A 57,671-nucleotide genomic window follows, 5' to 3' on the forward strand; every position below is an offset into this window, starting at 1 on the left:
ATTAACCGCAGGAGATCTAACACTGCTTGCCGAACATCGGCCTGTTTTTAAAAAAGTCGTTAATGAAGTGGTAGATCATTTCTACAATCATGTAGGGAATTATCCTGAATTGGTAGATCTGATCGCAAGATTCTCTACCATTGATCGTCTAAAAGAAACACAGAAGATGTACTGGTTATCGATGACGGATGGAATCGTGGACGACGCATATATTGAGCAACGGATTGCGATTGGACTTGTGCATTCACGGATTGGTCTGTCTGAAGATTATTATCTGGGTACCTATATGGTCTACCTGGATATTGCAACGAGCATATTCCAACAAGTTATCCCTGAGTCCTGGCATCTTGTCATTCAGGCGCTCAGCAAAATGTTTAATCTGGATTCACAGCTTGTCCTTGAAGCCTATGAGAAGAAAGAAAAAGAAAAGTTACATCAGCTTGCCGATGACCAACAACATACATTACAGGCAATTACGCAGATTACCCAAGAGCTTACAGGCATGATTAGTGAATTAAATGAAAGTGCAATGGCTATATCGAATGTTGCCAAAGAAACAGCGGCTTCTCAGGATCAGGCTCAGGTTATGCTTACCGAATTAACAGGAGAGATCCAGCAGATCGGAAAAATGGGTGAACTCATTCGCGAGATATCGGATCAGAGTCATCTTGTTGGTCTGAATGCAGCGATTGAAGCTGCTCATGCAGGAGAGTTTGGACGTGGCTTCGAAGTAGTCGCCAGTGAGGTGCGCAAGCTTGCAGCCAGTTCTCGGGACGCTCAGGGTAAAATTCAGTCTAATCTGGAGCAGATCATGAAGAAACTGAGCAGTGTGCAGCAGGAGTCGGATCATACGTCTCGCGGAGCACGTAGCCAAGCTTCACGCTCGGCTGAACTCGCTGTATTTGCAACAACAATGGAGAAACTGTCTCTGGATTTGAAGAATCTGGAACAGCAGGAATAGAGCTTAAAAGCATTAGGAACTTCCATACCGTTTCAGGCTGTTTTAAGCTATAATGGGTAGACAAACCTGCCGATGTTATAGAAAATGCAGCCGGAGACAGGGGATTTGAAAGAGGTTGAGGTGATCAGATGGCTTCTATCCATGATGTAGCCAAGGAAGCGGGAGTATCTGTTGCAACCGTTTCCAAAGTGATAAACGATTATCCTGATGTAAGTGAAAAAACACGCAAAAAAGTCAATATAGCCATCGAATTATTGAAATATCAACCCAATGTGGTCGCACGTGGACTCGTCAAACGCCGTTCATGGACGGTGGGCGTACTGTTAACGGTTCCGTTTACGAACCCTTTTGTGTCGGAGTTGCTGGAAGGGATCAAGACAGCGCTGGAGAACAGTGGATATGATCTGGTCCGGTTGTCTACTCGATTCGATGATCCGGCGTACTCGTTCATCAAACATTGCCGCAGTCGTAATGTGGATGGCGTTGTGGTATTCGGGGAAGGCAGAGAAAACACGAGTATTCAGGAACTGGTGGATGCAGAGATTCCAACAATGTTTATTGATACGGACATGTTGGGCAAACGTGCCGGTTACATTACTACGGATAACGCGAACGGGATCTCGATGGGTGTCAAACATCTGCATGAGCTTGGGCACCGCAAAATTGCCTATATCTCAGGGACACTTGGACCTGCCGTAGCCAATCTGCGATTGGAAGGATATCGGGAAGGGCTGCGAGAATGCGGCATCCCGTATTCTACGGTATATCTGGAGATCTGCGATTATTCCTTCGACGGAGGAAGCAAGGCTGCCCGACGATTGCTGGCACTTCAGGATCAACCAACGGGAATTGTCTGTGCATCAGACATGTCTGCTTTTGGTGCGATTCATGAAATTGAAAAGCATGGACTGAGTGTACCAGAAGATATCTCGGTTGTCGGGTTCGATAACACGTATTATGCTGAAGTATTCAAACCGGGGTTGACCACGGTGAATCAGAATATCTATTCCATCGGCATTAAGTCCATCGAATATCTGATTGCCATGATCGAGAATCCATCTTATTCTCCTCCCGTGGTGACGGAACCTTCCAATCTGGTTGTCCGTCAGACCACAGCACCTTTAAAAGTGTAAATATGTAATGACGGTGACATGGAGCACAGCTAACAAGCTGTGCTTTTTGTCGTTTTATCTTATTGTGAAGTTTTTAAAATAAGTCCTATAGTTTAACGGGTAAACAAAGTTCGCTGGCAATCGTATAATGAAAGTGCTTACAATTTCTGTTCAATAATGACTATCCAATCCTGCACAACGATCTTGTAAAGGGCTGGCGCATGACAGAACAAAGGTTACTCTTCACAAACAACCAACCAAGGAGGAGATCGGATGCATTTGAGAAAATGGTGGAGCTTGTGCTTGTCGGCTGTATTGATCTTCAGTTTGTTCCCAAGTGTGGGAACAGGAGGGACACGTGCTGCGGCTGCGGACGTTAAGACTGGCGATGATGAAGTACTGTTTGAGGCTAATTTTGAAGATGGTGTGTTGGGACAATGGCGTCCACGTGCGAGTGAAAAGCTTGATATCGTAACGCAAGTAGGTCACGACAGTACACGGAGCCTGAGAACCTCTTCCCGTACCGAAACGTTCCATGGACCCTTAATTGAAGTAATAGACCATGTACAGAAGGGTAGCACGGTTCATATTTCATTTTGGGCCATGTACGATGAAGGGCCGGACAGTCAGGTCATTAACGGTTCACTGGAGAAAGAGTACAATAACGACGCTTCAAGTCGAGAATATGCTACGTTTGCCTCTGCAACTCTGAACAAGGGACAGTGGAAAAAAATCGAGGCAGATGTGGTGATCCCTGGAGATAATAGCGGCATCACCGGATTCCGCATGTATGCAGAGACACCTTGGAAGACGTCAGCGGAAGTGACGTCGGCGGATACGATTACTTTTTACGTGGATGATGTACTGATTACGGAAGCCGAAAAAATTGAAATAGAGCCGAACATTCCGAATCTAGTGGATGTTGTGGGACAACACTATGCAATGGGAGCGGCAATCGACCAGTCTGCACTGGACGCGGAAGATCCGCATTCCCAGCTGTTGACGAAACATTTTAATAGTATTACAGCTGGAAACTTCATGAAAATGGATGCGATGCAGCCTCAGGAAGGACAGTTTGTCTGGTCAGAGACAGATCGCCTGGTGAAGTTTGCCGAAGCAAATGACATGGAAATCAGAGGTCATACGCTGTTATGGCATAGTCAGGTGCCGGATTGGTTCTTTACGGATCCGGATGATGCTTCGAAACCTGCCACGCGGGAACAGTTGCTTGCACGGATGAAAACGCATATTCAAACCATCGTGAGTCGGTACAAAGGAAAGGTTCATACATGGGATGTCGTCAATGAAGTCATCTCAGACGGAGGCGGCTTGCGGAATGAGGCCAGTAATTCCAAGTGGAGAGATATTATTGGGGATGTGGATAGCGACGGAGATGACAGTGATTACATTGAACTGGCTTTCCGTTATGCACGTGAGGCTGACCCCGATGCGGTATTGGTGATTAATGACTATGGAATGGAGGGCAATGGAAACAAGGTAAATGATATGGTGAAGCTTGTAGAGAAGCTGCTTGCCAAAGGAACACCCATTGATGCGGTTGGATTCCAGATGCATGTGTCGATGTACGGACCGGATGTAAAGCTCATTCGTGAGGCTTTTGAGAAAGTGATCGCTCTTGGTGTGAATGTACAGGTTACAGAGCTGGACGTTTCGATCTATTCAAGTAATTCTGAACTGGAGATGCCTGTCACAGATGAATTAATGCTGCAACAAGCTTATCGTTATCGTGAACTGTTTGACCTGTTCGAAGATTTGGGGAAACGCGGCGTGATGGACAGTGTTACGGTCTGGGGACTTGCAGATGATGGTACATGGCTTGACAATCATCCGGTCAAAGGACGCAAAGATGCACCGTTGCTGTTTGATCGTAAATTAAAAGCAAAACCGGCATTTTGGGCACTGGTGGACCCTGCCACCCTTCCGATCTATCGTAATGAATGGACAGCATTGAAGGCCAGCCCTTCTTTCCCGAATCATAAAGGACAGGAAGATATTCTTTGGGGTGCTGTGAAAGGACTGGAAATTAATCATCTGGCAGATGGTACATCTGCGGTTACGGGTGAGGCTCGTATGATGTGGGATGCCAAAAAGGTGAATTTACGAGTGGAAGTGAAGGATACCACACGTCGCAAAGGGGATCAGGTGCAGGTTTTCCTCGCGGAAGAAGTCAAGGGGACAGGTGCTGCAACTTCTGAAGCTGATCTGTCTGCCAAGAAGAAAAATCCGCCGTCTGCCAATGGTCAATATACATTTAAACGGGATGGTGGTAAAGGCAAAGATAAAAATACTTACAATGTACAGGAGACAAAAACCGGTTATGTTGTATACGCATCACTGCCTATGTCAGCTGCTTTACTTACTGAAGGCCAGGTCTTGTCTCTGGATTATCGGATTACGGATGAATATGCTGCTGGAAAGACAGCGACCATCGTTTGGAATGATATTTCCAATCAACAGCCCGACAAACCAGCCAACCGGGGCAAACTGAAGCTCGGTTCTGTCTTGAAACAAACCAAGGTCACTTATGGCAAACCTGTAATTGATGCAAAAAAGGATAACGTCTGGAAAAAGGCTGCATCTGTTAAAACGGATGTCTGGGTGGTCGGAAACTCCGGTGCAACGGCGACTGCACAGCTGTTATGGGATGAGAAATACCTGTACGTATTGGCAGATGTGAAAGATCCTTTGCGAAGCAAATTAAGTTCTAATGCACATGAGCAGGATTCGATCGAGATTTTTATCGACCCGAGCAAAGATCAGACAACATTCTATCAGGAGGATGACGCCCAGTACCGGGTCAATTTTGATAATGAGGCTTCTTTTGGAGGAAATGCACGGAAAGAAAGTTTCAAATCAGCTACCCGATTAACAAGCGGAGGGTATACAGTTGAAGTGGCAATCCCACTAGATAGCGTTCGTGCTGAAGGGCAAAGATGGATTGGATTTGATCTGCAAGTTAATGATGATGGCGCGGGGGATGGCAAGCGAAGCAGTGTGTCCATCTGGAGTGATTCATCAGGTAACTCTTATCAAGATACTTCCGGTTTTGGCAGTCTGTTATTGACTCGCAAATAGAATATTTTGTTGTGAATTAGAATATGAAAAAGTTAGCTAATCAACATCGTATATCTGGAAATAAGTGTTGATTTTAAGGGCTGGGACGTTTAGACTATATACATTCAAATAAACGGGTTCCAATGTATGACAACGGCTTCAACTAAGTCTGTGGTCACGAGTCAAATGATGCGGAGGGAGTGCCTGTCATCCAGACAGCGCACTCGCTTCTTTTTTACATTTTTGCATACATACAAGGCATTTCCCGGTCGAAAGGACAGAGTGAGTGGAGCACCTACATGGTACGTACAACTTAGAACTTGTTATTTTATCCTATATTATTGCATCGTTAGCTTCATACGCAGCCCTTGACCTTGCAGGCCGTGTAAGTCAGGCTAGCGGGATGGCGCGGAATGTATGGCTTACCTGCGGTGCAGTCTCGATGGGGCTGGGAATTTGGTCCATGCATTTCGTAGGTATGCTGGCTTTTGTTCTGCCTACGCAAGTCTCCTATTCCACCGGTAAGGTTATTTTATCTGTTCTACTTGCTATTGTCGCATCAGGGGTGGCCTTGAACATTGCGGGTAGACAATCGGGCAGGATAAGCCAGCTTATGATTGCTGGAGTGCTGATGACAGCGGGGATCAGCTCGATGCATTATGTGGGAATGGCAGCGATGTCAACTCCGGTTACGTATGAACCAGGCAGAGTGGTGTTATCCATTCTGATTGCAGCGCTTGCTTCCTTTGCGGCATTGTGGCTCATGTTTTTCTTCCGTTATCATCAATCAAGACATACCTGGGTTTACAAGATGGGCAGCGGTCTCATAATGGGGATTGGAATCTCTGGCATGCATTATACCGGGATGTCAGCCGCGCATTTCCATCATTCACATGGCTCGATGGTAAGTTCAGGTATGCAGATTGAGCCAGGCATTCTCGCCTACTTGATCGCATCGGGCACATTTATTGCTTTGGGCTTGACGTTGTTTGGCATATTTATCAATCAGCGAATGTCACAGAAAGATCAACGGATTCATGAGAACGAGCAATGGTATCAGGCCTTGTATCATAACCATTCGGATGCCATTATTTCAGTGAACAAGGAAGGGATTGTCAAAGGTATTAATGCTGCTGTAACAACAATCACCGGATATCCTGAAAAAGAGGTCATGGATCGTTCCATTGATGATATCGCTCAGCAGATCGATATCGAGTGGATAAGTGAATTTGATTCCATCGATTGGGATGATCATGGGCTGGAGCAGGCGCACTACATGGCCAAAATGAGAGACATACAGGGTGAACTTCTGGACCTTAGTATTGTTGTAGTTCCTGTTGTCATTGATGGCAGACATGTGGGAAGTCACATTTTGATCAAAGACGTTACAGAGGAGAAACAGGCTCAGGAGAAGATTCGTCACCAAGCTTTGCATGATCCGTTGACGGGGTTGCCCAATCGGCGCAAGCTGGATGATGTACTGGCTTGTACGATTCACGATTCAGAAGAAAAAGGGAATTCTTTTGCCGTTATGGTGATGGATATAGATCGTTTCAAGATGATTAATGACTCGCTGGGACATTCCATTGGAGATGTATTTCTAAGAGAAGTCAGCAACCGGATCATGAAAGCCATAGAAGCTTCTGATCCCTTGGCTATGGAGAATGTCATGCTGGCCCGGATGGGTGGTGACGAGTTCACACTCGTTGTGACCCAGGATCAAGCGACAGAAGTACAAGTGGCAGAACTTGCAAAACAGATTGTTGAAGCCATTCAGTTACCTTATCGACTGAAGGAGAATGACTTTTACGTAACCGCCAGCATTGGAATTGCGATGTACCCGGATCATGGAGTTGGCGTGGATGCTTTGCTGAAACATGCGGACTCCGCCATGTATGAAGTGAAGAAAAACGGCAAAAATGGTTTCCAATTCTACACTGCTCAACTGGATTCGGAACTTTATGAACGCATTGAGCTGGAGGGTTATCTTCGTAAAGCTTTGGAACGCGATGAGCTGGTCCTGTACTATCAGCCACAGATTCGTACCGAGGATAGCCGCATGATTGGTGTGGAGGCTCTTATACGTTGGAACCATCCACTCAAAGGTCTGCTCGCACCCAATGTATTCATCCCGCTTGCAGAAGAGACAGGCATGATCTATGAGATTGGCAATTGGACGCTGCGGGAGGCATGCAGGCAGATGAAACTCTGGCATGCCAGTGGCGGACCACTCATTCCGGTATCGGTTAACTTGTCCAGCCAGCAGTTTCACCAATCCAACTTAGTGGAACAGGTCAAGAATGCCCTACATGAGACAGGGCTGGAGGCCCGTTATCTGGAGCTGGAGATTACAGAGAGCATGATGATGGATGCAACAGTGTCCACGGCAATCCTGAAAGAACTCACGGCACTGGGGGTAAAAATCAGCCTGGATGATTTCGGTACGGGATACAGTTCACTCAGTTATCTGAAGCATTTCCCGATTCACAAGCTCAAGATTGATCGTTCATTCGTGACGGGTATTACAGAGAGCCATAGCGATCAGGCAATTGTAGCGACCATTATATCGATGGCCCAGAATCTCAACATGGAAGTCATTGCCGAAGGTATTGAGACGAAAGGTCAACTGGACATTCTGATGCAGAATGACTGCCGTGAGATTCAGGGATATTATTTCAGTCGTCCTCTGCCGGCAAGTGAAGTTGAACATGACTTTTTTGTACCGCTGCGCTTGCAGGGCAATGGTACAACGCCGGTACCATCCTAATTTTATGAAATGCCAAGCGGCAAGTTCCCGTGTATGTCGGGGACTTGCCGCTTTTGTGTATTTTATGTAAGTCAGTATATACCTGTTGAGGAAAAGTTAGGTCTGATATTTATGTAAATTCATTATATATTCTGAAATAAAGCATTCTAGTTAAATTAAATCGAGGATGTCAGATGAGTTCCCTCCAATTCCTTATAGAGGTTATCTGGTCCCATCCCGACAATAGACAAATGTATTGAAACAACAAAGCGTTGGACATGATGGAAATACAAAGGAGTGACATTATATGACGATATTGTTCAGTATTGTGCTTTTGTTCACCTGCTACCTTGTGTACAAGTATTACAAACAAAAACAAATGATAGAGGACTATCGTAACAATGCTCTTGATGCAATTTCATCCCATGAAGATATGAAGGATACTCTTCGAATCGGTTTGTATAACCGCTTTAAACGAGACCTGGAAGAGGAGAAAGAAGAAGATCCATTATTGTTCGAACGTTTTGTAGCAGAGATCATGTCATCTGTCCGAGGCGGCAACACATACGTGACGAAGAGCTCAGGAGACTTCGGCATCGATATTGAAGAACATACTGATGAGGGACTATATCTTGGTCAAGTGAAATGTTATAACGACATGAATTTGGTTGGTTTTGGTCCGATTGCGATAATTCACTCCCAGATGGTTAAGCAGGATGCTGTAGGCGGTTATGTGGTAACAACGAGCGACTTTACGAGTAACGCCCGTAACTATGCTGAAGGGTTGGATATCGATCTGATTAATGGCACACAGTTGGTGGAGTTATGGTTGGAACATTTGGAGACTAAGAGCGAACGTGTTATGGCGCTGAATCCTGTTTCGCAAATGTAATCGACAAAAAGCAATGGTTTAATGGCTGGGCTGAGATGCCACCTGGTTGTATGCTATAATTCAGGTAAAAGTATGAATCACCAAATTTAGCGATATCATCAAAGGAGGTTGCGGAGGATGAACTTTAGTCTTAAGGCTCCTGATGGCACTGTCATTGAATCCTATGAGAAGGATCATAAGGAATTCATTCGTATTGCCGGTCTGGAATATGAAGTCTATAACCCGGTGGATGAGCTAGACTCCGATCCGGAGATACGGCAAATGATTGAAGCTTCTGAGAAAGACATAAAACAAGGCAAGCTGTATTCAACAGATGACTTGATTGAACTGGTGAAGCGTGGTGAGCTGTAATTGATGGTTCAATGGACCGCCACGGCAATGAACCGACTTCGCCAGATCAAAAGCGAACATTTTACAGATCAAGAAACGATGGAATACAAAATGAATCTCATTCGCCGTGTTGAAGAGAAGATTGTTACTATGGGAACAATGTTGCCGTCTCGTGAGTACCGCAACACGTACTACTGTTTCGTGGATCGATACGTTGTATCTTACAAGCTGTTGGACAACGGTGAGCGATATGTAATCACTTCATTTAAGCATGGTGCAATGAAACGTAATCTTAAATATTAATTATGAAATGCCAAGCGGCAAGTCCCCGTGTGTGTCGGGAACTTGCTGCTTTTTTATGTCTGATCTTTTTTATTATTAATCTCATCCATGATAAGAGCATTTATATTTTCGGTTCCAATAATGATAATCGAAAACCTTACATAAATTTGCGGTGGTGCTTCTTGCCGTCATACGTAAACCAGATCGGTTTATCCTCGACACGTGTCTCTACATGTACCGTACGCCCCCAGAGGCGATACAGATAAGGCATGGTGCGCTCCATATATTTCAGATCCAACTCAATGCCTTCATATTGATGTTTCAGCACGAGTTCCCCGGTCCGCATATAGTCGGCATCTTGCACGACCAGATAAGGGGAGCCCCCGTTGACACGTGAAAATACGAGCTGATCCCGTATATTTTCCCAGGACTTGTCGGTGATTTTCCAGTCCGGGCCTTTTTTCTCAAAGACGTAGAGGTCGAGGTCCTCAGTTAATTGTTTAGTCATGTAATTCCGAATAAAGGAGGTATCGGAATCGAATTCACGCACCTCGAACATTTTCGCACGACCCTGGCCTGGTTTACGGCCCCAACGATCCTGTTCTTCCCGGGTTGGGTTATCCCAGCGTCGTTCAATATCCTCGAAAATCTTCAGTCCCAGATAATACGGATTCAGACTTTGTTTGGATGGCTGCACCACGGAGGAGTTGAGCTTCGCGAATTCAATCGTATCCTCACTGTTGAGATCGAGTTCACGGATAATGCGTTGATGCCAGTAAGAAGCCCAGCCTTCGTTCATGATTTTCGTTTCCATCTGTGGCCAGAAATATAACATCTCTTCACGCATCATACTCATGATATCCCGCTGCCAGTCGGTCAATACTTCCGAGAATTCCTGAATAAACCACATGACATCCTTCTCTGGTTCAGGCGGAAAGTGATGGACCTGAATGCCTTCGGCTGGTGTATCTTCGGTCTTCACATCATCAAGCGACCATAAATCATCATAGCGGCCTTCCGGTTTGGGTGCTTTCTCACCGCGCTGCTCCCGCATTTTCATCTCCATGTAACGTTGTTTGTCCAAATGGCGGGGTTTAATCAGCTGTGGATCTACATGTTCCTGAATTGCGATCACGGCATCGATAAATGCTTCAACCGCTTCCGTTCCGTACTCCATCTCATAATTGCTGATCCGATCCGCCGTAGCAGCCATGCTTTCGACCATATTACGGTTGGATTTGGAGAAGCGGGCATTGTTTTTGAAAAAATCACAGTGTGCCAATACGTGGGCTACGATCAATTTGTTCTGAATCAGGGAATTGCCATCCAGCAGGAAGGCATAACAAGGGTTGGAGTTGATGACAAGCTCATAAATTTTGCTGAGTCCAAAATCGTATTGCATTTTCATCTTATGAAATGTTTTGCCAAAGCTCCAGTGGCTGAATCTGGTCGGCATGCCGTAGGCTCCAAATGTATAAATAATATCCGATGGGCAGATTTCGTACCGCATGGGGTAATAGTCCAGACCAAAACCATTGGCAATCTCCATAATCTCGGCAATAGCGTATTCTAGGTCGCGGATCTCATCTGTCATCTAACGCTGCCTCCTTCCCGTTTCTGGAAAAAGCTGCGCAAAGCTTTGTACACTTCGCCTTTTTCTTTGATCACATAATACATAAACTGATCCATCTTGATATGGCGGTAAGCCGACATCAGTGTGCTACTGCGGTTATATTGATTCACTTCGCCGTATCCAAACATATTGCTACGTTTCATTAACTCCCCGATCAGCTTCACACACCGTTCGTTATCCGAGGTCAGATTATCCCCGTCAGAGAAGTGGAAAGGGTAGATGTTGTAGCTGGAAGGTGGATAACGGCTGTCAATAATATCCAGCGCCTTCATATATACAGAGGAGCAGATGGTGCCTCCGCTCTCGCCACGGGTAAAGAACTCTTCTTCGGTTACTTCCTTGGCTTCCGTATGATGGGCGAGGAAAACAATCTCAACTTTCTCATACTGACGGCGTAGAAAACGGGTCATCCAGAAGAAAAAGCTGCGCGCGCAGTATTTCTCAAACGAACCCATGGACCCGGATGTATCCATCATGGCAATAATAACGGCATTGGATTGAGGAATGATTTTGTCTTCCCATGTCTTGTAGCGCAGGTCATCCGGACTGATATGATGGATGCCTGGCGTGCCAGTCGTAGCATTGCGACGTAGATTCTCCAGAATGGTACGTTTCTTGTCAATATTGGACTGCATACCTTTTTTGCGAATATCGTTGAAAACTACCGTATGTGTCTCAATCAGATCCTTGTCTTTCTGCTTCAGATCAGGTAATTCCAGCTCAGCGAAGAGCATATCTTCCAGTTCCTCAATACTAACTTCGGCTTCCACAATATCATGACCAGGCTGATCGCCAGCTTTTTCGCCTTTGCCGGGTTTCTGCGAAGCAGCGGGATCACGACCGATGACGTCTCCGACCTGACTGTCACCGTCTCCTTGACCGACATGTTTTTGCTTCTGGTAGTTATACACAAAACGGTACTCATCCAGACTGCGGATTGGTACCTTGATGATTTGTTTTCCATCAGACATGATGATGTTTTCTTCCGTAATCAGATCAGGCAGATTCTGCTTGATGACATCTTTCACCTTTTGCTGATGGCGCTGCTGGTCCTGGTACCCTTTGCGGTGAAGCGACCAATCTTCCTTCGACACGACGAACGAGTAAGGCTGGTGTGAATTTGACATGTAGGCACCCCCCATTGATTACGCGGCACAGTTTGGCCTGTCGGTAATTAAGTATATTCACGGGCGAGGACGATATGTGATGAGAGTGGATATAAAATGATACAATTACGCAAGTTCACCTCGGAGGTAAGGTGAGTTGCAAGAACAGAACTGCACCATTTTTTACAGAAACAGTGAACAAGTGTGATATCCTTCCTTTACAATAGGAGAAAGACATCAATCATTATAATAGTTGCATGTAAAGGAAGGATTTATGTGAATAAAAAGGCGATCAAGGCTTGGATTATGTATGATTGGGCCAATTCGGCTTACGCGACAACGGTGTTGGCAGCGGTCCTGCCCGTATTCTATGCTTCGGTTGCTGCAGCAACGCTGGATAAGGATACCGCCGCCTCCTACCTGGCTTATACACACTCCATTGGCATGTTGTGCGTAGCTCTGCTAACACCGTTGCTAGGAACGCTGGCTGATTTGTCAGGACGTAAGGGCGACTTCCTGCGTGTATTTGCAATCATAGGCGTCCTTGCTACATTGGGATTCAGCGCAATCGGTGAAGGGGACTGGTTACTTGCTTCCGCTTTGCTGGTCATATCTACGATTGGTTTTGCAGGTGGTAACACCTTTTACGATGCAATGCTGCCGGATCTGGTACCTGTTGAACGAAGAGACATGATATCCTCCAAAGGATATGCCTATGGTTATATTGGAGGAGGATTGCTGCTTGCGGTGAACCTGCTGATGATTCAGCAACCGGGATGGTTCGGGATGAGCAGTACACTGGCAGGCACAAGACTTGCTTTTATCTCCGTCTCGTTGTGGTGGTTGCTGTTCTCGATACCGATCTTTCGTCATGCTCCGAGACGGCCTGCATCACCGGACATGCCCGGCTCGTGGACAGGGTATGCTGCGGTGGGCGTGCGCAGACTGCGGCAGACCTTTCGTCAGATGCGGCGTTTTCCCCAGTTAATCCGCATGTTGTTGGCTTTTTGGTTTTTTAATGACGGCATTAATACCATCATTCTGATGGCTACAATCTATGGGACAAGTATAGGTATTGGCACAACCGACCTGATGCTCGCGCTACTGTTAACCCAGTTCATCGGGTTCCCGTGTACATTGTTATTGGGAGCATGGGCACAGCGTTGGGGAGCAAAGCAGGTATTAATTGTTAGCTTATCGGTTTACATATGTATTGTGATTCTCGGTTATTTCATGACACAAGCGATCCACTTCTATGTGCTCGCCGGGCTGGTTGGAGTCGTGCAGGGTGTGAGTCAATCCACAGCGCGTTCCCTGTTTAGCAATCTGATGCCGGCAGGCAGAACAGGAGAGTATTTTGGTTTTGTGAATATTACAGGCAAATTCTCTTCGATCTTCGGTCCATTTGTGTTCGGTTATGTCGGACAGATCACGGGTTCCACGCGTTGGGGCATTCTGTCGCTGATCTTCTTTTTCATCGCAGGCATTGCTGTATTGTTAACTGTGAAGGTACAGAAGGGGATGCAGGATGCTGCATTGGCAGATCAGGAAGAAGAGCAAAATAGGAGTGTCGGAGCTCCTGGGAAGAGTTCAAATGTAAGGTTCACCTGATGATTGTTCAACGGTTTTCATAGTAAGCTTCTCAACGGATTACGCATGGCTTCAGGCATTGTTCCTCACAGAACATGTCTGGAGCTTATTCGCGTTTGTGCAATCAGAACATAGTTGATCATGAATAAGTGCTTAAACGACAGACAGGAGAATACAGTGAAAGAGTAAGAATTTATGAAAAGGTGAAAATAAAAGATTGACATGATACATTTTGTATCATAGAGTAAAACTATAAATACATATTGTATCTGAGAGTTGTCGAAAGAATATGTGTATTTGCATCACTCTCGGGTAAGGTTCCGACGGAATGTTGCAAAATACTGACCTAATAGTTTGCGTAGTATTCGTTTTGCCAAACACAAAAGTAGAGTCTGGTCTATCCCGGCTGCATGCTTAATTTATTGAACAGAGGAGAGGCTGCCATTGATCGACGCTCAAGGTAACGGACTTGTTTTCTTACTATGTGTTCCCCGCAGTGGTAGTTCATTATCCACAGTCATGCTGCAAAATCACAGTCGTATATTCGCCACCCAGGAAATGTGGTTTCTGATGAGTCTTGTCGATCTGCCAAAAACCGATTCACGCGCTTATGGTGGCAGCTCCATCATGCGTCAGTTCTACAATGCCATGGTATCCGAGGATGTCTTCGAAAAGGCGTGCAGAAGTTTTGCTCTTGAGATCTACAATGGATTCCTGGAAGGGAGCGGAGCAGACTTCATCGTTGATAAATCTCCGCGTTATTATTACATGCTAGAATGGCTGGATCGTCTGTTCCCACAGTCCAAGCGCATTCATCTCCAGCGTAATCCTCTGGCCATAGCAGCATCATTCAAAAAGGTAAACCGTCATACAGGTGAAGGATTCGACCTGACTCATAGTTTGCAGAGCTCCAAATTAAATATGAAATCTGTAGATCTCACACTGGGTATGCTCCGCTTGAATGATTATTTTGCCGAACCACATTCCAATGCGTATGAATTGCAATATGAACGAATGGTTTCCAATCCCCAGGAAGAACTTGAAAAACTATGCGCGTTTCTGGGAATTCCATATGAACAGGGTATGGAGCAGTATGGACAGTTTCTGGACAGTGCCAAGTCTGACATGTTCTACAGTATGGGCGTGGGTGATCCATTCCTTTCTTCCCATCAAGAGGCACATCAGGGTTCTGTTAACAACTGGAAAAACATATTAGAACCACATGAAGTTGAACTGTATTGTCGTGTGATGGGAGCGGATCTGTTCCATCGGATGGGGTACAGTGACCAGTTGGCAGAAGCCGAACAATGGACGGGTGTTCGTTATGAAGCAAGTCCGGATCAAGAGGTCATCGAGCGAATTACGCATCAGTTGATTACAGCGACCGGTTGCGACTGGCAGCAGCACTATCGGATGCAGCCAGCTGATTCTCTCGTCCATGATTCCCATGAAAATCGGAATGATTCAGCTCTCGAAGAACCGGAAAAGATAGATCCCACACTGGCTGCACTGGCAACGATCAGACAGCTGCAGGCCGCACTACGGGCGGCAGATCATCGTCTGGAACGAGGATACAGTGAGCGAGAACGTTTGAAAGTCCAGCTGGCTTCTGCTCAAAGCAAAATACAGCGTATCAAATCATGGGTACCATTTGGTCACCAGATCAGCGCTTGGGCTTCACAGCGCAAGATTCTACGGGGAGGCAAGTCATGAGCGCCATAGCAGGAATTGTACACAACGATGGTCAGCAGGCGCTATGGGAAGACAGCTGGCGTCTTTACGCAAGCCTGGGGCATGTCCCTGCGGATACAACAGGGGTGTGGAAAGGCAATGAGGCGTTCCTTAGCTGTCACGCCCAATGGATTACACCGGAAGCGGTTAGCGAGAAGTTGCCTCTATATGATGAGGAAAGTGGTCTGACCATCACGGCAGATGCCATTCTGGATAACCGGGAACAACTGGCAGATCAATTACAGATATCCAGAGCTGAGCTGGCGATGTTATCGGATAGTGAATTGATCTTGCGTGCCTATCAGCGCTGGGGGGAAGATGTAGCTGTCCGATTGCTGGGGGATTTTGTATTCGCGATATGGGATGAGCGGAATCGAAAACTGTATGCAGCGAGAGACATTACAGGCATGAGAGCTTTTTATTACCGACATGATGGCTCACGTTTTGCTTTCTGCACACTCATGAATCCGTTGCTTGGGCTTGAAGGGGTACATAAAGAACTGGATGAGACCTGGTTGTCCGAATTCCTTGCCATTCCTGACATGCATGATTCAGCAGATATCAATTCAACCGTATATCGGGGAATAAGCCAACTGCCTTCTGCACATACACTTGTTTTCCGGGATGGGAGACTGGAGCTGAAGCAATATCATCGCTGGAATGAAGTCGAACCCCTAAGGCTGAAATCCGATGGTGAGTATGTAGAAGCGTTTCGGGAGGTCTTTGGGCAGGCGGTTGGATCGCGATTGCGAACTCACAGGCAGGTAGCTGCTGCTTTAAGTGGCGGACTGGACTCGGGAGCCGTGGTTGGTTTTGCTTCTGGAACACTGAGAAGTCAGGGCAAACGGCTGCATGCTTATAGCTATGTTCCCGTGCCGGATTTCACGGATTACACGTCGAAAACGTTGCTTGCTGACGAGAGACCATTTATACGTTCGACTATTAATCACGTCGGGAATATCACAGAGAACTATCTGGATTTTGAAGGCAGAAGTCCTCTCAGTGAAGTAGACACCTGGCTCGATATTATGGAAATGCCCTACAAATACTTTGAAAATTCATTCTGGATTCGCGGATTCTATGAAAAAGCGAGCCAGCAGGATGCAGGTATTCTGCTCACAGGAGCACGCGGTAACTTCACCATCTCCTGGGGCCCGGCTTTGGATTATTACGCCAGTCTGCTGAAAAGTGGCCGCTGGTATCGCTGGTTCCGTGAGATGCAGCAGTACAGTGAACGGACCGGTATGCCCTTCTCCCGTATAGCCAAGATCACCGGGAAAAAGGCATATCCAGAATGGTTCAAGGCACAGTCCAAAGGAGCAAGCCAGGCCGCTTCTGTACAGTTGATCCATCCTGATTTTGCTCAAAGAACAGGTGTACTGGAAAGACTCAAATCCATTATTGTTCTGCAGGGCGGTGCCCAGGCTGATGCACTCAAAGTACGTGCCGAGAAATTCAATAACCTGGCCATTGCGAACAAAAACGGTGCTGTAGCTACAAAATGTTCTCTGCGTTACCGCGCTTGGGAACGTGATCCGACAAGTGATGCCAGAGTCATCCGGTTCTGTCTGTCCGTTCCGATTGAACAATATGTGAAACAAGGGACGGATCGTTCATTGATTCGCCGGGCTACCTCACCGGAGTTGCCTGACAAGGTCAGACTGAATCAACGGGTACGGGGGGTACAACCGGCGGATTGGCTGCATCGCATCATTCCGAATTGGGATGCTTTTACGGCCGAGTTGCGTGCCTTGTGTTCTGATAGCAAGGTTGCTGGCATATTAAACACGGAGCGTATCAAGTCTGCCCTGGCCAATTTCCCCAGTCCAAGACCTGAACTTGCTTCGCATCCAGATCTGCGATTGATGATGCATAGTCTAATCGTCTATCGGTTCATTCGGAAATTCTGAATGAGCGCACATGAAAGGAGGTGAATACGATGCAAATGGAAAAAAAGGAATGGCAAGCACCAGCTCTTGAAGTGTTGGAAGTCAATCAAACGATGGCCGGTACTGGCTACAGACAAATTGACTGGATCACGGTTCACGATGCGGATCTGTACGATCCAACTTCCTAAGTTGTTTAGTTCCAAAACGTGTCATCATACTTAAAGGGCGGAATTGGAACCAATCCAGCTTTTCGCCTCCGCCCTTATATTGAGCAACATGAATATAAGGGCTTTTTTTTACATTTTATTACGAAGGAGGCGTCGTTCATTGTTGCCTGTGCACTATGTGGCGTATGGTCTGCGCTGGTCGAGCCAAACTCGAATGCCTGAACTACAGATCGCACCCAAGGATGCGGAGAGTGATTTTGACGTGGATGTGCACATCGAGTCTTCAGATCTGATCCCATTGTGGGAGGATTGGAATGTAGGCAACGACAACTTTGTGGCACGAGAGGGCAGTCTTTTTTTCAAAATCGAAGATACAGGTCTGTTTCTAATGGAACAAGGAAAGCGCATTGTCGTGTCCCCCATACCGGGTGCAGATGAGAAAAAGGTCAGATTGTTCATCCTGGGCACATGTATGGCGGTCATTATGATGCAGCGTGGCATTCTTCCATTGCATGGTAGTGCAGTTGTTATTGATGGATGGGCTTACGCATTTGTTGGACATTCGGGAGCAGGCAAATCAACACTCTCGGCCGCACTGGCATCACGCGGATATCCGCTTCTCACCGATGATGTTGTCGCATTGACCTGGGATGCCGGGGGAAGGGCTATCGTATCACCTGGTTACCCGCAACAGAAATTGTGGCAGCCCAGTCTGGATGGCTTCGGTATGAAGGAACAGGATTATGCAACGGTTCACGCGGAGATTACCAAGTATGCAATACCTGTTCAGCACTATTTTCATGAGATGGCCGTACCACTAGGTGGAATATTCGAACTTGCTCCACAACCGGAGGAAAACCATACTTCTGTTCAACTGGTTGAAGTGATGGGGCTAGAACGACTGCATCTGTTATGCTCCCATACGTTCCGGGGTGGACTCGTTGCAAGACAGGGGCTGGCACAGTGGCTGTTCGAGACGGCTTCAAGACTTTCAGCAAGTGTGGAGATTGGCAGATTGGTCAGAACGGGTGCTGAGTTTACAGCATTTGAGATGGTGGATCGGATCACAGATCATATACGTAAAGGAGTGCATACAGGACAATGACAGCGACTACACCGATGAATGTGGAAGACCGGGTAACCCGGAAGGAAGGCAATCTGGTCAGTGATATGGGCAGTGAGAAAGTTATGATGAGCATTAGCTCTGGAAAATACTATAATCTCGGGAGTACCGGTGGACGAATCTGGGATCTGATCGCAGAAGAACGCACGCTGGGTGAAGTTGTTGAGGTACTTGCTGCGGAGTACGAGATTGAGCCAGATGTATGTCGTGAGCAGGTGGTGCAATTCCTGGAACACCTGTCCCGTGAAGGTTTAATCGACGTTACTCGCGGAGTGTAGAATGATGTTGCGAAAAATAAAGGTTTATCTCTCGCTCCCGCGGTCGATGCGTCGACTGGTATGGGAGGCCTATATCCTCCTTGGCTGGGCACGCATACAGAAGGCTATGCCATTTGCCAAAATCGCGCCAGGGCTGGGTACACCTATGGTTGAAACACCGATGACAGGACTTGATCGCAGCGAGGTCATCACTATACGGAATATTTCCAAAGCAATATCGCTCGCCAGCAAATATACGTTATGGGAAAGCCGCTGCCTTGTAATGGCGATTGCCGGGATGAAGATGCTTGAGCGACGCAAGATAGAGAGTACGTTATACATGGGGACAGCACGGAATAAGCAAGGACATATGATGGCTCATGCCTGGCTGCGAAGTGGTAAATTGATCGTGACCGGAGCTGATACTATGGACCAATATACGGTTGTCGGTGTGTTTGGCAAACGGTGTCCGGAGAAGGGATCTGGGGAGATTGTCTATGATACATGAAAGTGAACTCTATTCATCAGGGTTTCCGAAGGAGCTTAAGCTGATTTTGAGCATGATTAGAGGTGATCTGACGGCTCTATCCCCTGAAGAACTCAAGGCAGGTTTGCAAGGAACGGATTGGGAGCTCTTTCTGCGGCTTGTCTATCATCACCGCTTATACTCTGTCCTTTATTTGAAAATGAAAGAATTGAACTCTGCAATTATTCCTGCAGATGTTATGGAGAGTCTGAGACAACAATATACGGTCAATACGTTCCGCATGTTACATCTGACAGCTGAGATGGAGCAGGTGTGTGGAGCATTTCGTGAACGCGGCATCCGCAATATTACACTAAAGGGGCCGGCGCTCGCCCATGATCTCTATGGTGATGTATCCATGCGAACCTCCAAAGACCTGGATATCCTGATTCCGTTTGATGATGTAGAAGCGGCTGAAGGAATTCTGGCTACTCTCGGATACGTATCCAAGGAAGGGGAGCGAGCACCTACGGTGCGCAGCTGGAAATGGCGGGAACATCATATCTGTTATACCCATCCGGTCAAAAAGACTCAAGTAGAGATTCATTGGCGTCTCAACCCGGATTCGGGGAAAGAAACCGATTTTGAATTGCTGTGGAAACGCAGCCGATTCAGTTCATACACACAGACACCTGTCCGTATGCTTGAACAAGAAGACCTGTGGGCTTATCTCGTAACCCATGGTGCACGACACGGCTGGTTCAGACTGCGCTGGTTACTGGATATCGACCAGATGATCCGCAGCATGCCACTTGATGTGAAGAAAGTGGAAAGACGTCTGAAAGCGGAGGGGCGTTTATCCATCGGTTCACAGGCTCTTTATCTGGCCTCGGAGCTGCTGAATACGCCGCTGGATGTAGAGTACAGGTCCTTAATGTCCTTGAGTGACCGTACAGGCAAGCGATTAGCCAATGAAGGTGCAAAGTTCATGAACGACATGCTGGAAAGTCCGGCTGATATGAAGTCTTATCAATCGTACTTGTTTAAACTTCGAAGTACCAAACAGAAATGGTTTTTCTTTATCGAACGTTTATATCCAAGTACATGGGATGTGGATCAATTGCCGCTTCCGCGTTCTTTGTTTTTTCTGTACTTTCCGTTACGTCCGTTTCTCTGGTTCTGGCGGCGAATTAAAAGGTATACGGTGACGGAAAGGGGTAAAGTATGATCTCAGAATTAAGGTATTTCATGCGAAAGTTGCATCATGTCACGGGGCCCATTTTATATTGGAATCTGCTAGGGATGATCTGTATCAGTCTCATGGAAGGGATCGGTATCTACATGCTTGTTCCGATGCTGAGTCTGATTGGCATATTTGAGATGGGCTCCACAGGCTTAAACATTCCCTGGCTTAGAGACGTATTGAATCGTTTTTCTGAAAATAGCCAATTGTTACTCGTATTGTTCACCTTTGTATTGATTGTCTCCGGACAGGCCTGGATGCAGCGTCTCCAGACGATCCGTAATACGCGAATCCAGCAGCAATTTGTACGCACGCTGCGCATGGAAACCTATGGTGCCATTATTATGGCGCAATGGTCATTTTTTCTCCAAAAACGAAAATCCGATTTTAACCATATATTAACGACTGAACTTGCACGTGTGAGTCAGGGAACGAGCATTATGCTGCAAATGGCAGCCTCTCTGATCTTTACGGGCATTCAGATCGGTCTCGCTTTCTGGTTATCCGCCAAGTTGACGGCACTTGTGCTGTTCTGTGGATTGTTATTATTTTTTGTCTTGAGAAAATTCGTCAAGCGGGCCAAGCAGATCGGAGACCAGACCTCTGAATATTCGCAAAGTTATTATAACGGCATTACCGAGCATTTTAACGGAATTAAGGATATTAAGAGCAACATGCTTGAGCGCTCACACATGAACTGGTTTGAGCGCATGTGCAGACAGATAGAACGCAATGTCATTCAATTTAGTCAATTGAACAGTGGAACACAGTTGATTCACCGGATGTCCGCGGCAATCATTATTGCGGCATTCATCTATCTTTCTCTCCGTGTAATGACGGTGCCTCCAGCAAGTCTGCTGCTCATCATCCTTATCTTTTCCCGCTTATGGCCAAGATTTACGGCGATTCAGTCCAATCTGGAGTACATCAGCTCCATGCTGCCTGCGTTTCGGGTAGTCAGAGAACTGCAAGCGCAGACGGCGAAGAGTCGTGAGATTAGTGCAGAGATTGCTTCGGCAGGAGATGTTGGAACTGATGGTATTCAACCTATGGAACTGAAGGAATCTATCACGTGTGAGGATGTCTGCTATCGCTATGAGGGAAGTGATGCTTACTCATTGAGAAATGTGCAAGCTTCGATTCCAGCAAGGGGTATGACCGCAATTGTAGGTAAATCTGGAGCAGGCAAGAGCACGCTGATAGATCTGATTATGGGCCTTGTGAGGCCTGAAACTGGTCGTATTCTGATTGACGGTGTGCCTCTGTCAGAAGAACGATTATTAAGCTGGCGAAGTTCCATCGGATATGTCTCCCAGGACCCATTCCTGTTTCATACGAGTATTCGTGAGAATCTGCGTCTGGTTGATCCAAATGCAAGTGAAGAACAGATGTGGCAGGCTTTACAGTTTTCCTCTTCTGCGGCTTTTGTGAGAAAGTTGCCACAGGGTCTGGATACGATCATTGGTGATCGGGGTATTCGGTTATCCGGGGGGGAGCGTCAGCGATTGGTGCTTGCCCGGGCCATGTTGCGTAATCCTTCTGTATTGGTACTGGATGAAGCAACGAGTGCGCTGGACAGTGAGAATGAACAGTACATTCATGAGGCCTTAGAACGGTTAAAAGGACATGTGACCATTATCGTGATTGCGCACCGATTGTCCACAATTCGGACGGCAGATCGTGTAATTGTGCTCGATGAAGGTCGGGTGATTCAAGAGGGTGGATATCAACAGTTATCTACTGATCCGGTAGGGACGTTCAGCAAGCTATTGAACATGCAAGCGGGTGTTGTAGGGCAGTAAGTGAGTGAGTGGACATTAGAAGACGTTCAAACGCGATGATAGAGCATGTGTATCTTCTTCTCTTTATTCATTTATCGATGGTATAACCAGCAATGGGTTCACGTAAAGAGGCGCGCCACGATGGGCGCGCCTTTCATGTAGGTGGTTCGTGTATTGAGCAAGGACTAATGAACAACAGCTCTTTTCGTAGGAAGTGGCAGTTGAAGAGCACCGAGTTGCTCCAAATGCTGTACGATCTCTTGCACAGCTTCCTCAATGGACCATTGTTCTGTATCGATGATGACTGAAGGCGATCTGGGTACATCATAGGGGGCGGAAATGCCTGTAAAATGCGGGATGTCACCGTTGCGGGCTTTTTTGTATAGACCCTTGGGATCACGACGCTCACATTCTTCAATTGAACAACGCACATAGATTTCAATGAAATCATCTGGTTCAAATAATTGTCTAACCATCTCCCGATCCTGTTCATGAGGAGAGATAAAGGCCGAAAGTACAAACAACCCGGCATCCACCATTAACTTCGATACTTCCCCAATTCGGCGCAGATTTTCTTGACGATCCTCAGCTGTAAAACCAAGATCGCGGTTCAGTCCATGACGTACATTATCCCCATCCAGAACATAACAGCTTACGCCTTGTTCATAGAGATTTTGCTCCAGGGCAAATGCAAGGGATGACTTTCCTGCACCTGATAATCCGGTAAACCATATGGCACGACTACGGTGCCCATTATGCTTCTCCCGGTCTTGTCTGTTGATGCTGGATGATTGCCAGGTTATATTGCGCTCTTCCTTCGACATGAGTATCCCGCCTTTTCCCTACCATGATATGTATAATATTTTAACATATTTACAAGATTATAGCACCTTACAGATTTCTTCAAAATAAGCGTGAATCGACAAAATATCGGGTATAGATGTAGTACATACATAAGCATTATGCATATATCCAAGGAGTATTTTGAATCGATTGATGCAAAATGCTCACATCGCAGGAGGAACAATGTCATGAACGAAAACATACAAAACATACAAGTTGGGTTCAAATGCCCGGATTGCCAGCAGGATATCCGAGCGGAATTTATAGATGAACAGGTCAGCACGGTTCGTTGTAAAGGTTGTGACAGAGCGTATACACTTTTGAAGCCAACCATTGGTGATGAGATTCTATTGGATTGGGAGCAGGAGGCTTTGTATCACAAGCTGAGGGCAGAGCGGTCTGAACTGGATAATCACAATATGTCGGCCTTGATTATCAAAGTTATCGAGTTGCTTACATGGCGTGATCGGGGAGATGGACAGACCCGTGCCATACAGACCGTGAGGGAATGGCTTGCTTCCAGTGGCAAACCTCAGACCTTACTTGAATTGTTCCATCAATCTCCGCCACAAGCTGAAAATAAACGTTTCGATCGTTGATGATTTACATACATTAGCCGTTCCTGTGGCATATTACCTGAAGGTATTCGTGTGTGCAAACGACTAACCGAATTTTTCAGGAACAGGAGCGGATAGAATGAAGCGAATGGTTCTATATATACTGTTGGGACTGTTGTCCATCAGTATGGTACCGGCACAGACTGAAGCATCACCGGTTACCGGAGCGTATCACTTTGGCTTCAAAAAAAGTCAAAACGGTCAACTGCCCTCCATTGATCAGGAAGGCTTTAAATCGATCTTACAACATAACGATGCCATTTTCCTGGGGGATACAAAACAGAAGGAATTGTATCTCACGTTTGATAACGGGTATGAGAATGGATTCACACCTGCCATACTGGATGTTTTGCGTACCAAGAAGGTACCAGCTGCTTTCTTTGTGACAGGTCATTATCTGAAAGATCAGCCTGAGTTGGTCAAACGTATGGCGGCAGAAGGTCATATTGTCGGTAATCATTCATGGAGTCATCCGGATATGACCCGCATCTCCAATGAAAAGCTTAGAGAGGAACTCGAGAAGGTCAAGTCAGAGGTCAATCGGCTGACGGGTCAACAAGCGACCTTTTTACGGCCACCGCGGGGGATTTTTAACAATCGTACGCTTGCAGAGAGTCATGCCCAAGGGTATGTGAACGTGTTCTGGTCTGTTGCTTATAAAGATTGGGATACCAATGTGCAGCGTGGTGCACAATATGCTCATCAACAGGTGTTGAAACAACTCCATCCGGGCGCTGTCATTTTGCTTCATTCGGTATCCAAAGATAACACGGAGGCTCTGGGTTCCATTATTGATGAGGCTCGCAAGCAAGGATACGCATTCAAAAGTCTGGATGATCTGCGGACCAAAAGTTATTGATCCATTATCATAATGAGCAATGGACCAAGTGTAGGTCATTCAAAGTTTAGCAAAATATTAAAGGGCATCCTGAGCGATTAAGCTCGGAATGCCCTTTTTAGTTATACCGATATGCCAGTCCAAGTATTGGATGTACCACATACAGATCTAGAAGAAAGGATTGGATTGGGTAATACGATACGATGTAGCGTGTAATACTATAAAACAGTACTATAGATGATTCCAATTGTTTTTGGGCCGCAGTGACTGCATACTACACAACCAGCAGTGGTTAGTTCCACACGGGCACCCGTTTGTTCCTGCAAAGACTTCTGCAAGTCAAGCGCATCCTCTTCAGCCATAGTGTGCACAACAATCAGCAGGTCTGGATCGATCTGATCCTTCTGGCTGAGCGTATTATTCAGCATTTGTTCCAGAGCTTTTTCCCGTTTGCCGCGCACTTTATAGGCAGGTGCCATCTTGCCATCTGTTACCCGGATGACAGGACGAATCTTCAACAGGCTTCCAATCAGGTTCTGCATGCCCGAACAGCGTCCACCTTTATGCAGATACTCTAGTGTATCGATGACAAACTCCGTGCGTACATTTGATTTCATCGCCTCAATCAGGTGTGTAATCTGAGTCAGGTTTTGCCCTTTATCAGCAGCATGTACAGCTTTCATCACCATCAGTGCAATTCCTGATGAGAGATTCTGTGAGTCAATGACCGATATTCGACCTTCAGGGAACTCGGAACTCGCTAGTCGTGCATTTTGATAGGTAGAGGAAAGTTCAGAAGATAAGCTGATATATAAAATCTCATCCCCTTGATCTATGTAAGGTTGAAATGCCGTTATGAAATCAGCGGGGGAAGGTGCAGCTGTTTTGGGAAGACGCCCATCTTGGCTGACACGTTCATATAGCTGTTCAGGCTTAATCTCAGCACCGTCTTTCAGTGATTCTTCACCGAACACGACATATAAGGGAATGATACCGATATCGTGCTGCTGGATCCATTCTGGAGCCAGATCACTTGTGCTGTCCGCAAAAATTTTGATTCGTGACATGTCAATCTCCTTTGAAAACAATGATTTTGGCAAAAAATATAGATTATTCTTATGTGTAAACCCATTCATTTTAATTATAAGGAAACATGACGCTGATGCAAAGCGTTACATCAGCGTCATGCCTACCAAGATAAGTCCAACGAATAACAGAATCATGATCCCATTTAATAGGGTTCCGATAATGGCAAAAACTTTCTTTCGATTCTTGAGGACAAGACCAATAATTCCGACGATGACTCCGGCCAGATTGAGAATCAGGCAGACCAGAATGGCTAATGAAGCCAGAACCACTGCTGGATGCAAGGCGATCTCTTCTGTCTGCAACGGGGTGAGAACTCCGATGGACTCGTTTACAGCCATGGTGGCAATAAAGAATATCAGAATATAACCCAAGATTGCAACCAGCCCAATGACAAAGCTGGCGATTCCAGGTCCGGAATGTTTCAGTGGTGCCATCGGTTGCCTCTGATGATCTGGCGGGTATGCTTCATGCCCATTGTTATTGTATGGATCTGCATGGCCAGGATTCTGATCCGTTTTGTTATAACCTGAATTATAGGAATCGCGATTATCCATAATGTTGACTTGCCTCCCTTAATCATCGTACTGAGTGTTATTAACCTAATCGATGAGTAATGATTAGCTTCATCCCATCTTCTCGATACTGAAAACCAATCTTTTTGAACTTGCACTTAAAATACAACGATTACATACCTGTTTACTTTTCCATAAATATCGATAAAAATCAAGGATTTACGCTTGTTTCCTACAATTTATAGGGCAGGGATAGAATTGTTAAGTATAAACAGACATATGATCTTTGAAGCTCCGTCACGACTGGTAAAGGAGGAGGGGATTCGATACAATAATAGGAGTGAACTGTAGTTAAATTAAGGGAGAGAACTTATATGCAACGAAGATGGATGATGCTTGGAGCTGTAATGACCATGTTATCGGTGGCGATTGGAGCGTTTGGTGCTCACATGCTCAAGGATACGATTGGGCCCGCGGCCATAGCTACATATGAGACAGGTGTACAATATCACATGATTCATGCATTGGCTTTGCTCATTATTGGCTTGACGGCTGGTCAACTTGGAGCATCGACAAAACTGAAGTGGGCAGCGCGTCTGTTGTTTATCGGAATTATTGTGTTCTCGGGCAGCTTGTATGTGCTTAGTATTTCTGGCATCAAGATTCTGGGTGCCATCACACCGATTGGTGGGGTAGCCTTCATTGCCGGATGGTTGTTATTGGCATTAGATGTATGGCAGCGAGGTAAAGATCGCTCTTGATCGGTCCAAACAAATCTCGGAGGGTTCAATCCTACATGAACCATAGAACTAAAAAGCAACTTGCGTTAGAATGTCCCGTCATTCTAACGCAAGTTGCTTTTTGTTTTAATCCGATGAAGTTAGTTACAGAAACTCATCGATTTCATTGGTTCGGAACGTATACACCTGTTTTTCATCAACATGGTAGATGCTCACAATACTGGTATCACGATCAAAATTCAGAATACGGCAAGGAATGCTCTGATGTTTACCGTTCTTGTTATTGACAACAATACGAGTGAGTTTATTCTCTTTAATGAGCGTGTCAATCCACGCGTCAAATGAGTTTCCATCGGATACATTGGATGTTTGGGTGGCAGGCTTTTTCTCGCTAACCGGTTGTTCTTGTAGATTCTGTGTTTTGACTGGAGCAGGTGAGGCAGGTGTCTGAGCTGCAGTGGACGCCTTCTGTGCTGCGTTGGCTTTTTTGCGTTCGTTGTGAAGTGTGACGAAAGAGTCCTTCTTGGACTGGAGTGTCGCTTCAATAATTTTGCCTAGCTCTATGCCGGATTGAATCCGAAAGTCCGCAATTTGTTCTTCATTGTTTATGAACTCCAACAGGGACTGCAGTGCCAATGCATTTGAGCGGCTCTTAATAAGTATATCGACATTAAATAAAAAGCCGATGTCCTCTTGATTGGATAAGGTTTCTTTCATTCATCCCAGCCCCGTTAAAAAGTATGTCAGCTCAAAAAAACGCTTCAATTCACTATATCATTAAAAAGGAAATTATCATAGTGCTAGAGACGCAGAAATATGCCGATTAGAATGGGGAAATATCACAATTAAACCTTATTATTCACGTCTTTTCGAAGTTGTCCACAAGACAATCCAGAATGAGGAAACAACATTCGTGACCTGTGGAACAGGAGGTGGATCGGGAAATTTGTTGACCGATGCAGTCTATTATTGTTGGAGAGCGCGTATTGGCATGTGCGGAGCAACTTATCGTATCTCATTTTGGAGTAGAGTCGCAAAGTGCTGTTACACGTAAATAATAAACTGTATGAGACAACATTCATCTTATGCCCACTTTAATTGTTTGTACTCTGACGTTTAACAACCGTCTTCTCGTTATTATGTTACAATATGCTCATCACACATTAAGGAATGAAGACCATGCATCAAGAGGACAGTGTATTTGAACAGATTATGAAGCAGAAAAGATTGAAGCCTGTCAAGCCTGAAACTACAAAAGTTGAAGTTAAACCAATACATAAAAAGAAACTAGCTCAGGAGCCATTAAGTGAATTGGATGTCCAGTTCAAAAAGTCGGTAGCTGAATCAATAGATCGAAGTGTACTTCATAGACGTGTACTGGGAATTAGAAGAGAGTTAACGGAGATAAGGCGATTAAAGAATGATGAGCATACGTTTTAAAGTAGGCCCAATTCAACTCACCTTGGGTGAGGGGGGCTTTTATTGGTGTTTATTCCCTGCGTTCTAATCCCTTCTATCGAATCCCATAGACCCGCTCCTTTTGGCATGGTATAATCATTCCATAATTTAGGAGATGAGGTCTACATATGAAGAAGTTGGTTTTATCGTTTTTAGTTTTATTATTGTTTGTCGTTTCAACTACATATGAACCAGCAACAGCAGCTACTAAGTATGATTTTAAGAACGTAAATTGGGGTATGACAGTTAGTCAGGTTAAAAAGAAAGAAAAATCTAAATTGCTAGATCAATCAAAAATAAAGGATATCTCGTTATTGGAGTACAAAACAACGGGATTCAGAGTCAACGCAAAACTAGTATACATATTCTACAAAAACAAATTAGTACGTGCAGTATACGAGATTTATCCTAATGATTTTAAGAAAACGACTATGGACAGAGTTTATAAATACTTCAGTATAAAACGTGACCTCTTTGACGAATATGATGCTTCAATTAACTTCCAAGATGGTTTAACTCCAAATGGAAAGCGAGTTCATTATGACGATGACATAGAAAAAAATCTACTCTCGGGTGCGGTTGCTTTGGAATGTAATTGGGTAATTGACAAGAAAAAAACCAGTATTAGTTTGATGTTGGCTAGGGTTACTGATGCTGTAAGGCTTAGAGTGATATACACTGATTATAATTTGAAGTATGACCTTGATGAACTTATAGACGCTCAAAAATATTAACGATTATTATGAGAGCTACCTCATTTCTGAGGTGGCTTTTTATATTTCATTGAAAGCTCAGTTCTACTATCTAAGTCTGCGAAAAAGAATTACCAACAATATATTTGAACTGTAAGTACCCACATTTTCTCAAACACGGCAGGTGTCCACACGACAATCCAGAATGAGGCATACAATTATCGTGACCTGTGGAAGAGGAGGTGGATTGGGGAATTATGGTGACGATGGAGCCCATTGTAGTTGGAGAGCATGTATTGGTAGGGGTAGAAGTCAAGCTGCCCAAAACAACGTTGTTGACCATTAACACATCCAAAGGATATATCATGTGCGGAGCACTCGACGTGGGATTACTTAATGAGAAGCTCGGGGATCGCAAAATTATTGCGGCTCGGGCGGTTGGTGTGCGTACACTGGAGCAATTGTTGCATGCACCTATGGAGTCGGTGACAACAGAAGCCGAGGCCATGGGCATTACGGTTGGCATGACGGGTGTAGAGGCTTTGTTGAAAATGATCTAAGCACTAACAAAAGGGCTCCCCATGTGGGAAGCCCTTCTTTAGCGTTGCATTACAGAGCCGACATATCGTAACTAGCAAAGCTATACACGAACGCTTCTCATTAAATTAAGCTTCTTCCTTCGCGAACAAGGCAGCCAGATTTTCTTGGAAAGGTGCGCGAACAACGCCTTTTTCCGTGATAATAGCTGTTACATATTCGTTAGGCGTTACGTCAAATGCTGGATTGTATACTTTAACACCTTGCGGTGCTGTACGTTTGCCAAATCCTTCGGTCACTTCCTCCGCAGCACGTTCCTCAATTGGAATCAGGTCCCCGGATGGAGTGGACAAGTCAATGGTCGACAATGGGCTGGCTACATAGAACGGAATATTGTGAGCCTTAGCAAGCACTGCGACACTGTATGTTCCGATTTTGTTAGCTACGTCACCATTCGCTGCAACACGATCCGTTCCGACGATAACGGCTTGAATCCAACCTTTGGACATGACCATGCCTGCCATATTATCACAAAGCAGTGTAACGTCAATGCCGGCTTGCTGTAACTCAAAAGCAGTCAGGCGTGCGCCCTGAAGTACGGGACGAGTCTCGTCTGCAAATACCTTCAGGTGAATGCCACGTTCCTGCGCGAGATACATTGGAGCAGTTGCCGTACCGTATTTCGCCGTAGCCAGTCCGCCTGCGTTACAGTGAGTGAGTACACCCATCCCATCTTCGAACAAAGGCAGTGCATTCTCGCCGATCATGCGGCATACTTCTTCGTCTTCCTTCTGAATCAACAGAGCTTCTACTTCAAGAGCATCATTGCCCTCATCCAGGCTCAGGCCGGATTCAACGACCTCATTTGCTTTTTGCATCATGCGATCCAGTGCCCAGAAAAGGTTCACCGCTGTTGGTCGGGAAGTAGCCAGATGAGCACATATGGATTTTACGTGATCCAACCAACCTTGAACGGTTGTTCCGTCATATGATTTGGCACCCAATACAACACCAAATGCAGCAGCAATACCAATCGCCGGAGCACCGCGTACTTTCATGGAGTGGATGGATTCCCATACTTCCTCGGGTGTATACAGTTTCAACATGAGGATCGTTTCGGGCAACAGACGCTGGTCAAGCATTTCAAGCTTGTCCTTTTTCCAGATAAGAGAGGACAGAGGCTGATATTCAGGGGTTGTCATAGGGGGTTCCCTCCGTTCCTTATGTTAAGCCTTAGTAGTAGTAACAGCTGTGGATACAATATCCAGTACTTCGCCGATGGTATTCAAGCGACGATTGTTCTTGATTAATGCTTTACCAATGGACAATGCTTTACGCTGAGCATGTTCACGTTCAGTCGCATTTGGAATCGTATCTATATCCGCCACGTGAGCGAGTCCCACGATACGACGAACCATTTTGGCACCTGCAAAGCCGATCGAATCTCTGAACAATTGTTGCACATACAGATCCTGATAGCCTGGTGTTTTTGCCATCGGATCGACGAGGTCATTAACCCAGAGGGCACGGAAACGAGACTCGAATTCAGTCCATACATCACGAACCATATTAAGCAAAAGCGTCTCACGCTCACGCAAAGCAGACTCATCCTGAATCCATCCTGGAAGGGATGCGTAATTCAAGAGCAGGTTCGCGAGGACTGCACCGACATCGAATCCCATGGGGCCGTAATATGCAAATTCGGGATCGATGACCTTGGTTGATTCAGGTGTAACAAAAATACTGCCTGTGTGCAGATCTCCATGAAGCAATGCCTGCCCATGTGTCAGGAATTTTTCCCGCAGCAAGGCCACTTCAAGGTGAAGTTCTCCATCTGTGCGAAGGGCTTCAGCCTCGTCCTCAATGGAAACATCATAATTATTTTTCTCGGCGATCCGGTAGGGTTCATCAAAGATCAGATCCTCCGTTATTTTGCATTGGTCCGGATTAATGAATCTGCCCTGTTGTTCCTTCTTCAATTGCTGATCCATGCCCAAGTCGGATGTGAAGAACAGCGTTCTTGCCATGAATTCCCCAATATGCTGTGCAAAAAGAGGATAGGAAACACCTTCGATCAGGCCTTTACGCATGATCACATGATCACTCAGATCTTCCATAACCGTTAACGCGAGGTCATCATCGTAATGATACACTTCGGGTACCATCCCTGGACATAGACGATACTCTTCCTGAAGAATCTCACGTTCAATGCGGGCACGTACCAGAGAGAGCGGCCATGATTCTCCAACCACTTTCGCATAAGGAAGCGCCTGTTTGATAATGATACTTTTATCGGAGTTCTGATCCGTGATGTGGAATACCAAATTCAGATTGCCATCGCCGATCTCGTGACAATCCAGATTCGCATCTGCCGCAAATGGACCCGGTAATGTTTTGGCCAGTTCAATTGCATCCTGGGGGGTAAACGGGCGATATTGGGACAAAGGTGCCACCTCCATATATATGAAGAAACAGGAAAACCCACTTCTTTGCTTGGTATATGTCAGTATATCGGAAATAACGCGGTTTTTGAACTTTTTTTTGAGACAAGTCAAGTCGATCCTGATTCGAACTTCCGGTTCAAGGGTAAAAACAAATAGGCCGGACGGTTGAGAGAAACGCCGTTAACAAGCCTCTCCACTACATGTGGTGACACATTATTAACTCTCTGTTATGCATTGTGGGACAACCTGCTTATCATGGCATGACAGACTAATTTTAAATAAAGGATGGGATTAATATGGCTACAAAAAACAAAACAGATCAAGCAAAATCGGTGGAACAAGTACTTAATCGTCAGGTAGCTAACCTGAACGTATTGTATGTTAAAATCCATAACTATCACTGGTACGTTAAAGGACCTAACTTCTTCACATTGCATGTGAAATTCGAAGAGTTCTACAACGAAGTTACAGTACAAATGGATGAAATCGCAGAGCGTATCCTTACGCTGAAAGGTAGCCCGGCGGCTACAATGAAAGAGTATTTGGAGCTTTCCTCTATTCAGGAAGCAGCAGGCGGAGAAGACGCAAAAACGATGGTACAAAACCTGATCGAGGACTTCGCTACACTTTCGAATGAATATCAGGAAGGTATCGATGTTGCAGATTCAGCTGAAGATCAACCAACATCCGATATGCTGACAGGCTTCAAGGCTGACCTTGAGAAACACATGTGGATGCTTCGCTCTTTCTTGGGTTAATACAGCCAAGATTTAATCTAATATAAGTATGTTTCTTACGTAAGCTTCCTGATCCCCGATCATGTTGTCAGAAACGCCCAGAGCGTCTATACTGCTGACAAGAACGATAGGGGAGGGAACCGCTTATGTTAGAACCAACGATACCGGCTTTAAAAGAATGGGCTTCTGCAATCAAAGCACTGGAAACGGGTCGCCAAATTATGGTGATGCGCAAAGGTGGAATCATAGAGGAAACCCGACATTTTGAGCTGAAAAGTCCGGCGTTTTACCTGTATCCGACTTATGAACATCAGCGTAAAGAACTGATTAAGTCCTCGGATCAATCCTATGTTGAAGAATCACTGGCCGAATGGGTGCCCGAAGCTTCGACAATCCGTATTACTGCATATGCCGAAGTAACGCAGGATCTGGAGATACGAGATCAGGAGATGCTGGATCGACTTCTTGACTTTCATATGTGGACAGCGGATTTTGCCGAAGACCGTTTGAAATGGAAACGGAAAGATCCGCTCCATGTATTGATTTTACGTGTGTACCTTTTGAAAGAACCGATGGAAATCCCCGTACTGCCTGAATATAACGGTTGTCGTTCATGGATTTCTATTCCGAATGGTCCGGTGCCGCGCGAAATGACGCCGGTGGTGGACGTTGCGGATTTTGACGAACAGGTACAGAAGATTAACGAGATGCTCAAATTGTAAATAGTAACGTTATTTAACGGGAGGACTTGTCCATGATATGGATAAGTCCTTTTTTTAGATTAGTGTACAGCAGATGACATAAAAGCTTGAATTGCTGTGATTTTTCTCACTGTACATTTGTGAGTAAGATGTTTTCTAATTTGATTCAATTTGTCTTTTAATATAGAATCAGAAAGAATAATGTTTCCTGCAAGGGACAAACGTTCTTAGGAAATGACTTGATTATCATTGAGAATCAGTTTAGAATTATTCTAAAGTGTTCTTGCTTTGAAAGATTCAAGTACAGGAGAAATTCAGGGGAAGCCCTGTTCAGATATAATAGGCGCTTTTTCTTTTTCGACAACAACATCAATTTAATCAATGGAGGGAAACAATACACATGGCTACGAATTTCGTCATTGAAGGTCTGAAAGCGACGATCGAAGGTAAGGAAATCCTGAAAGGCATCAACCTGGAAATGAAAGGTGGAGAAATCCACGCAATCATGGGACCAAACGGAACAGGTAAATCCACTCTGGCTTCTGCATTGATGGGCCACCCTAAATATGAAGTAACAGACGGTACAATTACACTTGATGGTGAAGATGTATTGGATATGGCTGTAGATGAGCGTGCACGTGCAGGTCTTTTCCTGGCTATGCAATACCCAAGTGAAATTGCAGGTGTTACAAACTCCGACTTCTTGCGTAGTGCAATTAACGCACGTCGTGGCGAAGGTAACGAGATCTCCCTGATCAAGTTCATTCGTCAAATGGAAGGTAAAATGAAAGAACTCGACATGAATCCTGAGTTCGCTCACCGTTACCTGAATGAAGGTTTCTCCGGTGGTGAGAAAAAACGTAACGAGATTCTGCAAATGATGCTGCTTGATCCGAAAATCGTAGTACTTGATGAAATTGACTCCGGTCTGGACATCGATGCTTTGAAAATCGTGGCTGACGGTGTGAACGCTATGAAGAGCGAAGACCGTGGCTTCCTGATCATCACTCACTACCAACGTCTGTTGAACTACATTACGCCTGACTATGTTCACGTAATGATGCAAGGTCGTATCGTGAAATCCGGCGGACCTGAGTTGGCTCACCGTCTGGAAGCGGAAGGGTATGACTGGGTAAAGGCAGAGCTGGGAATTACAGACGAAACTGTAGGCCAAGAAGCGTAAAGACAAAACGGAGGAGGATTAATTAATGACTACACAAACAATTCTTCCGGTTGAATCTGAAGCGCTTCGCGCCTTGTCGGAAAGCAACAATGAACCCGGCTGGTTGACCGAACAGCGGCTTGAAGCTTTAAAGCTTGCGAGCGGGCTTGCGCTTCCTAAACTGGAAAAACAAAAAATCGAACGCTGGAATGTCAGCGAGTACGGAACATATAAAACAAGTGAAGCCATTTCTTCTTTGACAGAAGTACCTGCTTCTATCAAAGATCTGGTTCAGGATCAAGCTGAGGGCAGTCTGGTTATCCAGCGCAATTCCGGTACGGTATACTCCAAGGTGTCTGCTGATCTGGCAGCAAAAGGAGTTATCTTCACGGATCTGGCTACAGCGGTTCGCGAACATGGCGATCTGGTAAAACAATATCTGAACACAGCAGTGAAAGCGGATGAGCATTCCCTCGCTGCATTACATGCGGCACTTTGGAATGGCGGGGTCTTCCTGTATGTTCCGAAAAATGTCGAAATCGAAGTACCACTGCAAGCAGTGTTGCTTACGGACGACGCATCTGCAACGTTTGCCCCTCACGTGCTTGTAGTTGCAGAAGCAAACAGTTCAGTAACTTATGTTGATAACTATGTATCTGGCGAATTGTCCGCACCTGTTTTCCATAATGGTGTTGTGGAAGTATTCGCAAAATCCGGTGCTAAAGTACGTTTCGCATCGGTTCATCAACTGAGTGTGAATGTAACTGATGTTTCATTCCGTCGTGCAGTGTTGGAGAATGATGCTTCCATCGAGTGGATTGTAGGTGAAATGAACAATGGCGACACAGCGAGCAACACGATGACCGTGCTGAAAGGCAATGGATCAAGTTCTGATTCCAAAGTCATCGCTGTAGGTTCCGGTTCACAGAAAATCAACTACACCACAGAAGCTCGTCACTTCGGCAAGAATACACCAAGCCAGATGATTACACGTGCAGTTATGCGTGAAGAAGCTTCTGCAATCATCAACGGCATCACGAAGATTGAGAAAGGCGCTACCAAAGCTGATGGACAGCAGACAGAGAAAGTATTGATGCTGAGCCCTAAAGCACGTGGAGACGCCAACCCAATCCTTCTTATTGACGAGGATGATGTAACGGCAGGTCACGCTGCTTCTGTTGGTCAAGTCAATGCCGAGCAGATTCATTACTTGATGTCGCGCGGAATTAACCGTACGGATGCCGAACGCCTGATCATCTATGGCTTCCTGGCTCCGGTGGTGGCGGATATTCCTCTGGAAGCACTGCGCACCCAATTGCAGTCCCTGATTGAGAAGAAGCTGGGACAATGAACCCGTCCATTCGCGAGCAGTTCCCGATCCTCCACCAGGAAATTAACGGACACCCGCTCGTATATTTAGATAGTGCTGCAACTTCACAGAAGCCTCATGCTGTGATTGAAGCAGTCAAACATTATTATGAGTATGAGAACTCCAACGTACACCGAGGTGTTCATACCCTTGGAAGCCGTGCAACGGACGCTTACGAAGGCGCACGTGAGAAGGTAGCCAAGTTTATCAATGCCCGCCGTACACAGGAGATTATCTTTACTCGCGGGACAACGACAGCCCTCAATCTGGTGGCTTCATCGTACGCCCGCGCCAATTGCAAAGAAGGCGATGAAATTGTTATCACGCAAATGGAGCACCATAGTAATCTGATTCCTTGGCAGCAAGTTGCCAAGGAGACAGGTGCAACATTGAAATACATTCCGCTTCAGCCTGACGGTCATATTGAATTGGCTGATGTTGAGAAGACGATTACGAACAATACTAAAATTGTAGCAATCGCTTATGTATCCAATGTTATGGGTCTGATCCATCCAGTGAAACAAATTGCTGAAATTGCACACCGCAATGGTGCTGTCATCGTTGTTGATGGCGCACAAAGCACACCTCACATGAAGGTGGACGTTCAGGATCTGGACTGTGATTTCTATGCATTATCCGGTCATAAAATGTGCGGACCAACCGGAATCGGTGCACTCTACGGCAAAAAGGCGCTGCTGGAGTCCATGGAACCCATTGAGTTCGGTGGTGAAATGATTGATGATGTGGGTCTGTACGAATCCAACTGGAAAGAGCTTCCCTGGAAGTTCGAAGGTGGAACCCCGATTATCGCAGGTGCGGTAGGGTTGGGAGCTGCCATTGATTTTCTGGAGCAGATTGGTATGGATGAGATCGCACATCATGAAAGTGTGCTGGCAGCTTATGCAACAGAACGACTGGCTGAGATCGATGGGTTAACCATCTATGGCCCAGCCAAGCGGCATGTGGGTGTCGTTACCTTTAATCTGGGGGATGTTCATCCACATGATGTGGCAACTGTGCTGGATGCGAGTGGCGTAGCCATTCGTGCCGGACATCATTGCTGTCAACCGCTAATGCGCTGGCTTGAAGTTAGCTCAACAGCTCGTGCCAGCTTCTATCTATACAATAACGAACAAGATGTAGATCGGCTTGTCAGCGCCTTAATCCAGACAAAGGAGTATTTTGGCGATGCAACTTGATGATCTGTACAGACGTGTTATAATGGACCACTACAAAAACCCGCGTAACCGCGGAACATTTGATAATGACGCTGTCACGGTGAATTTGAACAATCCAACGTGCGGCGACCGGATTTCACTGCAAATTTTGCTGAAAGACGGAATCGTTCAGGAAGCCAAATATACGGGTGAAGGCTGCTCCATCAGCATGTCCTCTGCATCGATGATGACAGAGGCTGTCAAAGGCAAAACGATGGAGCAGGCACTCGATATCGCTAACCGTTTTTCCTCACTGATGAAAGGTGAAGAAGTCGATTTCGACGATTATGAAGATCTCGAAGCCCTATCCGGTGTGAACAAGTTCCCTGCACGCATCAAATGTGCCACTCTGGCCTGGAATGCATTACGCAAAGGGATTGACGAAGAGAATAAAGTACAATAACGATAGGGAGGTAGAGCAAGATGGCTAAAAAAGCACCAGAAATGGAAGAGTACAAATATGGTTTTCGCGACGAGCACAAATCCATCTTTCAAACCGGTAAAGGTCTGACTGCAGAAGTGGTTACCGAGATTTCCAAGATTAAGAATGAACCGGATTGGATGTTGGAATTCCGTTTGAAATCCTTGAAACAATTCGAAAAGATGCCAATGCCAAAATGGGGCGGAGATCTCGACGGATTGGATTTCAATGAAATTCAATATTATGTGCGTGCTTCTGAAAAACAAGGTAAAACATGGGAGGAAGTTCCTTCCGAAATCAAGGAAACCTTTGATAAATTGGGTATCCCTGAAGCAGAGCAAAAGTTCCTTGCAGGTGTATCGGCTCAGTATGAGTCCGAGGTTGTATACCACAACATGCAAAAGGAATTGGAAGACCAAGGTGTAATCTTCATGGATACGGACACGGCTCTCAGAGAGCATCCGGAAATCCTGCGTGAATATTTTGCAACAGTTATTCCGCCAGCAGATAACAAATTTGCTGCATTGAATAGTGCGGTATGGTCCGGAGGAAGCTTCATCTACGTGCCTAAGGGCGTTAAATGTGAAGTGCCTCTGCAAGCCTACTTCCGGATCAACTCCGAGAATATGGGACAATTCGAGCGTACACTCATCATTGCCGACGAAGATAGCTTCGTTCACTATGTAGAGGGCTGTACAGCTCCAATCTACAGCACGAACTCACTGCATAGTGCGGTCGTTGAGATCATCTGTAAGAAAAATGCCCGTGTTCGTTACACAACGATCCAAAACTGGGCACCAAACATCTACAACCTCGTTACGAAACGTGCGGTTGCAGAAGAAAATGCAACGATGGAATGGGTCGATGGTAACATCGGTTCCAAACTGACGATGAAATATCCAGCGGTTGTATTGAAAGGCCGTGGAGCTAAAGGTTCCGTACTCTCCATCGCTGTAGCTGGTAAAAACCAGCATCAGGATGCAGGTGCGAAAATGATCCACTTGGCTCCAGATACAACATCTACGATTGTATCCAAGTCCATCAGTAAACATGGTGGTAAAGTAACGTACCGTGGTTTGGCTTCCTTTGGACGTCAAGCTGAGGGCGCGAAATCTAACATCAAGTGTGATACACTCATTCTCGATAATGAGTCCACATCGGATACAATTCCTTACAATGAAATCATGAATGATAACATCATGCTGGAGCATGAAGCTACAGTATCCAAAGTGTCTGAGGATCAGCTCTTCTACCTGATGAGCCGCGGTCTGACTGATGCGGAAGCAACACAGATGATTATCATGGGCTTCATTGAGCCATTCACGAAGGAATTGCCAATGGAATACGCCGTTGAGATGAATAGATTGATCAAATTCGAAATGGAAGGCTCCATTGGCTAATCCAATGCAGCGCCTTTCGAAGCCGTAAAGCTAAACCTAGCTGCTGATGTTAAGCAGTAGATATAGTTTCAAGTGATCGAATACCCTCTAGAGCAGACTTTTAAAAAGTCTCTCTAGGGGGTATTTTTGTGGAATAAAATAAGACCAATAGCACAAGCCATTTCATAGATTTAAGCATTTAATGATAGAAAAGGATGTGAGTGTATGAGCGTAAACCCTTTCGAGGGCTATCGGATTACAAGTTCATTCGGCTATCGAATTCATCCTATTCATGGTGGACAGACATTTCACCGCGGAATCGATCTCGTGACAGAGCCCTGGAATGGCCCCGTCTATGCCTTTATGGAAGGTAGGGTACGTTTTGCTTCCGAAGGAGTTACAGGCTCCGGATTCGGCGGTTACGGGCTTACAGTTGCCCTTCAGGATCATCGTGGCTACTTGCATTGTTATGCGCACCTTTCACGTATTGCTGTAAGCGTTGGACAGCAGGTGAAGCGAGGCCAGCTTGTCGGTAATCAGGGGAGCACAGGTCAGAGTACTGGTCCGCATGTACATTATGAGATTCGTAAAACAAGTGCACCATCTTATGGGTATACAGCCAGCGAAGAGGGTGTGACGGAACCGGGTGCGTATCTACAGGCCGAATACGGAACTGCATCTCAGGAACAGGAGGCTCCGCCGATGACCACTGAGCAGAAGAAAATGTTTGAAGCCATGCAGAAAACGCTGGAGATTCAAGGGGGATGGATTCAGCAACAGGAGCAACTTTCCAATATGGATTGTCCCGCATGGGCGCAGCAAGCATTTGATTATTATCGACCGTTTATTATGAACGACAAAGGCAGTTATGAATTTTGGAGATTACTTGTTATCATGTACCGCAAGGAAAAAGGCATCCAGGTTCATTCGGATTCCGACACATAGATTCCTGCAAAGAACAGGGAGTAACAGAAGGCTGATCCACTCAGGTAGATGCAGACAGACAACCATTTATCGAATGTTGCCTGTTCGCCCGGTTCATTCCACCGGAAACGTCATATGTTAGGGTATACCTGATGAAGAGGAGGCAATCACATGAGCGAAGTAGGATATGGCTGTGGTGGCAACGTAGGCGGAGTAGGCGGAGTAGGCGGCGTTGGCGGATACAATATGTTCACAAACACTGGTGCAATCTTGGTACTGTTCATTCTGTTGGTTATCATCACAAAAGCATTCTGCGTGTAATCCAACATGATTGAATCGGAATAGACAAAAGGGAAGCCGATTACGGCTTCCCTTTTGTCATATGCCAACCTATGAGTTGGTTATTCAAGCTACTTCCTGTTTGTTGCTTCGTATCCATCCTGTGTGCTGAGTACAATGAACAGATAGGCTTGTTACACCACTACTGTACATAAATTTCAACGATAGCAATATCTCTTTCTTTCGCTAAATCGATAAAGGCTGTAGAGGTCTGAACGAGTGGTCGGAAATAATCCGCAGGATTATTCATGACAATGAGTCCCGTCTGACCCGTGGTGAGCAGAACCCTTTTACCGATAAAATTAGGTAGCATATGCTTGATCAGTTCCTGCGTTGCTTCACCGTTTAACTGACCGAAGCTGAGACTGTACAGTTCACACAGAACAGAGATCAGTTCCTGTTTGGTCTGGTACACCCGATTTGTCGTCATGGCGCTGTAAACGTCTGCTACAGCAGTTATACGGGCATATGGGTGGATTTCGTCCCCTCGAAGTCCATGAGGATAACCACTTCCATCCTCGCGCTCATGATGCTGAAGTGCAACCATTGCCAGAATTTCATCCTGCGTGGATTCTTTAATGATATCGTACCCATAGAATGTGTGTTTCTTCATTTCGTCAAATTCTTCCGTGGTCAATTTACCAGGTTTATGTAAAATCTCAGAAGGAATCTTGGACTTGCCGATATCATGAAGATATCCTGCTTTGGCTACCGTTAGACATTCCTCGGGGTTGTAACCCATCCAGCCGGCGATATAAAAAGCGAGCATTCCGACTTGCAATGAATGGTTGTACGTATAATCGCTTTCCCCGTCCAGCATAAGCAACAAGGAGACAACATCTTTTTGTTTTTCCAACTGTTCTGTTAGGGTAAACAAAATCTCATCGACCTGTGTCTCATCAATAAAACCCTTCTCCATCGCTTGTTGAAATAGAGATTCAGTACCTTTGATCGTATCGTTAAACAAGTTAGTTAACAGACGGGTCTGATCGGAAGGTAAGGTTTGTGCATCAGAGTGTAGGTCGGATGGTGTGTGTTCTACATCTGCGTACTCGATTCCATGTTGCAACAGTTTGGATAGGTCATCTTCACTGAGGGTGGAACCTTTCATCAGCATGTGGAGACCCGAACTGTTGTATACATCATTTTTTAACAGGTCACCCGGTTTAAGATCAGTAACATGCACTCTCACGTATAAACCACCTTTTCTCGACTAATATCGACACATATAATTATAATAACAAGAAAAAAATGGGTTGACAACGACTTATTTACTATTAACCCACTCAATCTAAAAGGTGTAAAGGCTCATTATTTAGTTCTCCATGGGGTTCCATGGTCCTAATTGATGTCCCTTCCATTCAGATCCATCTTCCCAAATTTCCTTTTTCCAGATCGGAACGGTCTGTTTGAGTCTCTCTATGGCGTAACGGCTTGCATCATAACAGTCGTTGCGATGAGGCGAGGAAACGGCAATGACTACACTAATCTCTGCCACATCCACTTTGCCAATTCGGTGACTGATTGCACATAACACACCAGGCCAGCGATCGGAGATTTCCACACCAATGGCAGCCATCTGAGAAAGAGCCATCGGCACATAGGCTTCGTATTCAAGATGAACGGTGCGCTGTTCACCAGTCATTTCACGAGTCGTGCCTACAAAAGTAAGAGCTGCCCCGTGATTCGGGGTAATCACTAGCGCCGTTGTTGCTTCCACGGACAAGGTGGACTCTGTGATCAGAAATAAGCCATCTTCAGTCCGATGTTCTGGAACGGTAGAGCGAAGCTTTTCATCGGATATATCCGTACCATCACCTCCAGAGACGGGAGGGATTAACGCAAGTTCATCTTCTGAGCTAAGTATAGTATCGGCAGGAGCGTACTGCTGGTTAACTGCCAAAAAAGATGTCCTTATCTGAGAAGCTGCCTCTGGATAGGCCAGACTCAGTTTTTCTTTTAAATCGGCAGCGGTTGGAAGGTCTCCAATGTACTCAAACTCCAGAAGGGATGTATTTAAACGTTCTGCAATGCCTGCAAATAGTTGAATTGTCAATTTCATGGATATGACTCACCTCTTTTTGATCTCTAAACCCTTTAAATATATCATAACGACGCGGAAAATGTTATGCTTATCCATTAGAAGAATGAACGTTTATTGAAGAGCAGGGGAGGCGGTGTGATGAGCACCAGGGAGAAGCAAACGTTAACGATTCTGCACACCAATGACATCCATAGCCACTTCGGCTCCATGAGCACCATCGCCGCTATGATTAATGAAGAACGTGACCAAGGTGGCAACTTTCTAGTACTGGATATTGGCGATCATATGGACCGGATGGCCGTTGACACAGAAGGAACACTGGGTACGGCTAATGTTGATGTTATTAACCTGACGGGCTACGATGCCATTACAATCGGTAACAACGAAGGTCTAACCTTTACGCCAGATCAGCTCTCGCAGTCCTACGCTGGACTTCTGTGTCCTGTGGTATGCGGCAATGTTGTGGAGCAAGATACTGGACTTGCACCAGTGTGGATGAAACCTTCTCTGATTGTGGAGAAAGGTCCATTTCGCGTTGGTCTGCTGGGGGCAACGGCCCCTTTTACCACGTTTTACGAACTGCTCGGGTGGGATGTTCTGGACCCTGTGGAATCATTAAAAGTTCAAGTGGAAGCATTACGTAATGAAGTGGATGTGGTGGTTATTCTTTCACATCTGGGACTTTCGACAGATCGGAGACTGGCGGAGCAGATTACTGGAATTGATGTTATTCTCGGTGGGCATACCCATCATGTTCTCGAAGAGCCTTTAGTCATTTGTCAGACCGTGTTGGGCGGGGCTGGAAAATTTGGCCAATGGCTTGGGAAAGTGGTTCTGGAACGAACAAATGTGGGAGAACCTCTCCAACTGGTAAGTAGCGGTTGTATGGCTGCCAAGAGTATGTTACTGGATGATCAGGTTGCGCTGGCAATCGCTGCGAATCGTACGGAAGCCGAAAGAACACTCAATCAGACGGCAGTGATAACGGATCGGGTGCTGCCTATCACGTATGATCGGGAATCCCCGTTTGCAACATTGCTTGCACAAGCTGTCCGTCATTTCACGGGGGCACAGCTGTCTCTGGTGAATGCAGGTCAGCTTCTCGGAGAGCTTCCACAAGGAAATATTACAAAAGGAATGTTGCATTCCCTATGTCCATCTCCTATAAATGCTTGTACAATATGCTTGAGTGGAAGTCATATTCGTGAAGCACTTGAGCAGTCCTTGTTGGACGAGTTTTCAGGTAAGCCCATTGTGGGATTTGGTTTTCGTGGTCATATTCTAGGCACGTTATGTATGGACGGAATGGAAGTTCAATACAATCCAGATGCGCCAGCGTATGAGAAAATCCAGGCCATATCCATCAATGGGGAGCCTATGGAAGAACAATGTGAGTATATCGTTGGAACACTGGACATGTTTACGTTCAATGTGGGGTATCCTCCTCTTGCTCATGGAACCCGTACGCTCTATCATCTTCCGGAATTCATACGCGATTTGCTGGAAACGGAAATAAAACGACCAGGGGCTCTGGACGACAGCCTGCGAGCCCGCTGGCATCAAAGCTAAATTTAAAGTACTTGCCTTCTGCTGAAGCGGCGGCTAGTGGTAATTACATCTACGGAGCGGGAGAGGATAGGCTGTGCGTTTAGTACATATAAACTTATTGCAGCCTGGCATGAAGCTGGGGAAACGTATTTATAGTGAAGAAGGCCTTGTATTACTTAGTGAGGATGTAGAGCTAACCAGTCGATTGATTGGACGCCTTAAGGATCTCGGAGTCGGTTATGTGTATATTAAAGATGCTGTGACAGAGGACATCATCGTTCCTGAAATGTTGCAGGAAGAGACCCGAAGGAAAGCACTGGTCGAGATCAAACAGCAATTTCAGAGTATGTCAGGACTGAAAACCAAAAATCGGATTCCTCATTTCGGTAAAGCGCTTAGTGGTGTGATGAATGCGATTCTGGAAGACATCGGCAGTCAGAAGGAAGCCATGATTATGCTGATGGACATGAACTCCAGCGATTTTGACCTATATAACCATTCTCTGAATGTATGTGTGTACACGCTGGTTCTTGGTGTCGCTTCGGGTTACACACGCCAGCAATTAATGGAGATTGGTCTGGGCGCTTTGTTGCATGATATCGGCAAAACACAGATTGCACCAGAAATTTTGCATAAACCCTCCAGATTGAGTGACGAGGAATTCAAAATCATTCAGCAGCACACTACATATGGACACCGTATTCTCAAAGATGAACCAGGTATACCGCTTCTATCCGCGCATTGTGCATTGCAGCACCATGAACGAATTGATGGCAGTGGATATCCCTTTGGTTTGAAAGACAATGAAATTCATGAATATGCCAAATGGATTGCGCTTGCTGATTCGTATGATGCCATGACAACGAATCGGGTGTACAAGCAAGCCTTGCTGCCGCATCAGGCAGTAGAGGTGTTGTATACAGGTTCAGGAACCCTCTATGAACAACGGATGCTGGAGAAGTTCAGGGATTGTGTCGCGATATACCCGGTAGGTATTTCAGTCAAGCTCAGTACAGGAGAGGTCGGGGTAGTTGCATCAATTCATTCACGTGTTCCTCAACGTCCACTTATCCGTGTTCTAAAAGATGCGGACGGCCAGACTTTATCTTCGCCTTATGAAATTAACCTGTCTACAGCACTGTCTGTGATGATCACAGGTGTAGAGGGTGTGGAAGATACACCTTCAGTGGCTCAAAGTGAACAGGTGGAAAGTTGAACTACTTGAAAGTTGATTAGCGCTCATGTCGTAATATCCGGGCCGTTTCGCAATGCGGTCCAGAGTTGCCTGAGCGTTTTTTGTCATGTAATGGACAGGGTCTACGTATGCCGGAGCATTCAAAATTGTGCTATGATAAAAGATAACTCCAAAAAGAGAAACACAAGGTATGATGTAAATAAAACTTTTTAGGTTAATAAAAGGAATAAGGTGAAGAACAATGACCATGCTAAACTCAGGATCGGTACAACCGATGCCTTTATCGCCAACGAATGATCCGTGGGATCCGATCGGCTCTCTGCGTACATATGGACGCCATGTGCTGACCAGTGTAGAAATGACCGTGACACATCTGTGCAATATGAGGTGTGAGCATTGTGCCGTGGGAGATATGCTTACGATGCGTGAGGCGCCGGCTCTTCCGCTTCCTCTGATGCTGAAACGATTGGATGAAGTGGAGCATCTGCAGACGATTAGTCTGACGGGTGGCGAGCCAAGCTTTAGCCAGAAAACAGTGGATGAGATGATTATCCCGCTGCTCAAATATGCCAAGGAACGTGGAATTCGTTCCCAGATCAATTCGAATTTAACGCTGGATATCAGCCGGTATGAGCAACTTTTACCTTATCTGGACGTTATGCATATCTCATTCAACTATCTGAATGCTGACGATTTCCATCAAGTTGGATTTGCGAATAGTGGCAGACCTGTGAAACGTGAAGTAGCGGTGAAGATGTATGAGAAAATGATTGAAAATTCACGCAAACTGAGTGAAGCAGGCATGTTTATCTCTGCAGAATCGATGATTAACTTCCGTACGCACGACAAGCTGGATGGTATTCACCAATTGATTCGAGAGATGGGCTGTGTCCGTCATGAAGTGCATCCGATGTATAATTCGAACTTTGCTTCGTCACTGCCCGTGTTATCACTGGATCATATGAGAGCAGCGATTCATCGTTTGCTTGATGTGCGTGACAAAGATATTTGGATGTTATTCGGGACCCTGCCATTCTTCGCGTGCAGTGCAGCAGAGCAGGATCGGGAACTGATCAACCGTTTATACAGCGAACCCAATGTGACGGTACGTAACGATCCGGACGGACGCAACCGTGTTAACGTCAACATGTTCACGGGTAATGTGTATGTGACGGATTTTGCGGATATCCCGGCGTTTGGCAACATTCGTGATCGTAAACTGGATGATGTGTTTCATGAATGGTCAGCTGAACATCCGTTGAATCAAACGGTCAATTGCCATTGCGATATTGCATCCTGTTGCGGACCAAACCTGCTAGTGGCAGATATGTATTACAAGGGTGTGGATTTCAAATCGAGAAAGGCAATCACACGTTGATATTCCAGGTGTATTCCTGAAATAGATAGAAAAGGGGAGTTTCAACTTGGATATTCATACTGAATTTCATCTTGGACAGCTGGTATTTAATCTGGTCTGTGTCTTTTTGCTCGTATTTTTGAATGGCGTATTTGTTGCAGCGGAATTTTCCCTTGTGAAAGTAAGGCAGACACGCTTAACTCAATTGCAGAGTGAAGGAAACCGTTTGGCTGGTTATGCACTGAAGGTGAATAGTAAACTGGATTCCTATCTATCGGCAACTCAGTTCGGGATTACATTAACATCACTTGGACTCGGGTGGCTGGGAGAACCAGCCATCTCTGAATTGCTCGTTGAGCCTCTCATGTTTAAGCTCGGTGTAGGAGATACAGGGCTTATTTCGACCGTGTCGGTCATTATCGGTTTCTGTATCATTACGTTTCTGCATATTGTGCTGGGTGAGCTTGCACCTAAATCGTTGGCAATTCAAAAAACAGACGGAGTGGCATTGTTCTTATCTGCACCCTTGCTGTTGTTCTACAAAATCTTCTTCCCGTTCATCTGGGTACTGAATGTATCGGCCAATGCATTGCTGCGTTTGGCAGGTATCGAACCTGCCAGTGAAGGAGAAGCTCACTCGGAAGATGAACTTCGAATTCTGATGAAGCAGAGTGCCAAAAGTGGTGTCATCGATAAAGATGAGATCAAACTGATGGACAACATCTTTGATTTCTCCGATATGCTGGCACGTGAAGTGATGCTGCCACGTACAGACATGGATTGTCTGTACACGCATATGTCTTTGGAAGAGAACCTGGAGATCATTAATGCAACCAAACATTCCCGGTATCCCGTAGCAGTAGAAGACAAGGATGAGATCATCGGATTCATACACATCACCGATCTGTTGCTGGCTAAACCGGAGCAACAACATGATCTGGCTTCACTTGTTCGTCCAATCTTAAACGTTCCTGAATCCATGGAAATCAGCCATGTGCTGCGTCTCATGCAGAAGAAACATTCACAGATGACGCTAGTTGTGGATGAATATGGCGGCACAGCTGGATTGCTGACTGCGGAAGAAATTCTGGAAGAGATCGTTGGAGATTTGTATGACGAATTTGAGGATGAGCGTCCGCATATGGAACGCAGTGGTGATTCGTTTTCCATTGATGGTCGTTCGCTTATTGAAGAAGTTCATAAGTGGACCGGAGCCATCATTGAGGATGAAGAAGTGGATACCATTGGCGGATGGCTGTTTAAAGAGCTTGGAGGTAGTCCAGCCAAGGGCAAAACTCGGGAGCTGAATGGATACGTCTTTGAAGTGGAGGAGTCCACTCGTTTGCGAATTACCCGGGTTCGCGTGTACAAGCAATCTGTTCCTCAAGACATGAATTCGGAAGAAAAACCAGTAGAATAGATTTTGTAGTAATCTGATGATGAGTGAGATGAGCAAGTGTGAACATATTACTCATTTTACGAAATACAGACCTTTGGAAGTGCCGTAAGAGGTGCTTCCAAAGGTCTTTTTTGATTGAGAGTGAAGTTGGCATGAGAAATTCCTTTATGAAGTTTGGATAAATGGGGATTAACCTGTAGAACTGAAACATATACATGTAGAGACGGGAAGCAATGGTTTGAATGGTATGGGGAATGCACGTAAACATCGTTGAAGGAGGCGTTTCGAGTGAAGGATCCACAGCTTCGAGCCTATGCTCCTTTTGTGGGGCCGTTTGATCCTTGCAAACCGATGGAAATCCGCACGTATCTTGTTCCACCGCAGTTGTTTATACCTTTCCAGCCCATGGGTTGGCCGCAATACAGTCCGGCAGAAGCGTTGAGACTGGGAACATTATGGCCTGCATTATATAGCCCTTACACATCCAAGAAATCAAAGGAGAGGAAGGTGGAGGCAGATGGAACCTGAAGCACCGAAAGCCTGTGATGCAAAATACTACGAGTTGCTGGAAGAACTTCAGGCGCTGGGCTTCGTGTTAGTGGAACTGAATCTGTACCTGGATACCCATCCAGGTGACTTCCAAAGCATTGAGCAGTACAACAAGTTCAGCCAGGAGCGAATGCGGGTAGCTCATGAGTTTCAACAGCTGTATGGACCGCTGATGAATTTTGGTCACGCCTTCTCGAAATATCCGTGGGAGTGGTCCCAGACACCATGGCCTTGGCAGGTATAAACGTTAAAGGAGGAGTCTTGCAATGTGGGTATACGAGAAAAAGCTACAATATCCCGTTCGAGTGAGTAAATGTGACCCTCATATGGCCAAATTACTGATGGAGCAGTATGGTGGAGCAGACGGGGAATTGGCAGCTGCTCTGCGGTATCTGAACCAGCGTTATACGATTCCAGACAAAATTATCGGCCTGTTAAACGACATTGGAACAGAAGAATTTGCCCACCTCGAGATGATTGCAACCATGATCTATAAGCTGACTAAAGATGCTACAGTTGAACAGCTGGAGCAAGCCGGGCTGGCTGCTCACTACGTTAATCATGATAAGGCCCTTTTTTACAGCAATGCAGCAGGTGTACCGTTTACCGCTACGTATATTCAAGCCAAGGGTGATCCGATTGCGGATCTGTACGAAGACATTGCAGCGGAAGAGAAGGCCCGGGCTACATACCAATGGTTGATCGACATGACGGATGACGTGGATCTGCAGGACAGTCTGAAATTCCTGAGGGAACGGGAGATCGTGCATTCCTTGCGTTTCCGGGAGGCTGTAGAGATCCTGAAAGACGATCGCGAGACAAAGAAGATTTTCTGAACGTTTGGTATAGAAGCAGAAGTCTGGCAGTCCGATAGGGCTGCTTTTTGCTTTGAGTTAATTACTATGAGTTAGTTAATAAAGCCAGAAGCAGTATACGTGGTGGAGTGAGGATTCCGTTCAAATAAAAAGACGATCCTTTTTGAATTAAAATAAAAGGGATCGTCCTAGTTATTATTCTGCTGAATAAAGATATGATGGCGAAAAAGGCTAGCCTAGTATTCTACCACCATGGCTACATTTTGCCACCCGGCTCCAACCGTCCAGAACAACACTTTGTCACCACGCTGAATCTGACCGCTTGTAACCGCCCGATGCAATGCAATGAATGGACTGCTGGTTGAGGTATATCCGAATTCATCGCCAATGTAGACGGCAATATCATCAGCAATGCCGACATTCTCGGATACAGCCCGAATATTACTAATGGATAGTTGAGAGAAGCAGGCGGCTTTGATCTCGTCTGGTGTAATCTCGTTGCGTGTTAACAGGGTACGGATGGACTCAGAAGCGGCATCCACGCAGATGGAATCATCGAATGGTATGAATTTCACATGAAAAGCACCCGCATCTACACCCGTTTTGCCCAGTTTAGCCAGGCCTTCTGCAGGAAATAGCGAATTACCATACACACACGTATCCGTCTGATAGATTGAATCAATGAAACCGACAGCTTGTTCATCCCGCTCCACAATAACCGCCGCTGCTGCATCACCGAAATTGGCGAAGTATACGGGATCGTCCGGGCTGGCGTGAGGAGCCACGTAATCCGAGCCGATGATTAAGGCACGACGAATGCGAGGATTGCCCAGCATCTGCCGGCTAACCTGTTCGAAAGCTGCTGTCATGCCTGCGCAGTTGGCGTTGCTGTCAATGCAGATCGTATGAGAGGCTCCGTTAATCAGGCGATGGATCATCAAGGAATTCGTAGGAAAGATGTATTCTGGCGTTTGGCTTGCATAAGCAATCAGATCAATATCTGCACCGGTGAGTCCGGTTTTTTTCAGTAGGTTACTGGCTGCCTCAAAGGCCATGCTTAGTGAGTTTTCGTCATCGTTGTCAATTTTATAACGTGTATCACGACCAAGTGCCTTTAACAATCCTCGAATATCTACACCTCTTGCGTCAAAATGTTCAATATAAAAGTCATTGTGCACCTTGGTTGCTGGATGATAGATATCGATATCTACAATACGAATTCCGGCCATCTTCATTCTCCTCTTGAGCGGAAGGGTGAATTCTCAGCTTGTCCGCCTGGTTTATTAAGTGGTAACGGTAGAGATGATTTCGAGATTGTCCAGACCGACTGACCGGCCGAGCCGGGACAACTGCATTTTTAGAATCGCGTTGTTCTCGAGGGTCAATACGATTTTTTTATATTCATCTTTTTTGAACATTTGAAGGCATCCTTCCAGAAGAGGCACAATCTCCGGAGCCGTAACATTCAACTTTTTGCAATCAATGTTCAGGTTATACTCCTTGGTATTAATAGGAGCGATCGTATCCTGATAGGCCGAGATGGAACGCAAACCGTCTTCTTGAGAGAAAGAACCCTCCAGTTCAATGTTTAACACCTTGTTCGAAACGTCAGTCTTCAGAATGAAATTTCCCATGCTTGATCTCTCTCCTTTAAATGAGTTAAGGCTATCCTGTTAGTGGATACACAGCCCATTGGGCCTCTGCCGAAAGCTTCTAAGATGCGAGCTGGTTCGAAGGATAATTTAACCATATTATAAAGGTAGGAATGTAAAAAGATCAATAAAAAAGTCGAATCATGTATAAAAATGTAGAAAAGTGAATTACTGTATTTCGTCTAGAGTGGCAAGCAAAATATTAAATGCACTAATAATGCGTGGAGCACCCACACATGGTGCCAGATGTAGCAATATTCCCTTGAGCTGATCCACCGTCACTCCCACGCTTAGAGCCATCGTGTAATGCACGCCTAGTTGTTCATACTGTCCTTGGGTGATCAACGAAGATATGATAGCAACTTCCTTCCATTGATCCGAAATGGTGGTGCGCTGAAAAATATCCCCATATGCTGTCCCCATAATAAATTCAGATAATTCGGGAAAATGCTCCTTGATTGGTGCAAGGGCTCTTGCGCCGTACTCACCAGAAAGTTTAGCAAAACGGTCCAGGCCCTGAGCTACATGTTCGCTCATGATATGCTCCTCCTAATTCAAAGTTACGGTGCGGTGAGCCGTAGGTGGAATTTCATCTCGATCAGTCAGAAGCTCAATGACAGTCACCTGATTCAACGTTTGGGCTGTGCTCAGCGCAGATGAGAATTCTTCATGTGTCTCTGCCCGGAAAGCGACAGCTCCCAGAGATTCGGCGAATTTGGCTGCATCCATGGGAACCTCAAATAAGGTGCCATCGATCCTGCCTGTTGTTTTTTCCATTCCTTTGAGTGCCATGTCCAGTTGTTTGTTGTTAACAACAATGAAGATGACGTTCAGATTGTTGCATACCGCGGTATGGATCTCCGTCCCCAGCATCATGAAACATCCATCCCCGGTGATACATACGACGGTCTCTTCAGGTGAAGCGGCCTTTGAACCTATCGCCATACCAATGGCATTACCCATGCAGGCAAAGTAAGCGTCAAACACAAAGCTGCCTGGTTTCTTGACTTTATATCGCTGGACCGCATGAAATCCGTGGCTGCCATCATCAACAAAAAGCTTATGATCGTACGGAAGCAGATCACTCATCCCTTCCAGCACAGAAGCCAGAGACAGGTGGGGCAGATCTGGTAAAGGGACAGTGTAATCGATGGGTGCCGTGGTTCTCACAGGAGTAGGGAGGTCTTCTAATGTGCCCAGCAAATATTGCATGTTGTCCTTCAAATCACCGGTGATATGTAAGGTTTGAGCACTCAGAATCTTACCCACAAATGTAGGATCAGTATCAAATTGAATGAGGTGTGCCGGGTGGTTCTCAGGTTTCAGATTGCATAGGGTCATATCACTCAGACGTGAACCGAGTACAATATAAAGGTCACTTTGGTTCAACATGTCGTCTGCATGTGGGAAACCTCCAACACCACAAGGTCCATGGTACAGGGGATGGTCCCACGCAATCGCTCCTTTTCCACCAGGCGTAGTAATGACAGGAATGTTGAACGATTCGGCCAATTGAAGCAATTCATCATGGGCTCTGGCACGACTTACACCTTTACCAGCAATAATTAAAGGGCGGTTGGATTGTTGAATGAGAGGGAAAATACGATTCAGGTTAGATATACTAAAAAGAGGTTCCGGTTCGGGAATGATAATCCGGCATTCCGATAACAATTCAGTCTGTACGTCAAAAGGAAGACAGAGGTGAACAGGGCCTTTATTCGGACCAAGGGCAATGGATAAGGCATGATTCAGTAGGGTGCCGAAGTGATCTCCACGCTCAACGAGTTTACTGAATAATGTGGCAGGCCGGAACATCTCGGCTAGATCAGCCAGATAGGAAGAGGAATCCTGGCACTGAGGTAGCCCCAGTTCCTGGATGGATTGATGACCCGTAATAAATAGAACGGGCAGATTGTTGGCCTTTGCATGGGCTGCTGCAGTAAGCAGATTAGTTCCGCCTGGACCGGATGTGGCAAAGGCAACGCCGAGTTTACCCGTCTGTAATGCATAGCCGGATGCGGCAAAACCTGAGCTGGATTCATGACGGCCTGGAATGAACTCTAATCCGTAATCCACCATTTTCAGTACAGCAGGGCAGATGGATTTACCAATAATACCAAAGACATGAGTAACGCCTAGATTACGCAGAGTTTCTGCCAAATAGTCCGCAACTGTTCTCATGCGGGACACCTCGCTTCATGAAATAGGTTATTAGAACCATACGCATATTCCATTTGTTGAATGCAAGTTACTATCTAAGGTTGTAAGAGGAAATATTCATTGTTATTAGGAAGAGTATCTTTTTTTGTGGTTTTTTGTCAACCTGTATTTGTGAGTCTAAATTCCTGATTCTTAAGTTGGTAACGCTTTAAGTGATGCTGGATAAAGTGAAAACAATTGGTTATATATCCCTGGAACGAATTACCCGGTTGTTACGAAGTTACAAATAATGTAAAAATATGACTAACAATGATGAATTTCAGTCTCTAATAGCGACTTGAAAGCTAGGGATTTATCTTTTTTCGTATCAACGCATCGCATTCGCAATTCTTTGCTTTCTGCTATACTGGAAAGGAATTGGGAGGGGATGGAATGACAGTCATCAAGATGGCTCTGATTGGGCTGGGTAAAATGGGATTACATATGGTTCATCTCATCGAGAATACAAAGATGGACACGGAGATTGAGATTGTTGCGGTGTGTGATGCGAATGAGGAAAGTTTGGCGTCTTTTGCAGCTTCTCATCGGGGAGTTAGGACGTATACGGATTACAAGCAATTGATGAATGAACATCAGATTGATCTGTTGTATATTGCAGTTCCGCCGAAATTTCATTATCCGGTTGTCATGGAGGCGCTGGAGCGCAAAATTCATGTATTCTGCGAGAAACCGCTTGCCAATAGTATAGAAGAAGCCAAAAAGATGCTGGATGCAGCGCAAAAAGCGGGCGTTGTTCATGCCATCCACTTCTCGATGCCGCATGAACCTTCCGTGCTGAAGTTGCAAGAGATGATTGAGCAGGATACTGTGGGGGCCATTCGCAAAATAGATCTCATTTTGCAATTCCCGCAGTGGCCACGATCATGGCAACAGAATGCATGGATTACAAGCCGGGAGCAGGGTGGATTTATTCTTGAAGTGGGGATTCACTGGATTCATATGATTCAAAAGGTGTTTGGTGCCATCCGGGTAGTGAGCACCCAGGTTCAATATCCTGATAATGGAGACTGTGAACTAGAAGTGCAGGCTGCAATGGAACTGGAAGACGGAATCCGAATTCAGCTGAACGGCATCTCTCAATTTGCGGGGGAAGAACGTGTATCCATGGTGGTGTATGGCACAAAAGGCACGATTGCGCTGGAAAATTGGGAAGAATTGAAGACTGGCATGGTGGGGCAGCCACTTTCTCCTGTGGAAGTGCTTGAGTCCGCCAGTGAATTGCCGGTTCTTAAACATGTGATTGCACGTATACAAGGCAAACCAGCTAAGATATATGACTTTAACGATGGGTATCAGGCACAATTGATACTGGAAGCGTTACGGAACACGGAACAATCAGGATAAGAAAAGGAGTGTCAGGTTTTTTCATTTCGAAGTGCCTGCTGTACCTTTAAATGTATCAGCTCTCCGTAACACCAAGAAGCATCGCAGTGGCCCAGGTGTGCCTGTCTGCGATGCTTCTTTCCTGTGTTTTGGCGCAAAATAGAGCTACATAGACATTCTATCGTTATGTTGTATGTTGATTCAGGTCACGCCAGCTTGAATCGCTTAACCAGCTGATCAAGTGTATCCGACATTTCATTCAACTGCTTGGACGTGTCAGACATTTCCTGCAGGGAAGCAAGTTGCTCCTCCGTCATCGCAGATACTTCTTCCGTGGCTGATGCAGTATCTTCCACAACAGCCGATACTTCATTGATGGACTTCATCACAGCCTCACTACCGGAAGTTAACTCCTCGACAACAGCAGATACCTCCAAAACTTCACCGCTGAGGTTATGAATATGCTGAGTAATGGTTGAAAAAGCATTACCTGCATCCTCAATGGTCCGCAACCCTTCATTCACATGTAGAGTACTCTCATCAACCACCTGCACCGTACTCTGAACACCTGCTACCACGGTTTCCAATATACTTGTAATTTCTTTGGCTGATGTTGCACTTTGGTCTGCAAGATTACGAATTTCCGCGGCAACAACAGCGAAGCCGCGTCCATTTTCCCCAGCGCGGGCAGCTTCGATTCCGGCGTTAAGTGCAAGCAGATTGGTTTGTCTCGCAATACCCGACATTGAATCTGCAATGTTGATCACTTGATCAGACATCTTCGAAATTTCATTAATGGCTTCCTGTACAGAGAGGAAGGATTGCTCAATGGAACTCATTTTACCTACAGCATTATCAATGCGCTGTTGCCCATCCACGGCAATGGATTCGGTACGAACTGCACGGCCTGCCACGTCACTTGCCGAGGAGGCGACACGATTAAGGCCATTGAGGGATTGCTGCATCGCAGCTACCATGGTTTGCGTAAGAGCAACCTGTTCATCAGCGCCTTCAGCCACACGTTCCATGGCAGTGGCAACTTCTTTTCCTGCAAGATGGCTATCGGCAACGCCTTTATCCAATCGATCCGAAGCTTTGCTCAGAATCATGGCATTGCTCTGAACGTCCAGCATCATTTGCTGCAAACCAGTGAGCATTGTATTGGCTGCCTCCGCGAGTTCACGAGTTTCGTCTTTCATTGGCGTAGCGATTCTCAGTGTCAGGTCACCATTGGAAGAACCGATGTCATTTAATGCCTGCTTCACGGTACGGATGTTTCTAACAATGGCACGTGACAGGACCAATGCAGTGATGAACGAGATAATGGCCACAACGATAAGTGCCCCATACAGTTCCAGGTTCAGTAGTGTGTTTTTTTGCTTCAGTGCTTCTGTACGGTTATCGGTTAACGTATGCTCGTTGGTTCGAAACGTATCGAGAGCAGTCCGAATCTGGTCCATGTCTCTTTTACCTGGATCATCTGCGAAAAAATCTCGAATGGCCTGAGTATTATTGGCTTGACGAAGAGCGACCACAGGTTCACCAGCGATCTGGACCCAGTTCTCCATATTAGTATGTATGTCTTCCAAAAGTGCAAGTTGAGCCGGATTATCCGAAATTAAAGCAGCAAGTTCATCTCTGAGTGTAATAAGTTGCGCTTTTCCTTGGGTGTAGGGATCGAGATAATTGTCCTGACCCGTGATGATGTAACCGCGTTGACCTGTTTCCATATCTACCATGTTTCTTTCGAGTTCATAGGTGAGGGCGTGTACCCTCATATCGTGATCGACCAGAAAATCCAGTTCCCGTTGGAGCTGACTTGTGCTGTTCTGAATCAGCAGGATGCAACCAGCCAGTACAGCCAGTACGAGTAAATATCCTAATCCGATCTTATAAAAAATCTTAAAGGTCTTTCGCTTTTTCATGTTTGTTATTCCTCTCTATGGGGTATATGTAGTTGTCGAAAAAACCGGAAATATGACAATTGTAGGTCTTTAGATTAGGTGTCTAAAGAACTATTTTTTAGTATTATACGTAAAGAAACTTCTTTTGTATATAGTTCGTTTAACTATAATATAACGTTTGATTTATGTTGTATAAGGTTGGGGTTGATGATGTTTTACAATCGTTGGTTTACACGTTCAAACGTTATGTTTATCATGGGAAGGGAACGATTCCAATTACATATACAATATCCCAATCCGAAAGGAACATTGGACATGAATAAAGAGAAGGTATTGCTCAAACCGGAAGCGATGATTTTTGACATGGATGGTACGCTGTTCCAGACAGAGACCCTGTTGTTGCCAGCTTACCAGCAACTATTTGATACATTGCGTGCCGAAGGGCATTTTGAAGGAGAAACTCCACCCGAGGAACGGATGCTGGGAAGTTTGGGCATGTTGCTCGAGGATATATGGAAAGTGGTTATGCCTGAGGCATCGGAAGTGGCACATCGCCGTGCAGACGAACTGTTGCTTCAACTGGAGATTGAGGGGCTTGATCAAGGAAGTTCCCAATTGTATCCTGGGGTGAAAGAAACACTGCAAGCATTAAAACAACAAGGAGTGCGTCTTTTTGTCGCAAGTAACGGGCTGGAGGACTATGTGAAGGGTGTGGCGTTTGCACACGAGATTATGCCTTTCTTTGAAGGGGTATACAGTGCAGGCCAGTACAAGACTCCTTCCAAGATTAATCTGGTGCAGATCCTGCTTGAGAAACATCGTATTCAGGACGCATGGATGGTAGGGGATCGCTCTTCTGATGTGGAAGCTGGTAAAATGAACGGTCAGGCGGTCATCGGCTGTGCTTATGCCGGGTTTGGCCGTGATGAGGAGCTTGCGGGCTCAGATGTGCTCATCTCTGATTTTACAGAACTGCTGCGTCTGTATGATGAAGCAGAGTAGCCTATACGCTACATACGTATACTGAGATTTAAGATTACGAACCGCATGATATGAACCTGTAGACTCAACGGAAATTCGTTGAATACAGGTTTTTTTGTATGGTCATGCAGTCACATTCTCCCCTGTAAAAAGTTGATTTCCCTATCCCGCCTACCTCCATATTCCCTCTATACTTCATTCAAAAGCTATAGGGGGTCCGATTCTGGTGAAACCATCCAAAATACATGCCTATATGTTCATCTTTCCAAGTCTTTTTTTAA

The 57,671-nt window shown here is 45.7% G+C and carries 56 protein-coding genes (2 of these 56 only partly in view); 41 read left to right on the forward strand and 15 right to left on the reverse strand.

What is annotated here, in order from left to right; translation table 11 throughout:
* From NST33_RS09015 to NST33_RS09045, 7 genes are all read left to right on the forward strand, one after another.
* On the forward strand, nt 1-961 hold the 3' portion of the coding sequence (locus tag NST33_RS09015) for a globin-coupled sensor protein (RefSeq protein ID WP_221823028.1). 47 nt of this gene lie to the left of the window's left edge; 961 of the gene's 1,008 nt are visible here — the last part of the coding sequence; its start codon lies off the left edge, out of view; the stop codon is at nt 959-961.
* Nucleotides 962-1,089: 128 nt separating this feature from the next.
* A complete protein-coding gene (locus tag NST33_RS09020; RefSeq protein ID WP_221823030.1) occupies nt 1,090-2,094 on the forward strand; it encodes a LacI family DNA-binding transcriptional regulator in 1,005 nt (334 codons plus the stop codon).
* A gap of 252 nt (nt 2,095-2,346) precedes the next feature.
* Nucleotides 2,347-5,169 (forward strand): endo-1,4-beta-xylanase, encoded by a 2,823-nt coding sequence (locus NST33_RS09025; RefSeq protein ID WP_221823032.1) that lies wholly within the window; start codon nt 2,347-2,349, stop codon nt 5,167-5,169.
* A 265-nt stretch (nt 5,170-5,434) separates the two neighbouring features.
* Nucleotides 5,435-7,915 carry an EAL domain-containing protein gene (locus NST33_RS09030; protein ID WP_221823034.1) on the forward strand — a complete coding sequence of 827 codons (2,481 nt, stop codon included), beginning with the start codon at nt 5,435-5,437 and terminating at the stop codon, nt 7,913-7,915.
* A gap of 286 nt (nt 7,916-8,201) precedes the next feature.
* Complete coding sequence (locus tag NST33_RS09035; RefSeq protein ID WP_221823037.1) at nt 8,202-8,786, forward strand: restriction endonuclease; 585 nt, start codon at nt 8,202-8,204, stop codon at nt 8,784-8,786.
* Between the two features lie 117 nt (nt 8,787-8,903).
* Nucleotides 8,904-9,137: a hypothetical protein gene (locus NST33_RS09040; RefSeq protein ID WP_047842290.1), complete on the forward strand. Its 234-nt coding sequence runs from the start codon at nt 8,904-8,906 to the stop codon at nt 9,135-9,137.
* 3 nt (nt 9,138-9,140) lie between these two features.
* On the forward strand, nt 9,141-9,419 hold the full coding sequence (locus tag NST33_RS09045; RefSeq protein WP_339307643.1) for a type II toxin-antitoxin system RelE/ParE family toxin: 279 nt from the start codon (nt 9,141-9,143) through the stop codon (nt 9,417-9,419).
* 136 nt (nt 9,420-9,555) lie between these two features.
* Here the strand turns inward: NST33_RS09045 and NST33_RS09050 are convergent, their stop codons facing one another.
* Nucleotides 9,556-10,992: a SpoVR family protein gene (locus tag NST33_RS09050; RefSeq protein WP_221823042.1), complete on the reverse strand. Its 1,437-nt coding sequence runs from the start codon at nt 10,990-10,992 to the stop codon at nt 9,556-9,558.
* A complete protein-coding gene (gene yhbH / locus NST33_RS09055) occupies nt 10,989-12,158 on the reverse strand; it encodes a sporulation protein YhbH (RefSeq protein WP_074094335.1) in 1,170 nt (389 codons plus the stop codon). Before yhbH ends, NST33_RS09050 begins: the two co-directional genes overlap by 4 nt.
* A gap of 255 nt (nt 12,159-12,413) precedes the next feature.
* Here yhbH and NST33_RS09060 point away from each other — a divergent pair, with 255 nt between their 5' ends.
* The 9 genes from NST33_RS09060 (at nt 12,414) to NST33_RS09100 (ending at nt 22,405) form a co-directional block, all read left to right on the forward strand.
* Entirely contained in the window at nt 12,414-13,748 is a 1,335-nt protein-coding gene (locus NST33_RS09060) for an MFS transporter (RefSeq protein ID WP_221823044.1), read from the forward strand.
* 423 nt (nt 13,749-14,171) lie between these two features.
* Nucleotides 14,172-15,440, forward strand: a complete 1,269-nt coding sequence (locus NST33_RS09065) for a sulfotransferase (protein ID WP_221823046.1) — start codon at nt 14,172-14,174, stop codon at nt 15,438-15,440.
* Entirely contained in the window at nt 15,437-17,368 is a 1,932-nt protein-coding gene (locus NST33_RS09070; RefSeq protein ID WP_221823048.1) for an asparagine synthase-related protein, read from the forward strand. The genes NST33_RS09065 and NST33_RS09070 overlap by 4 nt, the downstream gene beginning before the upstream one ends.
* 29 nt (nt 17,369-17,397) lie before the next feature.
* The gene (locus NST33_RS09075; protein ID WP_174806426.1) at nt 17,398-17,535 is read left to right on the forward strand and encodes a paeninodin family lasso peptide; all 138 of its coding nucleotides are present in this window, start codon (nt 17,398-17,400) and stop codon (nt 17,533-17,535) included.
* Nucleotides 17,536-17,674: 139 nt separating this feature from the next.
* The gene (locus tag NST33_RS09080) at nt 17,675-18,619 is read left to right on the forward strand and encodes an aldolase (RefSeq protein WP_339307647.1); all 945 of its coding nucleotides are present in this window, start codon (nt 17,675-17,677) and stop codon (nt 18,617-18,619) included.
* Nucleotides 18,616-18,915 carry a lasso peptide biosynthesis PqqD family chaperone gene (locus tag NST33_RS09085; RefSeq protein WP_017689560.1) on the forward strand — a complete coding sequence of 100 codons (300 nt, stop codon included), beginning with the start codon at nt 18,616-18,618 and terminating at the stop codon, nt 18,913-18,915. Before NST33_RS09080 ends, NST33_RS09085 begins: the two co-directional genes overlap by 4 nt.
* Before the next feature lie 4 nt (nt 18,916-18,919).
* Nucleotides 18,920-19,402: a lasso peptide biosynthesis B2 protein gene (locus NST33_RS09090; RefSeq protein ID WP_237176183.1), complete on the forward strand. Its 483-nt coding sequence runs from the start codon at nt 18,920-18,922 to the stop codon at nt 19,400-19,402.
* Between the two features lie 52 nt (nt 19,403-19,454).
* Nucleotides 19,455-20,588, forward strand: a complete 1,134-nt coding sequence (locus NST33_RS09095; protein ID WP_339308650.1) for a nucleotidyltransferase family protein — start codon at nt 19,455-19,457, stop codon at nt 20,586-20,588.
* Nucleotides 20,588-22,405: an ABC transporter ATP-binding protein gene (locus tag NST33_RS09100; RefSeq protein ID WP_339308652.1), complete on the forward strand. Its 1,818-nt coding sequence runs from the start codon at nt 20,588-20,590 to the stop codon at nt 22,403-22,405. Before NST33_RS09095 ends, NST33_RS09100 begins: the two co-directional genes overlap by 1 nt.
* A gap of 164 nt (nt 22,406-22,569) precedes the next feature.
* Here NST33_RS09100 and cysC read toward each other — a convergent pair whose 3' ends face one another.
* Nucleotides 22,570-23,208, reverse strand: coding sequence for an adenylyl-sulfate kinase (cysC, locus tag NST33_RS09105; protein WP_339307649.1), 639 nt, complete (start codon nt 23,206-23,208; stop codon nt 22,570-22,572).
* A gap of 207 nt (nt 23,209-23,415) precedes the next feature.
* On the opposite strand from cysC, the gene NST33_RS09110 reads away from it, so the two are divergent.
* Together NST33_RS09110 and pdaA are read left to right on the forward strand one after the other, a co-directional pair.
* Nucleotides 23,416-23,826 carry a hypothetical protein gene (locus tag NST33_RS09110; RefSeq protein ID WP_221823056.1) on the forward strand — a complete coding sequence of 137 codons (411 nt, stop codon included), beginning with the start codon at nt 23,416-23,418 and terminating at the stop codon, nt 23,824-23,826.
* Between the two features lie 97 nt (nt 23,827-23,923).
* On the forward strand, nt 23,924-24,703 hold the full coding sequence (gene pdaA / locus NST33_RS09115; RefSeq protein WP_074094344.1) for a delta-lactam-biosynthetic de-N-acetylase: 780 nt from the start codon (nt 23,924-23,926) through the stop codon (nt 24,701-24,703).
* Between the two features lie 197 nt (nt 24,704-24,900).
* Here pdaA and NST33_RS09120 read toward each other — a convergent pair whose 3' ends face one another.
* Complete coding sequence (locus NST33_RS09120) at nt 24,901-25,749, reverse strand: DegV family protein (RefSeq protein WP_211081105.1); 849 nt, start codon at nt 25,747-25,749, stop codon at nt 24,901-24,903.
* Nucleotides 25,750-25,854: 105 nt separating this feature from the next.
* Nucleotides 25,855-26,325: a hypothetical protein gene (locus NST33_RS09125; RefSeq protein ID WP_339307653.1), complete on the reverse strand. Its 471-nt coding sequence runs from the start codon at nt 26,323-26,325 to the stop codon at nt 25,855-25,857.
* Between the two features lie 332 nt (nt 26,326-26,657).
* Here NST33_RS09125 and NST33_RS09130 point away from each other — a divergent pair, with 332 nt between their 5' ends.
* Complete coding sequence (locus NST33_RS09130; RefSeq protein ID WP_017689551.1) at nt 26,658-27,044, forward strand: DUF423 domain-containing protein; 387 nt, start codon at nt 26,658-26,660, stop codon at nt 27,042-27,044.
* Nucleotides 27,045-27,167: 123 nt separating this feature from the next.
* Here the strand turns inward: NST33_RS09130 and NST33_RS09135 are convergent, their stop codons facing one another.
* Nucleotides 27,168-27,740, reverse strand: coding sequence for a hypothetical protein (locus NST33_RS09135; protein ID WP_076318334.1), 573 nt, complete (start codon nt 27,738-27,740; stop codon nt 27,168-27,170).
* Nucleotides 27,741-28,193: 453 nt separating this feature from the next.
* Here NST33_RS09135 and NST33_RS09140 point away from each other — a divergent pair, with 453 nt between their 5' ends.
* The 3 genes from NST33_RS09140 (at nt 28,194) to NST33_RS09150 (ending at nt 29,733) form a co-directional block, all read left to right on the forward strand.
* Nucleotides 28,194-28,463, forward strand: a complete 270-nt coding sequence (locus tag NST33_RS09140) for a hypothetical protein (RefSeq protein ID WP_339307655.1) — start codon at nt 28,194-28,196, stop codon at nt 28,461-28,463.
* A 146-nt stretch (nt 28,464-28,609) separates the two neighbouring features.
* Complete coding sequence (locus NST33_RS09145) at nt 28,610-29,215, forward strand: hypothetical protein (RefSeq protein WP_221823077.1); 606 nt, start codon at nt 28,610-28,612, stop codon at nt 29,213-29,215.
* A gap of 215 nt (nt 29,216-29,430) precedes the next feature.
* Nucleotides 29,431-29,733: a DUF1805 domain-containing protein gene (locus NST33_RS09150; protein WP_017689545.1), complete on the forward strand. Its 303-nt coding sequence runs from the start codon at nt 29,431-29,433 to the stop codon at nt 29,731-29,733.
* A 105-nt stretch (nt 29,734-29,838) separates the two neighbouring features.
* On the opposite strand, the gene mtnA is transcribed toward NST33_RS09150, so the two are convergent.
* Both mtnA and mtnK read right to left on the reverse strand, forming a co-directional pair.
* Entirely contained in the window at nt 29,839-30,912 is a 1,074-nt protein-coding gene (gene mtnA, locus NST33_RS09155; protein ID WP_036609936.1) for an S-methyl-5-thioribose-1-phosphate isomerase, read from the reverse strand.
* A gap of 24 nt (nt 30,913-30,936) precedes the next feature.
* Nucleotides 30,937-32,154 (reverse strand): S-methyl-5-thioribose kinase, encoded by a 1,218-nt coding sequence (mtnK, locus tag NST33_RS09160; protein ID WP_339307657.1) that lies wholly within the window; start codon nt 32,152-32,154, stop codon nt 30,937-30,939.
* Nucleotides 32,155-32,450: 296 nt separating this feature from the next.
* Here mtnK and NST33_RS09165 point away from each other — a divergent pair, with 296 nt between their 5' ends.
* The 9 genes from NST33_RS09165 (at nt 32,451) to NST33_RS09205 (ending at nt 40,385) form a co-directional block, all read left to right on the forward strand.
* A complete protein-coding gene (locus tag NST33_RS09165) occupies nt 32,451-32,912 on the forward strand; it encodes a Dps family protein (protein ID WP_221823081.1) in 462 nt (153 codons plus the stop codon).
* A 125-nt stretch (nt 32,913-33,037) separates the two neighbouring features.
* On the forward strand, nt 33,038-33,613 hold the full coding sequence (locus NST33_RS09170; protein WP_221823083.1) for a DUF1802 family protein: 576 nt from the start codon (nt 33,038-33,040) through the stop codon (nt 33,611-33,613).
* A 379-nt stretch (nt 33,614-33,992) separates the two neighbouring features.
* Entirely contained in the window at nt 33,993-34,775 is a 783-nt protein-coding gene (gene sufC / locus NST33_RS09175; RefSeq protein WP_017689540.1) for a Fe-S cluster assembly ATPase SufC, read from the forward strand.
* A 25-nt stretch (nt 34,776-34,800) separates the two neighbouring features.
* Nucleotides 34,801-36,105 carry a Fe-S cluster assembly protein SufD gene (sufD, locus tag NST33_RS09180; RefSeq protein WP_036609929.1) on the forward strand — a complete coding sequence of 435 codons (1,305 nt, stop codon included), beginning with the start codon at nt 34,801-34,803 and terminating at the stop codon, nt 36,103-36,105.
* Nucleotides 36,102-37,322, forward strand: a complete 1,221-nt coding sequence (locus NST33_RS09185) for a cysteine desulfurase (RefSeq protein WP_017689538.1) — start codon at nt 36,102-36,104, stop codon at nt 37,320-37,322. Before sufD ends, NST33_RS09185 begins: the two co-directional genes overlap by 4 nt.
* Nucleotides 37,312-37,743 (forward strand): Fe-S cluster assembly sulfur transfer protein SufU, encoded by a 432-nt coding sequence (gene sufU / locus NST33_RS09190; RefSeq protein ID WP_017689537.1) that lies wholly within the window; start codon nt 37,312-37,314, stop codon nt 37,741-37,743. The genes NST33_RS09185 and sufU overlap by 11 nt, the downstream gene beginning before the upstream one ends.
* Before the next feature lie 20 nt (nt 37,744-37,763).
* A complete protein-coding gene (sufB, locus tag NST33_RS09195) occupies nt 37,764-39,161 on the forward strand; it encodes a Fe-S cluster assembly protein SufB (RefSeq protein WP_076209130.1) in 1,398 nt (465 codons plus the stop codon).
* Nucleotides 39,162-39,365: 204 nt separating this feature from the next.
* The gene (locus NST33_RS09200) at nt 39,366-40,085 is read left to right on the forward strand and encodes a M23 family metallopeptidase (RefSeq protein ID WP_221823087.1); all 720 of its coding nucleotides are present in this window, start codon (nt 39,366-39,368) and stop codon (nt 40,083-40,085) included.
* 150 nt (nt 40,086-40,235) lie between these two features.
* Nucleotides 40,236-40,385 (forward strand): YjcZ family sporulation protein, encoded by a 150-nt coding sequence (locus NST33_RS09205; RefSeq protein ID WP_339307660.1) that lies wholly within the window; start codon nt 40,236-40,238, stop codon nt 40,383-40,385.
* Between the two features lie 160 nt (nt 40,386-40,545).
* On the opposite strand, the gene NST33_RS09210 is transcribed toward NST33_RS09205, so the two are convergent.
* Nucleotides 40,546-41,595, reverse strand: coding sequence for an HD-GYP domain-containing protein (locus NST33_RS09210; protein ID WP_221823089.1), 1,050 nt, complete (start codon nt 41,593-41,595; stop codon nt 40,546-40,548).
* 123 nt (nt 41,596-41,718) lie between these two features.
* Nucleotides 41,719-42,465 (reverse strand): molybdenum cofactor biosynthesis protein MoaE, encoded by a 747-nt coding sequence (locus NST33_RS09215; RefSeq protein WP_339183608.1) that lies wholly within the window; start codon nt 42,463-42,465, stop codon nt 41,719-41,721.
* 120 nt (nt 42,466-42,585) lie between these two features.
* On the opposite strand from NST33_RS09215, the gene NST33_RS09220 reads away from it, so the two are divergent.
* The 7 genes from NST33_RS09220 (at nt 42,586) to NST33_RS09250 (ending at nt 49,331) form a co-directional block, all read left to right on the forward strand.
* Complete coding sequence (locus NST33_RS09220; protein ID WP_339307662.1) at nt 42,586-44,016, forward strand: 5'-nucleotidase C-terminal domain-containing protein; 1,431 nt, start codon at nt 42,586-42,588, stop codon at nt 44,014-44,016.
* 73 nt (nt 44,017-44,089) lie between these two features.
* Nucleotides 44,090-45,211: an HD-GYP domain-containing protein gene (locus tag NST33_RS09225; protein ID WP_339307664.1), complete on the forward strand. Its 1,122-nt coding sequence runs from the start codon at nt 44,090-44,092 to the stop codon at nt 45,209-45,211.
* Nucleotides 45,212-45,431: 220 nt separating this feature from the next.
* A complete protein-coding gene (gene yfkAB / locus NST33_RS09230) occupies nt 45,432-46,568 on the forward strand; it encodes a radical SAM/CxCxxxxC motif protein YfkAB (protein ID WP_221823102.1) in 1,137 nt (378 codons plus the stop codon).
* A gap of 46 nt (nt 46,569-46,614) precedes the next feature.
* On the forward strand, nt 46,615-47,967 hold the full coding sequence (locus NST33_RS09235) for a hemolysin family protein (protein ID WP_339183617.1): 1,353 nt from the start codon (nt 46,615-46,617) through the stop codon (nt 47,965-47,967).
* A gap of 267 nt (nt 47,968-48,234) precedes the next feature.
* Nucleotides 48,235-48,474 (forward strand): spore coat associated protein CotJA, encoded by a 240-nt coding sequence (locus NST33_RS09240; protein WP_179088483.1) that lies wholly within the window; start codon nt 48,235-48,237, stop codon nt 48,472-48,474.
* Nucleotides 48,464-48,739, forward strand: coding sequence for a spore coat protein CotJB (locus tag NST33_RS09245; protein ID WP_339307667.1), 276 nt, complete (start codon nt 48,464-48,466; stop codon nt 48,737-48,739). Before NST33_RS09240 ends, NST33_RS09245 begins: the two co-directional genes overlap by 11 nt.
* 22 nt (nt 48,740-48,761) lie before the next feature.
* Entirely contained in the window at nt 48,762-49,331 is a 570-nt protein-coding gene (locus NST33_RS09250; protein WP_339183622.1) for a manganese catalase family protein, read from the forward strand.
* Between the two features lie 215 nt (nt 49,332-49,546).
* On the opposite strand, the gene NST33_RS09255 is transcribed toward NST33_RS09250, so the two are convergent.
* The 4 genes from NST33_RS09255 to NST33_RS09270 all read right to left on the reverse strand — a co-directional run bounded on the left by NST33_RS09255 (nt 49,547) and on the right by NST33_RS09270 (nt 53,143).
* A complete protein-coding gene (locus NST33_RS09255; protein ID WP_339307669.1) occupies nt 49,547-50,539 on the reverse strand; it encodes a 3-oxoacyl-[acyl-carrier-protein] synthase III C-terminal domain-containing protein in 993 nt (330 codons plus the stop codon).
* A gap of 54 nt (nt 50,540-50,593) precedes the next feature.
* Complete coding sequence (locus NST33_RS09260; protein ID WP_339307671.1) at nt 50,594-50,944, reverse strand: hypothetical protein; 351 nt, start codon at nt 50,942-50,944, stop codon at nt 50,594-50,596.
* Between the two features lie 186 nt (nt 50,945-51,130).
* Complete coding sequence (locus tag NST33_RS09265) at nt 51,131-51,499, reverse strand: carboxymuconolactone decarboxylase family protein (RefSeq protein WP_339307673.1); 369 nt, start codon at nt 51,497-51,499, stop codon at nt 51,131-51,133.
* Between the two features lie 12 nt (nt 51,500-51,511).
* Entirely contained in the window at nt 51,512-53,143 is a 1,632-nt protein-coding gene (locus NST33_RS09270) for a thiamine pyrophosphate-binding protein (RefSeq protein WP_339307675.1), read from the reverse strand.
* Between the two features lie 411 nt (nt 53,144-53,554).
* Between NST33_RS09270 and NST33_RS09275 the strand changes: the two genes are divergently transcribed.
* Nucleotides 53,555-54,526 carry a Gfo/Idh/MocA family oxidoreductase gene (locus NST33_RS09275; protein WP_339307677.1) on the forward strand — a complete coding sequence of 324 codons (972 nt, stop codon included), beginning with the start codon at nt 53,555-53,557 and terminating at the stop codon, nt 54,524-54,526.
* A gap of 185 nt (nt 54,527-54,711) precedes the next feature.
* Here the strand turns inward: NST33_RS09275 and NST33_RS09280 are convergent, their stop codons facing one another.
* Nucleotides 54,712-56,430: a methyl-accepting chemotaxis protein gene (locus tag NST33_RS09280; RefSeq protein WP_339307679.1), complete on the reverse strand. Its 1,719-nt coding sequence runs from the start codon at nt 56,428-56,430 to the stop codon at nt 54,712-54,714.
* 294 nt (nt 56,431-56,724) lie between these two features.
* Here NST33_RS09280 and NST33_RS09285 point away from each other — a divergent pair, with 294 nt between their 5' ends.
* Together NST33_RS09285 and NST33_RS09290 are read left to right on the forward strand one after the other, a co-directional pair.
* Complete coding sequence (locus tag NST33_RS09285) at nt 56,725-57,411, forward strand: HAD hydrolase-like protein (protein ID WP_339307681.1); 687 nt, start codon at nt 56,725-56,727, stop codon at nt 57,409-57,411.
* A gap of 205 nt (nt 57,412-57,616) precedes the next feature.
* Nucleotides 57,617-57,671, forward strand: the beginning of a protein-coding gene (locus tag NST33_RS09290; RefSeq protein WP_076209116.1) for a sugar ABC transporter permease. 836 nt of this gene lie beyond the right edge of the window; the window shows 55 of its 891 coding nt (coding positions 1-55); it begins with the start codon at nt 57,617-57,619; the stop codon falls past the right edge of the window.

It is taken from the genome of Paenibacillus sp. FSL L8-0435 (assembly GCF_037965655.1).
Taxonomy (GTDB): Bacteria; Bacillota; Bacilli; order Paenibacillales; family Paenibacillaceae; genus Paenibacillus.

Excerpts from the sequence above, each read along its gene's own strand:
- NST33_RS09070 (WP_221823048.1), top strand. The coding sequence starts at position 15,437 with ATGAGCGCCATAGCAGGAATTGTACACAACGATGGTCAGCAGGCGCTA.
- NST33_RS09110 (WP_221823056.1), top strand. The coding sequence starts at position 23,416 with ATGAACGAAAACATACAAAACATACAAGTTGGGTTCAAATGCCCGGAT.
- NST33_RS09075 (WP_174806426.1), top strand. The coding sequence starts at position 17,398 with ATGCAAATGGAAAAAAAGGAATGGCAAGCACCAGCTCTTGAAGTGTTG.
- yfkAB (WP_221823102.1), top strand. The coding sequence starts at position 45,432 with ATGACCATGCTAAACTCAGGATCGGTACAACCGATGCCTTTATCGCCA.
- NST33_RS09140 (WP_339307655.1), top strand. The coding sequence starts at position 28,194 with ATGAAGACCATGCATCAAGAGGACAGTGTATTTGAACAGATTATGAAG.
- NST33_RS09095 (WP_339308650.1), top strand. The coding sequence starts at position 19,455 with ATGATTAGAGGTGATCTGACGGCTCTATCCCCTGAAGAACTCAAGGCA.
- sufC (WP_017689540.1), top strand. The coding sequence starts at position 33,993 with ATGGCTACGAATTTCGTCATTGAAGGTCTGAAAGCGACGATCGAAGGT.
- NST33_RS09120 (WP_211081105.1), bottom strand. The coding sequence starts at position 25,749 with ATGTCACGAATCAAAATTTTTGCGGACAGCACAAGTGATCTGGCTCCA.
- NST33_RS09200 (WP_221823087.1), top strand. The coding sequence starts at position 39,366 with ATGAGCGTAAACCCTTTCGAGGGCTATCGGATTACAAGTTCATTCGGC.
- NST33_RS09145 (WP_221823077.1), top strand. The coding sequence starts at position 28,610 with ATGAAGAAGTTGGTTTTATCGTTTTTAGTTTTATTATTGTTTGTCGTT.
- NST33_RS09130 (WP_017689551.1), top strand. The coding sequence starts at position 26,658 with ATGCAACGAAGATGGATGATGCTTGGAGCTGTAATGACCATGTTATCG.
- NST33_RS09255 (WP_339307669.1), bottom strand. The coding sequence starts at position 50,539 with ATGGCCGGAATTCGTATTGTAGATATCGATATCTATCATCCAGCAACC.
- yhbH (WP_074094335.1), bottom strand. The coding sequence starts at position 12,158 with ATGTCAAATTCACACCAGCCTTACTCGTTCGTCGTGTCGAAGGAAGAT.
- NST33_RS09275 (WP_339307677.1), top strand. The coding sequence starts at position 53,555 with ATGACAGTCATCAAGATGGCTCTGATTGGGCTGGGTAAAATGGGATTA.
- NST33_RS09285 (WP_339307681.1), top strand. The coding sequence starts at position 56,725 with ATGAATAAAGAGAAGGTATTGCTCAAACCGGAAGCGATGATTTTTGAC.
- NST33_RS09250 (WP_339183622.1), top strand. The coding sequence starts at position 48,762 with ATGTGGGTATACGAGAAAAAGCTACAATATCCCGTTCGAGTGAGTAAA.
- NST33_RS09165 (WP_221823081.1), top strand. The coding sequence starts at position 32,451 with ATGGCTACAAAAAACAAAACAGATCAAGCAAAATCGGTGGAACAAGTA.
- sufD (WP_036609929.1), top strand. The coding sequence starts at position 34,801 with ATGACTACACAAACAATTCTTCCGGTTGAATCTGAAGCGCTTCGCGCC.
- sufB (WP_076209130.1), top strand. The coding sequence starts at position 37,764 with ATGGCTAAAAAAGCACCAGAAATGGAAGAGTACAAATATGGTTTTCGC.
- NST33_RS09020 (WP_221823030.1), top strand. The coding sequence starts at position 1,090 with ATGGCTTCTATCCATGATGTAGCCAAGGAAGCGGGAGTATCTGTTGCA.
- mtnA (WP_036609936.1), bottom strand. The coding sequence starts at position 30,912 with ATGACAACCCCTGAATATCAGCCTCTGTCCTCTCTTATCTGGAAAAAG.
- NST33_RS09185 (WP_017689538.1), top strand. The coding sequence starts at position 36,102 with ATGAACCCGTCCATTCGCGAGCAGTTCCCGATCCTCCACCAGGAAATT.
- NST33_RS09260 (WP_339307671.1), bottom strand. The coding sequence starts at position 50,944 with ATGGGAAATTTCATTCTGAAGACTGACGTTTCGAACAAGGTGTTAAAC.
- NST33_RS09125 (WP_339307653.1), bottom strand. The coding sequence starts at position 26,325 with ATGGATAATCGCGATTCCTATAATTCAGGTTATAACAAAACGGATCAG.
- NST33_RS09150 (WP_017689545.1), top strand. The coding sequence starts at position 29,431 with ATGGTGACGATGGAGCCCATTGTAGTTGGAGAGCATGTATTGGTAGGG.
- NST33_RS09050 (WP_221823042.1), bottom strand. The coding sequence starts at position 10,992 with ATGACAGATGAGATCCGCGACCTAGAATACGCTATTGCCGAGATTATG.
- NST33_RS09215 (WP_339183608.1), bottom strand. The coding sequence starts at position 42,465 with ATGAAATTGACAATTCAACTATTTGCAGGCATTGCAGAACGTTTAAAT.
- NST33_RS09205 (WP_339307660.1), top strand. The coding sequence starts at position 40,236 with ATGAGCGAAGTAGGATATGGCTGTGGTGGCAACGTAGGCGGAGTAGGC.
- NST33_RS09045 (WP_339307643.1), top strand. The coding sequence starts at position 9,141 with ATGGTTCAATGGACCGCCACGGCAATGAACCGACTTCGCCAGATCAAA.
- NST33_RS09090 (WP_237176183.1), top strand. The coding sequence starts at position 18,920 with ATGTTGCGAAAAATAAAGGTTTATCTCTCGCTCCCGCGGTCGATGCGT.
- NST33_RS09270 (WP_339307675.1), bottom strand. The coding sequence starts at position 53,143 with ATGAGAACAGTTGCGGACTATTTGGCAGAAACTCTGCGTAATCTAGGC.
- NST33_RS09220 (WP_339307662.1), top strand. The coding sequence starts at position 42,586 with ATGAGCACCAGGGAGAAGCAAACGTTAACGATTCTGCACACCAATGAC.
- NST33_RS09265 (WP_339307673.1), bottom strand. The coding sequence starts at position 51,499 with ATGAGCGAACATGTAGCTCAGGGCCTGGACCGTTTTGCTAAACTTTCT.
- cysC (WP_339307649.1), bottom strand. The coding sequence starts at position 23,208 with ATGTCGAAGGAAGAGCGCAATATAACCTGGCAATCATCCAGCATCAAC.
- NST33_RS09135 (WP_076318334.1), bottom strand. The coding sequence starts at position 27,740 with ATGAAAGAAACCTTATCCAATCAAGAGGACATCGGCTTTTTATTTAAT.
- NST33_RS09035 (WP_221823037.1), top strand. The coding sequence starts at position 8,202 with ATGACGATATTGTTCAGTATTGTGCTTTTGTTCACCTGCTACCTTGTG.
- NST33_RS09170 (WP_221823083.1), top strand. The coding sequence starts at position 33,038 with ATGTTAGAACCAACGATACCGGCTTTAAAAGAATGGGCTTCTGCAATC.
- NST33_RS09040 (WP_047842290.1), top strand. The coding sequence starts at position 8,904 with ATGAACTTTAGTCTTAAGGCTCCTGATGGCACTGTCATTGAATCCTAT.
- NST33_RS09085 (WP_017689560.1), top strand. The coding sequence starts at position 18,616 with ATGACAGCGACTACACCGATGAATGTGGAAGACCGGGTAACCCGGAAG.
- sufU (WP_017689537.1), top strand. The coding sequence starts at position 37,312 with ATGCAACTTGATGATCTGTACAGACGTGTTATAATGGACCACTACAAA.
- pdaA (WP_074094344.1), top strand. The coding sequence starts at position 23,924 with ATGAAGCGAATGGTTCTATATATACTGTTGGGACTGTTGTCCATCAGT.
- NST33_RS09245 (WP_339307667.1), top strand. The coding sequence starts at position 48,464 with ATGGAACCTGAAGCACCGAAAGCCTGTGATGCAAAATACTACGAGTTG.
- NST33_RS09280 (WP_339307679.1), bottom strand. The coding sequence starts at position 56,430 with ATGAAAAAGCGAAAGACCTTTAAGATTTTTTATAAGATCGGATTAGGA.
- NST33_RS09025 (WP_221823032.1), top strand. The coding sequence starts at position 2,347 with ATGCATTTGAGAAAATGGTGGAGCTTGTGCTTGTCGGCTGTATTGATC.